General features: G+C 56.5%; 41 protein-coding genes (2 of these 41 cut by a window edge). 25 read left to right on the forward strand and 16 right to left on the reverse strand.

The window, feature by feature from the left end; all coding sequences use genetic code 11:
- The 3 genes from xerD to OEU85_RS18345 form a co-directional block, all read left to right on the forward strand.
- Positions 1 to 560 carry the 3' portion of a site-specific tyrosine recombinase XerD gene (xerD, locus tag OEU85_RS18335; RefSeq protein ID WP_262692983.1) on the forward strand. 349 nt of this gene lie to the left of the window's left edge, so only the last 560 of its 909 coding nucleotides appear in the window; its start codon lies off the left edge, out of view; the stop codon is at positions 558 to 560.
- A 180-nt stretch (positions 561 to 740) separates the two neighbouring features.
- A complete protein-coding gene (locus OEU85_RS18340; RefSeq protein WP_394805448.1) occupies positions 741 to 1,694 on the forward strand; it encodes an acetyl-CoA carboxylase carboxyltransferase subunit alpha in 954 nt (317 codons plus the stop codon).
- Positions 1,695 to 2,075: 381 nt separating this feature from the next.
- The gene (locus OEU85_RS18345) at positions 2,076 to 3,911 is read left to right on the forward strand and encodes a ribonucleoside-diphosphate reductase subunit alpha (protein WP_394805449.1); all 1,836 of its coding nucleotides are present in this window, start codon (positions 2,076 to 2,078) and stop codon (positions 3,909 to 3,911) included.
- Positions 3,912 to 3,979: 68 nt separating this feature from the next.
- Here OEU85_RS18345 and OEU85_RS18350 read toward each other — a convergent pair whose 3' ends face one another.
- The 3 genes from OEU85_RS18350 to OEU85_RS18360 form a co-directional block, all read right to left on the reverse strand.
- The gene (locus OEU85_RS18350; RefSeq protein WP_262692986.1) at positions 3,980 to 7,093 is read right to left on the reverse strand and encodes an efflux RND transporter permease subunit; all 3,114 of its coding nucleotides are present in this window, start codon (positions 7,091 to 7,093) and stop codon (positions 3,980 to 3,982) included.
- Positions 7,094 to 7,102: 9 nt separating this feature from the next.
- Positions 7,103 to 8,326: an efflux RND transporter periplasmic adaptor subunit gene (locus OEU85_RS18355; RefSeq protein WP_262692987.1), complete on the reverse strand. Its 1,224-nt coding sequence runs from the start codon at positions 8,324 to 8,326 to the stop codon at positions 7,103 to 7,105.
- A gap of 99 nt (positions 8,327 to 8,425) precedes the next feature.
- Positions 8,426 to 10,072 (reverse strand): amidohydrolase, encoded by a 1,647-nt coding sequence (locus OEU85_RS18360; RefSeq protein ID WP_262692988.1) that lies wholly within the window; start codon positions 10,070 to 10,072, stop codon positions 8,426 to 8,428.
- Between the two features lie 316 nt (positions 10,073 to 10,388).
- Between OEU85_RS18360 and OEU85_RS18365 the strand changes: the two genes are divergently transcribed.
- Positions 10,389 to 11,375: a ribonucleotide-diphosphate reductase subunit beta gene (locus OEU85_RS18365; RefSeq protein ID WP_262692989.1), complete on the forward strand. Its 987-nt coding sequence runs from the start codon at positions 10,389 to 10,391 to the stop codon at positions 11,373 to 11,375.
- A 192-nt stretch (positions 11,376 to 11,567) separates the two neighbouring features.
- Here OEU85_RS18365 and OEU85_RS18370 read toward each other — a convergent pair whose 3' ends face one another.
- Positions 11,568 to 12,401, reverse strand: a complete 834-nt coding sequence (locus tag OEU85_RS18370; RefSeq protein ID WP_262692990.1) for a hypothetical protein — start codon at positions 12,399 to 12,401, stop codon at positions 11,568 to 11,570.
- Between the two features lie 247 nt (positions 12,402 to 12,648).
- On the reverse strand, positions 12,649 to 15,450 hold the full coding sequence (secA, locus tag OEU85_RS18375) for a preprotein translocase subunit SecA (protein WP_262692991.1): 2,802 nt from the start codon (positions 15,448 to 15,450) through the stop codon (positions 12,649 to 12,651).
- Between the two features lie 271 nt (positions 15,451 to 15,721).
- On the opposite strand from secA, the gene argJ reads away from it, so the two are divergent.
- Together argJ and OEU85_RS18385 are read left to right on the forward strand one after the other, a co-directional pair.
- Complete coding sequence (gene argJ, locus OEU85_RS18380; protein ID WP_262692992.1) at positions 15,722 to 16,966, forward strand: bifunctional glutamate N-acetyltransferase/amino-acid acetyltransferase ArgJ; 1,245 nt, start codon at positions 15,722 to 15,724, stop codon at positions 16,964 to 16,966.
- A 160-nt stretch (positions 16,967 to 17,126) separates the two neighbouring features.
- On the forward strand, positions 17,127 to 17,372 hold the full coding sequence (locus tag OEU85_RS18385) for a hypothetical protein (protein WP_262692993.1): 246 nt from the start codon (positions 17,127 to 17,129) through the stop codon (positions 17,370 to 17,372).
- 9 nt (positions 17,373 to 17,381) lie between these two features.
- Here OEU85_RS18385 and OEU85_RS18390 read toward each other — a convergent pair whose 3' ends face one another.
- Positions 17,382 to 17,600 (reverse strand): Flp family type IVb pilin, encoded by a 219-nt coding sequence (locus OEU85_RS18390; RefSeq protein ID WP_262692994.1) that lies wholly within the window; start codon positions 17,598 to 17,600, stop codon positions 17,382 to 17,384.
- Between the two features lie 112 nt (positions 17,601 to 17,712).
- Here OEU85_RS18390 and OEU85_RS18395 point away from each other — a divergent pair, with 112 nt between their 5' ends.
- Together OEU85_RS18395 and OEU85_RS18400 are read left to right on the forward strand one after the other, a co-directional pair.
- Positions 17,713 to 18,150, forward strand: a complete 438-nt coding sequence (locus OEU85_RS18395) for a (deoxy)nucleoside triphosphate pyrophosphohydrolase (RefSeq protein WP_394805450.1) — start codon at positions 17,713 to 17,715, stop codon at positions 18,148 to 18,150.
- Entirely contained in the window at positions 18,147 to 18,701 is a 555-nt protein-coding gene (locus OEU85_RS18400) for a nucleotidyltransferase family protein (RefSeq protein ID WP_262692996.1), read from the forward strand. Before OEU85_RS18395 ends, OEU85_RS18400 begins: the two co-directional genes overlap by 4 nt.
- Here OEU85_RS18400 and OEU85_RS18405 read toward each other — a convergent pair whose 3' ends face one another.
- Entirely contained in the window at positions 18,702 to 19,535 is an 834-nt protein-coding gene (locus OEU85_RS18405; RefSeq protein WP_262692997.1) for a methyltransferase domain-containing protein, read from the reverse strand. It abuts the gene before it with no gap.
- Positions 19,536 to 19,634: 99 nt separating this feature from the next.
- On the opposite strand from OEU85_RS18405, the gene OEU85_RS18410 reads away from it, so the two are divergent.
- From OEU85_RS18410 to OEU85_RS18425, 4 genes are all read left to right on the forward strand, one after another.
- Complete coding sequence (locus tag OEU85_RS18410; RefSeq protein WP_262692998.1) at positions 19,635 to 20,381, forward strand: ComF family protein; 747 nt, start codon at positions 19,635 to 19,637, stop codon at positions 20,379 to 20,381.
- A 102-nt stretch (positions 20,382 to 20,483) separates the two neighbouring features.
- The gene (gene grxC / locus OEU85_RS18415; RefSeq protein ID WP_394805451.1) at positions 20,484 to 20,726 is read left to right on the forward strand and encodes a glutaredoxin 3; all 243 of its coding nucleotides are present in this window, start codon (positions 20,484 to 20,486) and stop codon (positions 20,724 to 20,726) included.
- A gap of 5 nt (positions 20,727 to 20,731) precedes the next feature.
- Positions 20,732 to 21,562, forward strand: a complete 831-nt coding sequence (locus OEU85_RS18420; protein ID WP_262693001.1) for a carbon-nitrogen hydrolase family protein — start codon at positions 20,732 to 20,734, stop codon at positions 21,560 to 21,562.
- Positions 21,559 to 22,011 carry a DUF1178 family protein gene (locus tag OEU85_RS18425; protein WP_262693002.1) on the forward strand — a complete coding sequence of 151 codons (453 nt, stop codon included), beginning with the start codon at positions 21,559 to 21,561 and terminating at the stop codon, positions 22,009 to 22,011. Before OEU85_RS18420 ends, OEU85_RS18425 begins: the two co-directional genes overlap by 4 nt.
- Here the strand turns inward: OEU85_RS18425 and OEU85_RS18430 are convergent.
- Positions 22,008 to 22,862 carry an AraC family transcriptional regulator gene (locus tag OEU85_RS18430; RefSeq protein ID WP_262693003.1) on the reverse strand — a complete coding sequence of 285 codons (855 nt, stop codon included), beginning with the start codon at positions 22,860 to 22,862 and terminating at the stop codon, positions 22,008 to 22,010. The genes OEU85_RS18425 and OEU85_RS18430 overlap by 4 nt on opposite strands.
- Before the next feature lie 157 nt (positions 22,863 to 23,019).
- Here OEU85_RS18430 and OEU85_RS18435 point away from each other — a divergent pair, with 157 nt between their 5' ends.
- The gene (locus tag OEU85_RS18435) at positions 23,020 to 23,928 is read left to right on the forward strand and encodes a CPBP family intramembrane glutamic endopeptidase (RefSeq protein ID WP_262693004.1); all 909 of its coding nucleotides are present in this window, start codon (positions 23,020 to 23,022) and stop codon (positions 23,926 to 23,928) included.
- A 27-nt stretch (positions 23,929 to 23,955) separates the two neighbouring features.
- On the opposite strand, the gene ubiG is transcribed toward OEU85_RS18435, so the two are convergent.
- The gene (gene ubiG / locus OEU85_RS18440; RefSeq protein ID WP_262693005.1) at positions 23,956 to 24,717 is read right to left on the reverse strand and encodes a bifunctional 2-polyprenyl-6-hydroxyphenol methylase/3-demethylubiquinol 3-O-methyltransferase UbiG; all 762 of its coding nucleotides are present in this window, start codon (positions 24,715 to 24,717) and stop codon (positions 23,956 to 23,958) included.
- Positions 24,718 to 24,896: 179 nt separating this feature from the next.
- Here ubiG and OEU85_RS18445 point away from each other — a divergent pair, with 179 nt between their 5' ends.
- The 12 genes from OEU85_RS18445 to OEU85_RS18500 all read left to right on the forward strand — a co-directional run bounded on the left by OEU85_RS18445 (position 24,897) and on the right by OEU85_RS18500 (position 41,993).
- The gene (locus OEU85_RS18445) at positions 24,897 to 26,126 is read left to right on the forward strand and encodes an aspartate kinase (protein WP_262693006.1); all 1,230 of its coding nucleotides are present in this window, start codon (positions 24,897 to 24,899) and stop codon (positions 26,124 to 26,126) included.
- Positions 26,127 to 26,146: 20 nt separating this feature from the next.
- A complete protein-coding gene (locus OEU85_RS18450; RefSeq protein ID WP_262693007.1) occupies positions 26,147 to 27,157 on the forward strand; it encodes an NAD(P)H-dependent flavin oxidoreductase in 1,011 nt (336 codons plus the stop codon).
- A gap of 125 nt (positions 27,158 to 27,282) precedes the next feature.
- Entirely contained in the window at positions 27,283 to 29,490 is a 2,208-nt protein-coding gene (gene ptsP / locus OEU85_RS18455; protein WP_394805452.1) for a phosphoenolpyruvate--protein phosphotransferase, read from the forward strand.
- A 303-nt stretch (positions 29,491 to 29,793) separates the two neighbouring features.
- Positions 29,794 to 30,747, forward strand: coding sequence for a helix-turn-helix domain-containing protein (locus tag OEU85_RS18460; RefSeq protein ID WP_262693009.1), 954 nt, complete (start codon positions 29,794 to 29,796; stop codon positions 30,745 to 30,747).
- A gap of 106 nt (positions 30,748 to 30,853) precedes the next feature.
- On the forward strand, positions 30,854 to 31,963 hold the full coding sequence (gene ispG / locus OEU85_RS18465; protein WP_262693010.1) for a flavodoxin-dependent (E)-4-hydroxy-3-methylbut-2-enyl-diphosphate synthase: 1,110 nt from the start codon (positions 30,854 to 30,856) through the stop codon (positions 31,961 to 31,963).
- 21 nt (positions 31,964 to 31,984) lie between these two features.
- A complete protein-coding gene (gene hisS / locus OEU85_RS18470) occupies positions 31,985 to 33,223 on the forward strand; it encodes a histidine--tRNA ligase (protein WP_262693011.1) in 1,239 nt (412 codons plus the stop codon).
- Between the two features lie 4 nt (positions 33,224 to 33,227).
- Entirely contained in the window at positions 33,228 to 34,313 is a 1,086-nt protein-coding gene (gene prfA, locus OEU85_RS18475; protein WP_262693012.1) for a peptide chain release factor 1, read from the forward strand.
- Positions 34,310 to 35,191, forward strand: a complete 882-nt coding sequence (gene prmC / locus OEU85_RS18480) for a peptide chain release factor N(5)-glutamine methyltransferase (protein ID WP_262693013.1) — start codon at positions 34,310 to 34,312, stop codon at positions 35,189 to 35,191. Before prfA ends, prmC begins: the two co-directional genes overlap by 4 nt.
- A 178-nt stretch (positions 35,192 to 35,369) precedes the next feature.
- A complete protein-coding gene (locus OEU85_RS18485; RefSeq protein WP_262693014.1) occupies positions 35,370 to 36,113 on the forward strand; it encodes a DUF4167 domain-containing protein in 744 nt (247 codons plus the stop codon).
- 197 nt (positions 36,114 to 36,310) lie between these two features.
- Positions 36,311 to 38,908 carry an ATP-dependent chaperone ClpB gene (gene clpB / locus OEU85_RS18490; protein ID WP_262693015.1) on the forward strand — a complete coding sequence of 866 codons (2,598 nt, stop codon included), beginning with the start codon at positions 36,311 to 36,313 and terminating at the stop codon, positions 38,906 to 38,908.
- A gap of 136 nt (positions 38,909 to 39,044) precedes the next feature.
- Entirely contained in the window at positions 39,045 to 40,091 is a 1,047-nt protein-coding gene (locus tag OEU85_RS18495) for a hypothetical protein (RefSeq protein ID WP_262693016.1), read from the forward strand.
- Between the two features lie 87 nt (positions 40,092 to 40,178).
- Complete coding sequence (locus tag OEU85_RS18500) at positions 40,179 to 41,993, forward strand: tetratricopeptide repeat protein (RefSeq protein WP_262693017.1); 1,815 nt, start codon at positions 40,179 to 40,181, stop codon at positions 41,991 to 41,993.
- On the opposite strand, the gene OEU85_RS18505 is transcribed toward OEU85_RS18500, so the two are convergent.
- The 7 genes from OEU85_RS18505 to OEU85_RS18535 form a co-directional block, all read right to left on the reverse strand.
- Complete coding sequence (locus OEU85_RS18505; RefSeq protein ID WP_262693018.1) at positions 41,990 to 43,663, reverse strand: tetratricopeptide repeat-containing sulfotransferase family protein; 1,674 nt, start codon at positions 43,661 to 43,663, stop codon at positions 41,990 to 41,992. The two genes, OEU85_RS18500 and OEU85_RS18505, sit on opposite strands and share 4 nt — an antisense overlap.
- Positions 43,656 to 45,227, reverse strand: a complete 1,572-nt coding sequence (locus tag OEU85_RS18510; RefSeq protein ID WP_262693019.1) for a tetratricopeptide repeat-containing sulfotransferase family protein — start codon at positions 45,225 to 45,227, stop codon at positions 43,656 to 43,658. Before OEU85_RS18510 ends, OEU85_RS18505 begins: the two co-directional genes overlap by 8 nt.
- A 140-nt stretch (positions 45,228 to 45,367) precedes the next feature.
- Positions 45,368 to 48,175, reverse strand: a complete 2,808-nt coding sequence (locus tag OEU85_RS18515; protein WP_262693020.1) for a TonB-dependent receptor plug domain-containing protein — start codon at positions 48,173 to 48,175, stop codon at positions 45,368 to 45,370.
- A 269-nt stretch (positions 48,176 to 48,444) separates the two neighbouring features.
- On the reverse strand, positions 48,445 to 49,755 hold the full coding sequence (locus OEU85_RS18520) for a 2OG-Fe(II) oxygenase (protein WP_262693021.1): 1,311 nt from the start codon (positions 49,753 to 49,755) through the stop codon (positions 48,445 to 48,447).
- A gap of 79 nt (positions 49,756 to 49,834) precedes the next feature.
- Complete coding sequence (locus OEU85_RS18525; protein ID WP_262693022.1) at positions 49,835 to 52,648, reverse strand: TonB-dependent receptor plug domain-containing protein; 2,814 nt, start codon at positions 52,646 to 52,648, stop codon at positions 49,835 to 49,837.
- 355 nt (positions 52,649 to 53,003) lie between these two features.
- Positions 53,004 to 53,657: a type VI secretion protein gene (locus OEU85_RS18530; protein WP_262693023.1), complete on the reverse strand. Its 654-nt coding sequence runs from the start codon at positions 53,655 to 53,657 to the stop codon at positions 53,004 to 53,006.
- Between the two features lie 115 nt (positions 53,658 to 53,772).
- Positions 53,773 to 54,970: the 3' portion of a M23 family metallopeptidase gene (locus tag OEU85_RS18535; RefSeq protein WP_262693024.1), read on the reverse strand. The gene runs 266 nt beyond the window's last position; 1,198 of the gene's 1,464 nt are visible here — the last part of the coding sequence; the start codon falls outside the window, past its right edge; the stop codon is at positions 53,773 to 53,775.

The raw sequence follows: 54,970 nt of genomic DNA on the forward strand, positions 1-54,970 counted from the left end.
TGCTGGATACCGCAGAGCGAGCAGCCACAAGCGGCAAGCCGGAAGCGCTCAGGCTGCATGCGCTCGTTGAAACCCTTTATGCCACCGGGCTGAGGATCAGCGAGCTTGTTGGTCTTCCCCGCCGTGCTGTGGGGCCCGACAGCACGATGATCATGGTGCGCGGCAAGGGCGGGCGCGAGCGCATGGTACCTCTGGGTACGAAGGCGCGGCAGGCGCTGATGGCCTACCAGCGCGCACTGGATGTCAGCTTGAAAAAAGGGGCGGAACGCTCACCTTTTCTATTCCCCAGTTCGGGGGTGGAGGGGCACTTGACCCGCAGGCGGGTAGGGCAGCTTCTCAAGGATCTTGCGGTCATGGCCGGCGTGGTGCCGTCTGCCGTCAGCCCACACAAACTCAGGCACGCGTTTGCGACCCATCTTCTGGCGCACGGCGCGGACTTGCGCGCGGTGCAGCAGATGCTGGGTCACGCCGATATTTCAACGACCCAGATATACACCCATGTGCTGGAAGAACGGCTCAAGAGCCTGGTGTTGACCAAACATCCGCTAAGCGATGGGTAGGCCAGAGAAAACAGCTTCCCGGCCAAAGGCTTGGAATCCGTAATGTCTATGCTTATTTGTGATACGATAGGACAAAGCTTGACAACGGCGACCTCATCAAGGATTTTGCGCGCCTTGGTAAATCGTGGTTTACTATAGATCATGGAACAGTCGCCAAAACATACAGGTGCTAAAGATATGATGACGTTTCTCGAGTTTGAAAAACCTATTGCCGAACTTGAAGGCAAGATACGCGAACTCAGGAGCTTCAAAGGTGGCGCAGGCGATGTCGACCTGACAGCCGAAGTTGGCCAGCTTGAAAGCAAGCTTGGTAAACTGCTCAAGGAAACATACGCGGGGCTGACGCCGCAGCAGAAAATTCAGGTGGCGCGCCATCCTGAACGCCCACACTTTGGTGATATTGTCGAGCATCTGTTTGAGGATTTCACACCCCTTGCCGGTGACCGCGCCTTCGGGGAAGACCAGGCGCTGCTTGCAGGCCTCGCGCGGTTCCGCGGTGAGGCTTGTGTGGTCATGGGCCATGAAAAAGGCTGGGATACCGAAAGCCGCATCAAACATAACTTCGGTATGGCCCGCCCGGAAGGATACCGGAAAGCCATCCGCCTGATGGAAATGGCGGAGCGTTTTGGCCTGCCTGTGCTGACGCTTGTAGACACCTCCGGCGCCTACCCTGGTGTAGGGGCTGAGGAACGCGGCCAGGCAGAAGCTATCGCGCGCTCAACCGATTGCTGTCTTGATATTGAAGTGCCGCTTGTCACCTGCATCGTGGGTGAAGGTGGATCAGGTGGTGCTGTCGCTATCGCCGCTGCCAACCGCGTCCTGATGATGGAACATGCCATTTATTCCGTGATCTCGCCGGAGGGTTGCGCCTCGATCCTGTGGCGCACGAATGAAAAGGCAGGCGATGCTGCCAACGCGCTGAAGATTACCGCGCAAGACCTTCTGAAGCTTGGCGTGATCGATGAAATTGTTGCTGAGCCACTGGGCGGTGCGCACCGTGACCGTGAGCGCGCCATGAACATGCTGGGTGATGGCCTTGAGCGGTCTCTACGGGACATGGCAGGTGTTGATGGTGCCCGGCTCAAGCAATTGCGCCGCGAAAAATTCCTCTCTATGGGGTCCAAGGGGCTTTAAGCTGCCCCAAGAGTTTCCCAAGAGTCTCTAAATTGTAACGACTCATGGGGTAGGCTGGTTTTCCAGCGACGAAAACCGGGGCTCAGGCACGCGAACCGCTGTCTGGGCCTTTGTGTTGTCCGGCGTAAATCACTAGATTTAGTGGGGTTAAACTTTCTTCCCACTTTATCTTGACGAAAACGCTATTTCGACCTTATCCTACACACCTTGCTTCACGGCGGCGACTCGGACGGGGGATTACGGCCGAGGCCTCCAGTAAGTTACTAATATATATGCACAAAGTTGACACGTTCGACTTTTGTTCCTTGATCGGGCACACTTGGGCTGTTCTCGATGCGGGAAAGGAGTCAGCGCCGTATGGCTAGGGCGGTCAAGGGAGATATGGGCACAATGTTTGAAGTCACTCAGTTTGGGCACGGCGGCGCGGTCGAAGTGGACCGCAGCCGCGATGCACTCCTCACAGAATTCGGCAAGGCAACGCTGGAAGACCGGTATCTGATGCCGGGCGAAAGCTATCAGGACCTGTTTGCGCGGGTTGCGTCATTTTATGGTGACGACAAGGAGCACGCGCAACGGCTCTATGACTATATCTCGAACCTGTGGTTCATGCCTGCGACGCCTGTTCTCTCGAACGGTGGTACCAATCGTGGCCTGCCCATCAGTTGCTTCCTCAACGAAGCGCAGGACAAGCTTGATAGCATCGTTGGCCTGTGGACAGAGAACGTATGGCTGGCATCCAAGGGCGGCGGCATTGGATCCTATTGGGGCAATTTGCGCTCCATCGGTGAGACAGTTGGCGGTGTCGGCAAAACGAGCGGGATTGTACCCTTCGTTCGTGTTATGGACAGCCTGACCCTTGCCATCTCCCAAGGGTCGCTCCGTCGTGGTTCCGCCGCGATCTATCTGCCTGTGAGCCACCCCGAGATTGAAGAGTTTACCGAGCTGCGCCGCCCCACGGGCGGTGACCCGAACCGTAAGACACCAAACCTGCACCACGGTGTGCTGGTGTCCGACGCCTTCATGCGCGCGGTGGAAGCCAATGAGGAATGGGCGCTGACAAGCCCAAAGGATGGCCATGTGGTGCGCACGGTATCGGCGCGCAGCCTATGGATCCGAATCCTGACCGCGCGGGTTGAGACCGGTGAGCCATACATCATCTATAACGACACCGTGAACCGCCAGATCCCCGAGCATCACAAGCTTGCAGGCCTGACGGTGAAAACGTCGAACCTGTGTGCCGAGATTACCCTGCCAACCGGCATTGACCACCTTGGTAACGAGCGCACCGCTGTGTGCTGCCTGTCGTCCCTCAACCTTGAGCATTACAAGGAATGGAAGGACCACGAGCATTTCATTCCGGACGTGATGCGCTTCCTTGATAACGTGCTGCAGGACTTTATCGACCGCGCGCCGGACGAGATGGCCAAAGCGCGCTACAGCGCGATGCGCGAACGCTCGGTTGGTCTTGGTGTGATGGGCTTCCACAGCTTCCTGCAGGACAATATGATCCCGTTTGAAAGCGCAATGGCGAAGGCCTGGAACAAAAAGATATTCAAGCATATCCAGACGCAGGTTGATGCGGCATCGGAAGCGCTGGCGTATGAGCGTGGGCCATGCCCGGACGCGGCTGATTATGGCATCATGCAGCGTTTCTCGAACAAGACAGCGATTGCGCCGACGGCGTCGATCTCGACCATCTGTGGCGGCGCTAGTCCGGGGATTGAGCCGATTGCGGCCAACAGCTATAACCAGAAGACCCTCTCGGGCAATTTCATCGTGCATAACCGTGCGCTCAGGAAGCTTCTGGAGGAAAAAGGCCAGAACACCGACGATATCTGGACATCGATCACGATTAACGAGGGGTCTGTCCAGCATCTCGATTTCCTGACGCAGGACGAAAAAGACGTGTTCAAAACCGCGTTTGAGCTGGATCAGCGCTGGGTGGTGGAACTTGCGGCCGACCGTGCGCAGTTTATCAGCCAAGCGCAGTCGGTGAATATCTTCCTGCCGGCGAACGTGCACAAACGCGATCTGCACCAGATCCACTTCCAGGCATGGAGTAAAGGCCTCAAGAGCTTGTATTACTGCCGCTCCAAGTCGATCAAGCGCGCGGAAGTGGTGGCCACGGGCTCGCACAAAAAACGCGAGAAGCCGGAAGTGCAACTGCAGCTCGGCGGCGGCACCACTGACTATGAGGAATGCCTCGCCTGCCAATAAAAACGGTTGTAGGTTGATTGTAAGCAGAATGTAAAACACCCGGCATCCACAGTGCCGGGTGTTTTTCTTTATGCGGGAGCTGTCTCGCTTTTGCTGAAGCGTTCCTTGAGATCCTCCAGCATCATATACAGGCAGGGCACGAGGATCAGGATGATCGATGTGGCGAAGACGATGCCGAAGCCAAGCGATATTGCCATGGGGATCAAATGCTGCGCCTGCAGGGTTGTCTCCATCAGGATCGGCGTCAGCCCGCCGAAGGTGGTGAGCGTGGTAAGAATAATGGGCCGGAAGCGCCTGAGCCCCGCCATATGAATGGCGTCATGCGCGCTATAATCGTCCCGATGTTTGTTGGCAAAGTCCGTCATGATCAGGCTGTCGTTTACCACCACGCCCGACAAGGCGACGATGCCCATCAGGCTGATGAGCGACAGGTCGAAGCCCATGATGATATGCCCCATCACGGCACCGATGATGCCAAAGGGAATGGCGCACAAGACAATGAAGGGTTGCGCATAACTTTTGAAGGCGATAGCCAGAAGAGCATAGATTATAAAAATCGCGAGGCCAAAGCCGCCCCACAAGGCCTGTGTTGACCGCCGCATTTCTGCCTGACTACCCTGAAAGCTCCAGGTCAGGCCGGGGTAGTCGGCCTGCAAATTCGGCAGCACGTCTGCCGTTAGCGCGGCGACAACCTGGACAATCTGGCGTTTGGGCTCCACATCTGCCGACACAGTCACCACGCGGCGCCCGTTGCGGCGGGTGATGCTGCTGAAGGCCTCGGTATATTCAATGTCGGTTACGTCCATCAATGGCACTTCGGTGCCGCTTGGCGTGCGGATGACAAAACTCTCTATACTGTCGATATCGCCGCGCTCCACCTCGGGCAGCTTTACACGCACTTCGGTCTCGTTGGTGCCGCGCAGTTGCCGCACAGCCAGCGCACCAAAAAATGCACCGCGAAGCTGCTCTCCCACATCTTCGGGGGTCAGGCCAAGCGCACGGCCTTCGGGGCGCAGGCGAAAGTCGATGCGCTTGTTGCCAGCGTTATAGTTGTCGTTGACATCAGCGGTGCCGGCAAAGCTTTTCATGGTTTTCATCAGCGACTGGCTGGCTTCTGCCAGCACATCTATGTCGTTATGGCTGAGGTCTATACTGATGTCTGAGCGCCAGCCGCCGGGGCCGCGCTCGGCCTCAAAGGTGATCTGGTCCACACCCTGCACGTCGCCAATCTCTGCGCGCCACAGATCGATCACCTGCTTGGCGGTCATGTCGCGTTGGCCGGGTGGGCGCATCACAATCTCGATATCGATGAAGTTTTGGCCGCGTACGTTGGTCTTGATGCCTTCGGCCACCTCATGGAGGTTATGCTCCTCATACATTTTGCGGGTGGCGGCGGTCAGCTCCAGCGCCATCTTGCCAGCTTGCTCAGGCGTGGTGCCCACTGGCAGGGACACGCCAGCCTCAATCTCGTCTGCGGCGACCTCAGGCATCATGATCATGCCCATATGGTCGCTGCGCGCATAACTGCCGGCAACCGCAAGAAGCGCCAGAGCGAAGGTGACCGTCACATAGCGGTTGCGCAGGCACATATCGAGGAAGCGGCTGTAGCGCGTGCGCACAAACCGATCAAATCGGCTAGCGAAGGCGGCCTGCCTTTCCTTGATGAATTGCATCAGCCGGTTTTCGGTTTTGCCCTTTTCCACATGGGCAAGGTGCGCTGGCAGGATGAACAGCGCCTCAAGAAGCGAGATGACCAGCACCGTCATCACCACCACCGGCAGCGGCCACCAGAATTTGCCGGTTTCGCCCGGGATGAAAAGAAGCGGTACAAATGCGATAACATTGGTCAGGATGGAAAAGATCACCGGCATGGCGATCGAACGCGCGCCCACAATGGCGGCCTTCAGCGGGTTGCCGTATTTCTTGCGCGCCTCAAAGGTGTTTTCGCCTACAACGATGGCATCGTCGACGACGATACCAAGGGCAACAAGAAAGCCAAACATGGAGATCATGTTGATGCTGACACCAAAGGCGGGCAGGAACAACAGGCCGCCAACAAAGGAGATGGCCATGCCCATCATTACCCAGAAAGCCAGCCGCACAGCAAGGAACAGCGACAGGATAGCCAGCACAATGAAAATGGACAGCGCGCCGTTTTCCAGCAGGAGATAAAGCCGGTCGCGGTATTCTTCCGCATTGTTGCTGTCGATACGCCATTCCACGCCCGGTGGCATCGTGCGCTCAAATCCCGCCATCACGGCGTGCACACTTTCTTCAATCTCCAGCGGGGACTGGGTACCCGTGCGATATATTTCAAGCTCTACTGATGGCACACCGTTGAAGCGGGAATGGAAGTTGCCTTCCTCGAAACCGTCGCGGATAGTGGCGATATCGGCGAGGCGAAGGGTGGCCCCAGAGGTGTTGGCGACCACTTCAATCTCGGCAAATTCTTCGGCCCACACGCGACGTTCCTGCATGCGCAGGAGGATGACCCCGTCATAAGTATTCACGGATCCCGCCGGCACATCCTGGCTTGACCGGCTGATGATGTCTGCAATCTCAGGCAGGGTCAGGCCGTATGCCCGCAGGGTCTGCGCCGGTATCTCAACATGGGTGATGTATCGCGGCACGTTGCCCAGTTCGACCTGCGTGATGTTCGGGTCGTTCAGCAGTTGGTCGCGCAGGCGCTCGGACAGTTTGCGCATCGTCCATGTATCAACCGGACCATAAAGGCCAAGCTGCAGGGCTTCCTGCTGGCGCCCCTGCAGGCGTACCTCGGGTTTGTCGACCTCTTCAGGGAAGGTGCGGATGCGAGCAATAGCCTGATCAATATCCTGAAAGGCCTTCATGCGGTCGGTGCCGGTGACGAGCTCCACATCCACATCACCGCTGCCTTCGCGGGCCTCGGCGGTGATCTCGCGGATGCCTTCCACCTGCCGAACAGCTTCCTCGATAGGTTGCAGGATGCCGCTTTCCACTTCGCTTGGCGCGGCGCCGGGGTAGGAGACGCTGATTGACACAATATCGAGCTCAAACTGCGGAAAAACTTCCTTCTGGATATTGAAGGCCGACCATATGCCGCCCACAAGCAAAATCATCATTGCCAGATTGGCTGCGATGGCGTTTTTTGCCATCCATGCAATGGGGCTTCGTTCGTCCACAGGGTCTTGATGCTGGCTCATCTGCCTCTCCTATTCACCCTGTGCGTTGCTTTCGGTCCTGAGCGGGGCACCCTCGGCCACGGTTGCGAGGTTGCTGGTGACAATCTGGTCATCGGTGTTCAGCCCCTCGCTGACATAGGCGTGCTCTGCATCCCTGAAAGCGACGGTAACCGCCCGGACATTCAGCATCCCATCCTGCATGACCCACACTGTGTCATCCTGCCTGAGATGGTCCCGGTCGATTTTCACGACATTGTCGAGGGGCTGCCCGCTGATTTTTGTGTGCACGATGGACCCGACAATCAGAACAGGCTGATTGCTGCCATCCCTGAGCGAGAGTGGGTCGCGCACGCTGACCAGCAGTTTTGCAAGACGGGTCTGGTTATCGATTGCGCCAATCAGGCTGCGGATTTCGCCTGTGCGCGAAGCACCGTCGGGCCACGCCGCGCGGTCGACGATCTCAACGGTGGCGCCCGTCTGCCCCCGTTTCGGGATCGCAATCTGCTTCAGCTTCGCCAGCGGCACAGTGACGATGATGTGATATTCATCAGTGCCCACAAGCCGCGCCAGCGTGGTGCCGGGGTTTACTTCAGAGCCGACATTGGCGTCGCGGGTTATGATTTGTGCGTCAAACGGGGCAGTGACCTCTGTTCGGTTCAGGTCCAGTTTGGCTTGGTCAAGGGCGGCTTGCGCCGAAATCATCGCCGCCTCGGCTGCTTCAAGTTGCGGTTGTCGCAGCGCAAGGGCTTCGTTGCCACCCTCCATATTTTTACGCAGCACTTCAAAATCACGCTTGGCGACTTCCCTGCGGCCTTGCTCCTGCGCCAAGTCGCTTTCCGTTTGTTTGAGCGTACCTTCACGCTGGTTGACAACATGACGATAGTCAGCGGCATCGAGCTTAAGCAGGGTCTCTCCCTCAAGGGCAAACCCGCCGGGCATAAAATGTTCGGACACCTCCATCACACGCCCGGCGACGCGGGGACGCAGTTCAATATCCTGTGCCGCAGTTACGGTGCCAAGGCCGGTGATCTGGGGGGCATAAGTTCCGCGCTTTACAGACAGAACATCCACCAACATGGCGGTTTCCCGGGTTGCGGTTTCCCGTTCTGCCTTCGGTTCGCTGCTGTAGATACCGAAAATGAGCAGGGCGGCAACGGCCATGATGACAAGGCTCAGGGTCACCGTGGCGGCAGGCCGCAGTGTTCTTACCTTGCTTTTTTCACCGTCATGCGTGTTTTTTTCGGTTTGAATCACGAACTTGCCCCAGTCTGTTTCGAAGAATACCTATCATAATACGACGCATTTGCAAAAATGGGTCAGCTATAACGCCGGTTGTGATCACCGTTGCCTTGTCTAGGCTTCAAACACCCACTTGCCGCCGACCATGGTGCGCTCCACCGGAATGTCGATAAGGCTGAAAGGATCCGCTTTCGTCGGGTCTTCTCCCAGCACCACAAGGTCTGCCAGCTTGCCAACCTCAAGGGAGCCCTTGATCTTCTCTTCATACGAGGCATAGGCTCCGTGGATCGTACCAATCTTGATGGCTTCCTCGACCGTGATGCGCTGTTTCGGCCCCCACAGGGTGCCTCTCATATCAGTGCGCGTCACGCTTGATTGCAGCGCCATCATGGGCTCATAGGGGCCGGGCGGGTAATCAGACGCTTGCGTCACCTTGATGCCTGCGTCCAAGAAGCTCCTGAGCGCGAACATCTTGTTCAGCCGCTCCTTGCCATACTCGCCCATCTTTTCGCCGTGAAAATAGACATATGTGGAGAAGGGGGTGGGGATGGCGTTCAGTGCGGCGATCCGGCGCACAAGGTCGTCATTGATCACGGTGCAATGCTCCAGCCGGAAGCGCGGGTCGGCCTTGGGTATTTCTTTTTGCAGGCGCTCGTAGATGCCTAGCGTGATATCAACGGCGACATCGCCGTTGGCGTGGATGCCGACCTGCCAGCCAGCTGCGTGGGCTTTCCGCGCGAGCTCATAAAGTTTGTCCTCTGGTGTGACGATGATGCCGTAATCATCCGGGCGGCCAATATAGGGCTCGGACAGTCGTGCTGTGCGTTCGGAAATGGAGCCGTCACAAGTGGCTTTCATGCCGCCAAGACGCACCCATTCATCGCCAAAACCTGTTCGGAGGCCCGCGTCGATCATCTTGTCGATATCGAAGTAGCCGATCATGCAATAGATGCGGGTGCCCAGCATGCCAGCCTTGTAGGCGTCAGTGTAGGCGACAAAGTCATCGCGGCTGCCGTAGGCGTCGGTGACCGATGTGATACCAGATTTCGCCAGCATCCTGGAGATCAGTGCCACGCCGTCGCGGTGCTGTTCGCGTGTGTGGCCTTTGGGAATAACTGTCTCGACGGCGCTGGCACCGGTTTCCAGCAAGCGACCATTGAGCCGCCCGTCCGTGCGGTCAAACTTGCCGCCGTCGGGGTCTGGCGTACCGTCGTCAATGCCTGCTTTTTTGAGCGCCAGCGAGTTAACGAACCCGGTGTGACCACCACGGTGCGAGATGAAGACCGGGTGGTCTGGTGCGGCTTCGTCAAGGTCGGCGCGGGTCAGGAAGCGCCCTTCAGCTGTTTTGGTGTCGTCATACTTGAAGCCAAGCACCCACTCGCCTGGTGCTTTCTTGGCCGCTGCGGCGCGGATGGCGTCCTTGATTGCCTTGATGGAGCGCAGGTCACAGTCGACCTGAAACAGGTGCATAACTCCTGAATAAGCAGGGTGGCTGTGTGCATCGATGAAGCCGGGCAGGATCGTTTTGCCGGAAAGGTCTGTCTGCTTCGTCAGCGGGGATGCAAGCGCGCACACATCGGCGTTATCGCCGATGGCGATGATATGCCCGCTGCTGATGGCGATGGCCTCCGCGCGCGGGCGATTGGGGTCCGAGGTGATGATGGTGCCGCCGTACAGGATCAGGTCTGGCTTTTCAAAGCTGACCATGGGTAATAGGGCGAGGCTACCCATCTGGGCATGAAAGGTGCGGCGAGTAATCATGTGCTGTTCCCCCGAAAGTAGAGAATTGGTGATGGGCATCATACACAGCACAAGTGACCACGCCCTTAATGGGGTCACCCACATCTCATACAATAGCTGGGCGGAATTTCCCAGCAGAGTACGCACGACATAAAGCCAGTGGTTCCGCTGATTCAGGCTCAGTGTCATTGCAGACGAATCACTGGCAAGTCATTTTTCTACCAAATATGGTGTATTGAGCGTTTCTTTGCACAAATTGAGGGGCTATACTGCCGCTTCGCTGGCAGGCTTGGGTGCCAGCATTCAACGCATGCGAACGAGTGGAGACAGGGGCAAAATGGCCGAAACCGGTGAAAAGCAGCTTACGGGACTTCTGGAAGAACGACATGTTTACAAGCCGTTCAGGTATCCCTGGGCGTATGAAGCATGGCTGATGCAGCAACAAATTCACTGGTTGCCGGAAGAGGTGCCGCTCGCTGAAGATGTGCGCGACTGGGCGCGTAAGTTGTCCGAGTCCGAGAAAAACCTGCTGACGCAGATTTTCCGCTTCTTTACGCAAAGCGATATTGAAGTGAACAACTGCTATATGAAGCATTACACCCGGGTGTTCAAACCCACCGAGGTACAGATGATGCTGGCAGCTTTCTCGAATATAGAGACGGTCCATATCGCGGCCTACAGCCACCTTCTGGATACGCTGGGAATGCCTGAGGCCGAGTATTCCGCCTTCCTTCACTATAAGGAGATGAAGGACAAATACGACTATATGCAGCAGTTCAATGTGGAAGACCTCAAGTCGACCGCACTGACCGTTGCCGTGTTTGGTGCCTTCACTGAAGGACTTCAACTGTTCGCGTCCTTTGCCATGCTGCTGAACTTCCCACGCTTCAACAAAATGAAGGGCATGGGGCAGATCATCAGTTGGTCCGTGCGCGATGAAAGCCTGCATTGCGAAAGCATTATCAAGCTCTTCAAGACATTGGTGAGCGAGAACCCGGAAATCTGGGACGAGGACCTGAAGGCACAGATCACTGAAGCCTGCCGTACGATTGTGGAACATGAGGACGCCTTTATCGACCTCGCGTTCGGCTTGGGGCCAATCGAAGGCCTGACTGCAGAGGAAGTAAAACAATATATCCGCTATATCGCCAACCGTCGGCTTGACCAGCTTGATCTAGATGGGTTGTATGATATCGAGATCAACCCGCTGCCGTGGCTCGACAGCATGCTGAACGCGGTGGAGCACACCAACTTCTTCGAGAACCGTGCGACGGAATACTCAAAAGCGGCGACGCAAGGCTCGTGGGACGAAGCCTTCGAATAGGGGCTTGGTTATATGTAAACAGCAAAGCCCCGGAACCGTCGGTCCCCGGGGCTTTTTCATATAAAAAAACACCCGAGAGGGAGTCTCGGGTGTTTTAAGTTGAACGCTGCCGGGCCGGTTACAGCGAGGAGGAGTGACCGGCCCGGGCTCTTCCCTCAGGGTCTCAGGGCAAGAGGGTCGAGTAGGCGTTCATCAGTCCCACCGACCGTGGGACGTTTTATGCGTGTCACGGCCTTTCCATGGATTGCCGTAGTGGCCACCATGGGCGTAGCGGACAGCAAGCCCGGCGTAATAGTCATCCACGTTGCTTTTGATCTCATAAGCCAGCTTGCGGCCTAGGTCCGCTGCGGTTTCCTGGCGCACGCCTTGCGCAACGCGTGCCCGATATGCGGGTGACTTGTTGTTAAACATGTCTTTCACCTGATGGTTCGGGAAGCGGTTGGTTGGGTCCGCGGAGCATCGTGTGTGCGCTTTCAGGTTGTCGCCATACGTGAGATAGCTGTTGGCACCGGCGATGATACGTTCGCGGTCACGGCCGACACCGTCTGTCTGGATGCGGATAGCATAGCTTGCCCGCGCCTCGGCCTTTTCTTTCACCACGGTGTAGGATGCCTTGTAATAGGGGCCGCAACGATCGCCAGACCGCTGGTTAACCTGCTTGTAGCGTTCCTGCTCTCGGTCACGGTCGACGACACGGAAATCGAGGTCATAGTCCTGCTCACGGGCATTGATCACCATATCGGCCATGCGTGCGCTGTCCACGAGACGCACATAATCCGGCAGGTTATGGCGCATGGCTTGTTCTGTCAGGCGCTCGAATCTGTCCTCCGTACGTCCGCGGCCTTTGGTGTCCACGTTCACATACACCTTGATCGGATTGTCGTATCGGAACTCGGCAGACCGGGCATAACCCGCGCCGCCGTGGCGGTCGTTGTGGTATGCTGGGTCAGCAAGGGCGCCTGTACCTGCAATCATGGCAAGGCTGGCGCCGGCGGCAATTGTACGAACTGTGGTAAGCGTTTTCATCTCGGTTTCCTCCGCTGTTGATGATGCAACAATAGAGGACGCTGGCTGAGCCAAGCCTGAGCCTCGCGTTCACATACCGTTCATGAAAATATTTCCAGGAAATGGCGGAATTTCGCCGTTCTGACACGGCTGTGTATCAATGGGTGAACACATATCTTCACAATTTCTGAATATGTGACCGTGCTTCCGGCCCAAAAAAAGCCCGCGAACCGAGGTGCGCGGGCTTTTGATACGGCGGCCTGGCTGCTTAAAGCTGCCCATGGCAGTGTTTGAATTTTTTCCCTGACCCACAAGGGCAGGCGTCGTTGCGACCAACGCCTTGGAACGGATTGCTGGCGGGCTGCACACCGGGTGCGGGCATGCCGGTTACCCGGACATCGCCGTGACAATGTTTGAACTTCTCGCCTGACCCGCATGGACATGGAGCGTTGCGCGGTACCTCGCCCCAACTGCTGGTGTCGTTGGGGTCAAAGCCGCCTGACCCGCCGCCGAGCGCAGAGTCCGGGGCAGGGTGACTTTCCCGTACGATCTTGGGGCTTTGCGGTTCAAGTTCTGCAGGATCAACCTGCGGCGCCAGCTCAATACGGCACAGCAGCTGTGTCACATGTTCACGCATGTGATACAGCATGGCTTCAAAAAGCGAAAAGGCCTCTGTCTTGTATTCATTGAGCGGATCACGCTGCCCGTAAGCCCTGAGGCTCACCCCTTGCCGCAGGTGGTCAAGGTTCTGCAGGTGATCTTTCCATTCCTGGTCAACAACCTGCAACAGCAGGCTTTTTTCAATACCGCGCCAGAATTCAGGGCCGTATTTTGCCGCCTTGACTGCAAGGTGTTTTTCGGTCGCATTGTCCAGCCGCTCGATGATGACTTTATCATCGACGCCTTCCTCTGCCGCCCAGGCTTTGATGTCGACGTCGAGGCCCAGATAGGTCTGTACATCCGCTTGTAGTCCGTCAAGGTCCCACTGCTCAGGATAGGATTTTGACGGAATGGCTTTTTCAACGACATGGTCCACCACATCGGCGCGCATGTCCTTGATGGTTTCCGCGATATCATCGGCATCCATGATCTCGCGGCGCTGCTCATAGATCACCCGGCGCTGGTCGTTCATGACATCATCGAACTTAACGAGGTTTTTCCGGATGTCGTAGTTGCGGGCTTCGACCTTCTGCTGAGCTTTCTCAATCGCTTTGTTGATCCACGGGTGGATGATCGCTTCACCCTCCTCGATACCGAGACGCACAAGCATGCTGTCCATGCGCTCTGGCCCGAAGATACGCATCAGGTCGTCCTGAAGCGACAGGAAGAATTTGGTGCGGCCCGGGTCACCCTGACGGCCTGCGCGGCCGCGCAACTGGTTATCGATACGGCGGCTTTCGTGCCGTTCGGTGGCAACGATGTACAGACCGCCCGCCTCGATAACTTTTTTCTTTTCTTCCGCGACTTCGGCCCGGATACGGTCCGCCGTTTTTTTGGTCTCGGCTTCGTCTTCCATCCCTGCGGTTTCTTCCTCAATCCGCATGTCGGCATTACCGCCCAGTTGGATATCTGTACCGCGGCCTGCCATGTTGGTGGCGATGGTTACGGAGTTCAAGCGACCGGCCTGCGCCACAATCGACGCTTCCTGCTCGTGGAAGCGGGCGTTCAGCACCTGGTGCTTGATCTTTTTCTCTTTGAGGAAGGCTGACAAAACCTCGGATTTCTCGATGGAGACTGTACCCACAAGGATCGGCTGGCCTTTTTTCTGAGCCTCGTCGATGTCCTTGACAATTGCGTCAAATTTTTCCTTGGCCGTGCGGTAGAATTCGTCGTGTTCGTCCACTCGCTGGATTGGTACGTTTGTCGGGATCTCGACTACGCCAAGGCCGTAGATGTCGCCAAACTCTTCGGCCTCCGTTGCGGCTGTCCCTGTCATGCCTGACAGTTTCGGGTACATACGGAAATAGTTCTGGAAGGTGATGGACGCGAGCGTCTGGTTCTCGGGCTGGATTTCGACGGCTTCCTTGGCTTCAAGCGCCTGGTGCAAACCGCCGGAATAGCGCCGGCCTTCCATCATGCGACCGGTAAACTCGTCAATGATGATGACCTTGCCGCCCTTGACAATATAATCCGTGTCGCGTTCGAACATGGTGTGCGCTTTCAGCGCCTGATCCACATGGTGAACAACAGCAGTGTTCTCATAATCGTAGAGGTCATCACCCTGCAAAAGGCCAGCATCGCGCAGGATCTGCTCAACCCGTTCGGTGCCATCTTCCGTCAACGCGACATGTTTGGATTTCTCGTCCTTCTCATAGTCGCCTTCACCAAGCTGAGCGACAATCTTGTCGATCGAGATATAAAGCTCTGACTTGTCGTCGGTCGGGCCGGAAATGATCAAGGGGGTCCGGGCTTCATCAATGAGGATCGAGTCCACCTCATCGACGATGGCATAGTGGAACTCGCGCTGGACCATCTCGTCCTTGTGGGCCTTCATATTGTCGCGCAGATAATCAAATCCAAGCTCGTTGTTGGTGCCATAGGTGATGTCGCACGCATATGCTTCGCGGCGTTCCTGGTCATATTTTCCAGGTACGATCACGCCGGTCGTCAAGCCGAGGAAACCGTATAGCTTGCTCATCCACGCGGCGTCACGCTCTGCAAGATAGTCGTTGACAGTGACCACATGCACACCCTTGCCGGGCAGGGCATTGAGGTAAGCCGCGAGTGTGGCAACAAGGGTTTTACCCTCGCCGGTTTTCATCTCGGCGATGCTGTTGTCATTGAGAACCATGCCGCCGATAAGTTGCACGTCATAATGCCTGAGCCCAAGGGAGCGTTTGGATGCTTCGCGGACGACAGCGAAGGCTTCGACCAAAAGGTCATCGGTGCTTGAGCCACTTTCGAGGCGGTCGCGGAATTCCTGGGTTTTGGCTTTCAGTTCCGCGTCGGAGAGCTTTTCAAAGTCTGCTTCAAGCGCGTTGATGGCTTCGACTTTAGGCTTAAGCTTCGCGAGGTAACGGTCGTTCGCCGAGCCAAAGATCTTTTTGGCGAGTGTTTTAAGTCCCAGCATAATGTTTCCCTGGTCTGCCCTTCCTGATCACACGGTGTCGTCTTGATGGCAGACCCAACAAAAATGATCCGTAAACAGCAATTGAATGTCTTTATTAGTATATGCAGCTTGTCACTACAGGATTGCACGCACAGATAAGTATCTGCTTGCCGTCTGTCAACTGGGCTGGGACAATCCGTCGCCAAATGGGCACAATGCACCGGCAAATCTTGCTCCTGATGTATTAACCGGGCATTATGCCCCTTCATTTCCATGACCTTGGGTGACATATATGGCCGAGTCTAAAATATCTCCGCTGGCACCTGCCAGTTTCCCGAATCTGCTGCCGGTTCCCGGCGTTGAGATGGGCGCAATGCATGCCGGTTTCCGAAAACGCGAACGGCCAGACCTGTTATTCGCGGTTTTTAATGAAGGAGCGATTGCTGCCGGGGTGTTTACTCGGTCAAAAGCGCCTGCCGCGCCAGTTGACTGGTGCCGTGACGCACTGGCAAAAACTGGTGGCCGGGTTCGCGCCCTCGTTGTGAATGCTGGCAATGCCAACGCCTTTACCGGTGACCGCGGCATGAAAGCCGCAGTGAAGTCAGCCGATGTGGCGGCGAAAACCGTGGGCTGCAAACCGGAGGAAGTGCTCCTGTGCTCCACGGGGGTTATTGGTGTTCCGCTGAACGGGGATCTGTTTGAGAAACCGTTGGCACGCATTTATGACGGGATGTCCGGCTCGATGTGGCGTGAGGCAGCCGGGGCTATCATGACCACGGATACCTACCCCAAGGGCTGTTGCCGCGTGGCGACGATTGAGGGGCGGCCGGTTGTTATCTCTGGCATTACCAAAGGCTCTGGCATGATCGCGCCGGACATGGCCACGATGCTGGGGTTTGTGTTTACCAATGCAGCGCTCACCCATAATTGCTTGCAAAAGTTGCTCGGCTACGCGACGGACCGAAGCTTCAACAGCATTACTGTGGACGGTGATACGTCCACCAACGACACCTGTATCGCAGTGGCGACGGGCGTTGGCGCGGCCTATGAGCCGATCGATAATCCCGATGAGCCGCGCCTTGCGGATTTCCGGGCCAAATTCGACGAGTTGATGATTGACCTTGCGCAACAGATTGTCAGGGATGGGGAAGGCGCGACCAAATTTGTATCCATCACAATCGAGGGTGCGGAAAATGATGCTGCGGCGCGGGTGATTGGCAAGTCCGTTGCCAACAGCCCTCTGGTGAAAACCGCCATTGCGGGCGAGGACGCTAATTGGGGCCGCCTGGTGGCGGCCGTGGGTAAGGCCGGTGAAGCTGCGGTGCGGGACAGGCTGCAAATTTGGATCGGGGACCAGCATGTGGCGCACAAGGGCGCGGTGCATCCGCGCTACAGCGAGCCAGAGGCTGCTGCTCACATGAAAGGGCAGGAGATTGATATCCGCATTGACGTCGGTGTCGGCGAAGGCGCGGCAACCGTCTGGACCTGCGACCTGACCTATGAATATATCCGCATCAATGCAGATTATCGCAGCTAGGCGATAACTGCCCAATGCCCAGAGGAAAGCCCGGCCAAAGCTGCCGGGCTTTTTGATTTTATTACATAATACATTGAAAATGTTGATATTTTCCCTTGGCACAGCTTATGCATCACCTCTTTCGGGTTATTGCTGAGAAGTGAGTTGCCGGAGAAAAGAAATGCCATCTGTTAATTTGGAACTGCAACTGAAATTTTTAAACGAGCTGGACACAGCGCTTGCCGAGGCGCTTGGTCGCTACACGGATGAGGGCGCTGAGAAACTGGCGGAGCTTGAATACATGCAGCGCGAAGTCACGCGGGCACGGAGAGTGATCAACGATCGCCTGAAGGTAACGGACGCTGAAAAGCCAAGTCGTCGGGCGCCGCAAAAAGACGAAGCTTTCCGCGAAGCAGCGTTCTCGTAAGGGCGCTGCCTAACTACCGTCGCCTGCGATATCGACCTCGGTGCCAAGCATCTCGAAGATGTCGAGCACGACATCCGAAAGCGTGCCAATGCCAGCGCTAAGGCCTGCGGCGATCAATGCGCCGATCAGGCAGTATTCCACCGCCGTTGCTCCGTCAATATTGCGTATAAGTTGGCCTAAGGCAGCGGGATAACGCTGCCTTGTCAGTTGCCTTATGGTGCCTTTCATGTACCTGTCTCCGCTCGTGCCCGTCTGCCTCACGCTCACCCTGTGCTGCAATCATAAACAATCGGTTAAAGCTTGAATTTGCTTAAAACTGTCGTTACGCGTTGGCGTCATGATGGATTGTCCTGAACCCAATGTGAAAGTTGACGCTGGCCTGCCAACCGTGCTGGTCGCCGCCATCGCGCTTGTTGATATCGATGGGCGGGTATTGATTGCCGAGCGCCCGAAAGGCAAGTCCATGGCGGGCATGTGGGAATTTCCCGGCGGCAAGGTCGAGGACGGAGAAATCCCGGAGGCCGCGCTGATCCGCGAATGTAAGGAAGAGCTGGATATCGACATAACAGCCGCCTGCCTTGCCCCTTTCGCCTTTGCGTCCCACTCGTATGAGAAGTTCCACCTTCTGATGCCGCTTTATGTGTGCAGAAAGTGGGAAGGACTTGTGCGGGGCATGGAGGGCCAGCGTACCAAGTGGGTCAGGATACGTGACCTTGGTGGCTATGAGATGCCGCCGGCGGACGAACCCCTTGTCGCAATGCTCAGGGATTTCTTTTGAGCGCGGTTGCGCTGGAAGAAATAGTGCTGGCGGACGACATGATCGTCCAGTTTCTTAAAACAGTTAAAAACCATGGCCCCAGCAGCGCCTATGTCGCGGCAGGGTCGGTTCGCAACCTCGTGTGGGACAAGCGCTATGGTCGCGTGCCTGACTACCGGGCAGCGGACGTGGATGTGGTCTATTTTGACACAAGTGACCGGTCAAGAGAATCCGAATCCCGATATGAGAAGGCATTAACGACTATAGCGCCGGGCCATGACTGGCAGGTGCGCAACCAGGCCCGCATGCATGTGCCCGCGGGCGACCCGCCATACAAAAATATGGCCGATGCACTATCGCATTGGCCCGAGACAGCAACGGCGGTGGCCGCCCGGCTGGATACGCAGGGTGGGCTTGAGCTTGTCACGCCCTTCGGTCCAGGTGATCTGATGGGTCATGTGTTGCGGCCAACCCCGGCCATCATGGCGCGGGATGTGGGCATCTTCCGCGCGCGGGTACAGCAGAAACGGTGGCTTGAACGCTGGCCTGACCTTGAGGTGCTGGAGGCTTGATCATTCAGGCTTTTTGGGTGGCCTGTCTGCCTTCAATGCGTCGGCAAGGTTCACCTTGCCACTGCCAGGCTTAAGCGGTTTTTGCTGGCTCTCATGCGGGTGCCAGCCGGTCATATACATCACCTGAAATGTGGCGGGGATACGCCCGTCAGGTCCGGCGTATTTCGCCGTATATATCTCGCACGCGCGGGCCAGCACATCTCGGCGCAGGAAGGTGCGGCTTCGCGTCGTCATGGCGTTTGCTTCCCCCATGCCCCTGAGTTCCTGCATCAGCTTGAGCGGGTGTTCGTAGGTGACTGTAATGGTGTCCATGTCGGTGACCGGTAGGGCAAAGCCCGCGCGCTGCAGCAGGCTGCCCAGGTCGCGGACGTCGGCAAAGGGGATAATACGCGCGCTCGCGCCGCCCACCACTTCCGATTCTGCGGCAATCAGCGCATGGCGCAGCTCATGCAGCGTGTCCCCGCCAAACAGCGAGGCGATGAACAGGCCATCGGGCTTCAGCGCATGATTGGCCTGTACCATCAAGCCGGGCAAATCATTGACCCAGTGCATGCTGAGGTTTGAGATCACCAGGTCATGGCTTGAAGGCGTAGCATCCAGCGCCGCATCGCCTGCCGGCAGGTGTACGGTTGTTGCTTCGTTCACGAAGGACCTGCCTCCGATATCAAGCACATTCTCAAAACGGCGGTTGATGTCTTTCAGCCTGTCCTGCATGCGGTCGGCCACTTCCTCGCGCAGGAAGTCAAACTCTGTGCCCATGGCACGGCCCCGTGCGGCGTTTCGGAGCACGGCATCCATATCAAAAAGGGCATCTGGTTTCTGTGGGCTGGTCATGGGCCTTTCCATAAGCGAGCGAGGGGCGGCTTGCAATAGTGTCGTAGAATTGGTGTTGGCATATGGTGCTGCCGGACGTGTGCTGCTAGGCTTAATTTCATGAAAATGATTGGCCGTCATATCAAACGTGCGGGCGTTGGGCTTCTTGATTTCCTGTTGCCGCCGCGCTGCCCACGATGCAGCATCCGCATCGAGGCGGATGGCCATTTGTGCGGTGCCTGTTGGGGTCAGCTTAAACCCATCACTGTGCCGCTGTGTGTGCGGTGTGGCCTGCCGTTTGGCGCGGGGGATCTTGAGGGCGCCGAATGCGGTGCCTGTCTGCGTGAGCCCCCGGCCTTCGATTGGGCACGAGCGGGCGTGCTGTATGACGATGAAGCCAAATCGCTGATCCTGGGCCTTAAGTATGGAGGTCAGGGCGCCGGGGTGCCCGCTATGGCCCGTATGATGGCAGGGGCACTGGTTGGCCAGCCACGTATGGATATTGTTGTGCCGGTACCGCTTCACCCGCGACGGCTTTTTACCCGGCGGTTTAACCAGTCCCAGCTTATCGGTCGTGCGTTGTCATCCATCCTGTCCCTGCCACTGGATAGTTTTATACTTTTCCGCCACCGGGCGACGCCAAGCCAGGGCACGCTAAGCCGCAAGGGGCGCAAACGTAATGTGACAGGTGCTTTTGCTGTGGCGAAAGACGTGAAGGGCCGGGTTATGGGCAAACGCGTCCTGCTTGTCGACGATGTGCTGACAACAGGCGCGACAGCGTCTGCCTGCGCGGCGGCGCTGAAGCGGGCTGGCGCGCGGGAGGTGGGCCTGGTGGTCTTCGCGCGGGTCAAGGGGCCGCCCGGCTGAGCCATGCGTTTACCGCGTAGCAGCCTTTCCCTTTAACAAAAAGGTAATTTGCCCTACATAGAGGGCGAATGAGTAAAGGAGCCAAGCGTGGCCAATATTGTAATGTATAGTTCCGGCATGTGCCCATACTGCTACCGCGCTAAGGCGCTGCTGCAACAAAAGGGCGTCGCCTTTCGTGAAATCAGCGTGGACATGAACCCGCAAGCGCGCCGCGAGATGCGTGAAAAAGCGGGCGGTGTGAACACAGTGCCGCAAATCTGGGTTGGTGAAACGCACGTGGGCGGCTGCGACGAATTGTATGCGCTTGATGCGCGCGGTGGGCTTGACCCGCTTCTGTCAAGGTAGGCTTCATGCTACGCGCAGCCCTCATCCAGCTTAATACCGGAAACGAGCTTCTGCCTGCGGTTGACGCGGCAGAAAAGCTTATCCGTGAAGCAGCCGAGGGCGGCGCCACTTTCATCAGCACGCCAGAAACCACCCACCTGATGGAAATGAATCGCAAGGTGGTGCTGGACAAGGCCTTCTACCAGCAGGATGACCCGGGGCTGGCGCGGTTTCGTTCGCTTGCGGCGGAACTGGAGGTCTGGCTGCATATCGGTTCGCTGATCATCAGGGTGGCGGATGATCGGCTGGCGAATCGCGCATTTCTTCTCGGTCCCGGGGGTGAGATTGTCACGCAGTATGACAAGATGCACATGTTTGACGTGGACCTGGGTGGCGGTGAGGTTTACCGCGAAAGCACGCTCTATAAGCCGGGCGGAACAGCGCAGGTCGTGAAAACATCGATCGGTACGTTTGGGCTTTCGGTCTGTTATGACCTGCGCTTCCCCTACCTTTACCGTGCGATGGCAGAGGCGGGTGCTGATATCGTGCTTGTCCCGGCGGCTTTCACAAAGCCCACCGGTGAGGCACACTGGCATACGCTGCTGCGTGCACGCGCCATCGAGACAGGCGCTTTTGTGCTGGCCGCGGCGCAAACCGGCCACCACGCCACGGGACGCGATACCTATGGCCACAGTCTTGCCATCAGCCCGTGGGGTGATGTTCTGGCGGACGGTGGCAACGAGGTTGGTGTGACCTACGTAGATATAGACCTTGCAAAGGTCGCGGAAGCGCGGCAAAAAATCCCGTCGCTGAAACACACACGCGGCTTTGAAATAGAGTATAGTGACCACTCATGATCGTATTTGACCTTAAATGCCCCGAGAATCACCGCTTCGAAGCGTGGTTCAAGTCATCCTCCACCTTTGAGGAACAGCGCGATGCGGGCATCGTGGAATGTCCCTATTGCGGTGCGACGGACGTCGCTAAGGCACCGATGGCTCCCAACGTAAGCGCCAAGGGCAATCGCCGCGCGGAAACCGCGCCCATGGTACAGAACAAGGATGATGCAAAGTTGGGTGCGCTGGTGGAAGAGGCGCAGAAGGTTTTCGCCAAGCTAAGAAGCCACGTGGAGAAAAACTGCGATTATGTTGGTGACCAGTTCGCCGAGGAAGCGCGGAAAATTCATTACGGCGAAGCCGATGAGCGCGGCATTTACGGTGAAAGCACGCTGGAGGAAACCAAGTCGCTTCTCGATGAAGGCATTGAGATCGTGCCGTTACCGGGCAACAGCCGCAAGGACGCCTAGACGGATATGAGGCGACGGTAGGCGGCGGGTGTGAGACCGGTATGCCGCTTGAACTGTTGGGTCATATGACTTTGTTGGGCAAAACCGGTTTGGGCCGCGATATCGGCCAGCGATTGCTCGCTTGAGATCAGGCCCTTCACAGCTTCAACCCGCTTGCGGCATATGTATTGTGCGGGTGCTTCACCAAAACTTTCCTTGAACTGACGCGCAAAATGAAATGGGCTGAGGCCCACAAGGGACGCCAGCCCCGCAATGCTGAGCGGCGTGGCAAGCTGGTCCTGAACAACCGCACGGATCAATCTTGCATGCTTGAGTGAAAGCCCGCCACGGATCGGGGTGGCAGCAATGTTGAAGCTGTTATAGTTGGTCAGCAGGTGCGCAAGGATCTGGTAGAATAGTTGCTCACCTAAGAGGCTCAGCCTTCCTGAGCTGTCCTGGCAATTCTGAATGTAGCTTTGCATCAGGTGCCGCAGCCCAGAGTCGTCCTGATACGTGAGGTCCATCAGTTCAAAAAGTCGCACATCGCGGTCGAAATGATCACTGGCAAACTGCCTGAGCACCCGGTCAGAGAAATAGAGATGGGCAAAGTCGATGCGTCCACCAATCTCCCAGCGCGACAGATGTCCCTCCGGCATCAGTGACAGTATGCCCGCGCGCCCCTTACGGTCACGCTGATCTTCACGGCAACTTGTTTCACCGCCAGCCAGATAGAGGCTGAGAGTATGGCTGTCTGATTTCTGGTATGCCACCCGGCTCCGGTCAATCGACCACTGAGCAATGGCAATTTCGCGGCGCAGGTCATACTGCCCGGTCATTTCGGCATTCACGCTAATGAGTGGCGCGCGGTCCATATTGGTGTGCTGTTAAGCCCCGAGATTACCAAGTCTTACTACGATACAGGACCTGCAATCATTTCAGCAAGATTTTGATATGCACACAGGATGCCATGATGTTAGCTCGCAGTCATAGCCCGCGTATAGACGGGCGTTTCAGCGAGAGAGATCAAAAATGACATCCAAATTCTTTTCCGATAAAGCCGAAAACAGCCGCAGAACCTGGTTCTGGGCCATTCCCATCCTGTTGCCGATCTTCCTGATCGGGGGGCAAATTATGGCGCTACTGCCGGCGCGGTGGGCCAACTTACTCAATGCGGAAACCATCGAGACCTATCCAACCATCCTTTATTTTCTGGCGGCATCCTTCGCGACGGGATTTGTACTTCTGACCCTGTGGGTTAAGTATTTTGAACGTCGTAATCTTGCCAGCATCGGCATTGCGTTCGTGCCCCAGGCAAAAGGGCATTTCTCAAAGGGGTATATCTATGGCCTGGCCATGGCGGCGATCTCTGTGCTCGGGGTGTGGGCCGTGGACGGCTACACAATTGAAAGCCCGCAGGATTTTGCACGGGTCAGCTATATCCCGATTCTGCTCCTGTGCTTTTCCTTCATCGTGCAGTCCAGTGTTGAAGAATTTTTCTTCAGGGGGTGGATGCTATCCCGTCTTGCAGAGCGGTTCGGCATCTGGACCGGCATTCTTGGTAACGGGGCGCTCTTTACCTTGATGCATGTGGACTTTGAAGCCGCTTTTGATCCCGTACCATTCGCCATTTTTGCGACCATGACCATGACATTCTCGATCTTCACAAGCCTGCTTGTAGTTCGGCAAAAAACCATATGGGGTGCTGCGGCATGGCATGCGGCCTGGAACTGGTCTTTCATCACATGGTTTGGTCTGCCGACGACCGGCATTGCGCTTGATGTCAAACCGTTGTGGGTTGACCTGATGATGCGTGAGGGTGCACCAGAATGGCTGACAGGCGGGTCGGATGGCCCGGAGAACAGCATTATAACAAGTGTTGTTCTGATCGTCTGCTGTGTGCTGGCCGCATGGGGCGCGGGCAGGAAAAAATCAGCCTAGCGCGACTGGAGGCAGCCACCGCGCCCGTCAGGGTGCGGTGGCTGTCATGGCGTAATTGACCGCTACGTCCCGGTCAGACAGTCGCCATTTCTGTGTGATGGGGTTGAAGACAAAACCGGTCGGCGCACTTGCCGCCAGTCCCGCGCGTTTGCATGCGCCGGCCAGTTCTTCTGGTTTCAGGAATTTGCTCCAGTCATGGGCGCCGACAGGCAGCCAGCGTAGAACATGCTCTGCTCCGACAATCGCGAACAGATAGGCTTTTGCCGTACGGTTGAGGGTCGAGAGCAGCATCAGTCCACCGGGCTTGAGGAGCGCGCGGCATGCGGCCAGATAGGCATCTACGTCCGCCACATGTTCAACCACCTCCATGTTGACGATGATGTCAAACTGTTCGCCGGCCTCCGCCAGCGCCTCGGCTGTGGTGTTGCGGAAGTCCACCGCCAGGCTGCTTTGTTTGGCATGCAGGCTGGCGGTCATGATGTTTTTTTCCGCCGCGTCGACGGCGACCACATCTGCGCCAAGCCGCGCCATCGGTTCGGTGATCAGGCCCCCACCACAGCCGATGTCCAGTAAACGGAAACCTTCAAAAGGTTTTGCTAGGCCCAACTCAAGCGAGAAGTGCGCTTCCACTTCCTGCCGGATATAGCCAAGACGTGTCGGGTTCAGGATATGCAGCGGCTTGAAAGGGCCCTTCGGATCCCACCAGCTGTCGGCGATACGGGCGAAGAAAGCGACCTCGTCTTCATTCACCGTTGTGCCTTCGGCCATTTTATTGCCGTCATTCAGCATATCTTTTGTTTCCCGTAAGCTTTTCGAACCTTTAGACCATTTTGAGCGCTTGCGCGAGCGCTGGCCAGCCATTAAACAATTACGCGCTGCACTTCAATACGCACGCTGATGGCTCTTGGGTCAAGGTGCTTGCGTCAAACTGACAGACCTTCTTACTCAAGCGAGGGCCGAATTACCAAATGGCACGCATAGTTAAAAAGTTTGGCGGTACGTCGGTCGGCGATGTCGATCGCATCCGCAATGTTGCAACCCGGGTTGCCAAGGCGGTGGCCGATGGTCACGAGGTGGTGGTCGTGTTGTCCGCCATGTCGGGCACAACGAACCAGCTTGTGGAATTTTGCCGCGCGGCGGCACCCCTGCATGACGCGCGGGAATATGATACCGTGGTCGCAGCAGGCGAACAGATAACCATCGGCCTTCTCTCGATATGCCTTCAGGAGATGGGGGTGCCCGCGCGTTCCTTCCTTGGCTGGCAGGTGCCGATCCGTACCAACGATGTGCACGGTGCCGCGCGCATCGAGGAAATTGATACCAAGACACTGAATGAGTGTCTGGCGGGTGGCCGCGTGGCTGTGGTGGCCGGCTTCCAGGGTATCGCGGATGATGGCCGTATCACCACGCTGGGCCGCGGTGGCTCGGACACCTCTGCGGTGGCGCTGGCGGCCGCGCTCAAGGCGGATCGCTGTGATATCTACACGGATGTGGACGGTGTTTACACCACCGACCCCCGTATTGTGCCGCGGGCGCGCAAACTTGATAAAATTACGTATGAAGAGATGCTTGAAATGGCATCCCTTGGGGCCAAAGTATTGCAAACACGTTCCGTTGCTCTTGCCATGAAACATGGTGTGCGCACGCAGGTGTTGTCTTCCTTTGAAGACAAGCCCGGAACGCTTGTTGTTGGTGAGGACGAGATCGTGGAACAGGAAGTAGTCAGCGGGATCGCATATTCCCGCGCTGAAGCTAAAGTAACCGTTGTGGGCCTTGAAGACCGCCCGGGGCAGGTATCGCACCTGTTTGCCCCGCTTGCGGCGGCTAACATCAATGTCGATATGATTGTGCAAAGCGCATCCGAGAATGGTACGTCCACTGACGTGACCTTCACCGTGCCTGAAGACGATCTGTTGCGGGCAGTCAAGGTGCTCGAATCCAAAAAGGAAGAGCTGAAGTACCGCGATCTTGTCTATAACGGCAACGTTGTAAAAGTGTCTGTTGTTGGTGTTGGCATGCGCAGTCACGCCGGTGTGGCATCGAAGATGTTTGACACGCTTGCAGACAAAGGGATCAACATTCAGGTTATCTCCACATCTGAGATCAAGGTGAGCGTGATTATCGACGCTGAGTACACCGAGCTTGCAGTACGCGCCCTTCATAGTGCATATGGTCTCGACGCGCCGGTGAAGGCGTAATGATGTTTGAAGGGGTGGCAATGTCCGAAGAAGGTTTGGCAAGACTGGAAGCGCTGTGGAAGCGCGGCACAGATTTTCTCGGCAGCAAATATGCCATCCTTGGTGGGGCCATGACCTGGGTGTCCGAGCGCAACCTTGTCGCTGCCATTTCAAACGCCGGTGGATTTGGGGTTATCGCCTGTGGTGGCATGACGCCCGACCTTCTGGCCGCTGAAATCGATGCAACCCGGGCCCTGACCGATAAACCTTTTGGCGTGAACCTCATCACCCTGCATCCGGCGCTTGATGCGCTGATCGATGTGTGCGGTGAAAAAGAGGTTAGCCACGTGGTGCTGGCGGGCGGCCTGCCTTCCGGCACCGCTATCGCCAAGATAAAAGGCTATGGCGCCAAGCTGATGTGTTTCGCACCAACGGCGACCTTGGCAAAGAAGCTGGTGCGTTCCGGCGCTGACGCGATCATCATTGAAGGTATGGAGGCCGGTGGCCACATCGGCCCGGTCTCCACCAGTGTGCTGGCGCAGGAAATCCTGCCGGTCATTACTGATGTGCCTGTGTTCGTTGCCGGTGGTATCGGCCGGGGGGAAGTGATCGCCAGCTATCTCGAGATGGGCGCATCTGGCGTACAGCTTGGCACCCGTTTTGTGGTGGCTGAGGAATGTATCGCCCACGAAAAATTCAAAAAGGCCTTTATCCGTGCCAGCGCGCGGGACGCGGTTGCCAGTGTGCAGGTGGATGCGCGCTTCCCTGTTATTCCAGTGCGTGCGCTTAAAAATGAAGGCACGGAAAAATTCATGGCAACACAACGCGATATTGTTGCGCGCTTCCACGGCGGAGAGGTCAGCCAGGAAGAAGGGCAGATGCAGATCGAGCACTTCTGGGGTGGCGCACTTCGCCGCGCAGTGGTTGACGGTGACGTGGAAACCGGTTCTGTTATGGCCGGTCAAAGTGTTGGCATGGTCAAAAAGGTCGAGCCGACAGCTGCGATCATCGACGAACTTGTTGCCCAGGCCTGCACGTATCTTGTGGCCTGAGCATTATGCTCGAGAACTGTACCTGCCGCGCTGTTTTGTGGTAGGTCGGCACGACGACAAAGGGGGATGCTTTGCCTGACCATGTCAGTCAGCCAAGACTGCTTTTACGGCGGCTGCACAGCGTTATGGCTGGCAGCGGCGCGCCGCAGGACAGGCTTAATCGCGTTGTCCGCGTGATCGCGCAGAATATGGTCGCCGAGGTATGCTCGATCTATCTGGCGCGCGCGGGCGGTGTTCTTGAACTTTTTGCCACCGAAGGCCTGAAGGAAGAGGCGGTTCACCTCACTCGCATGACCGTGGGCGAAGGCCTCGTGGGCCTCGTCGCAGAGCGTGGTCTGCCGCTTAACCTTTCGGAAGCCCCTCAGCACCCTCGCTTCTCCTACCGCCCCGAGACGGGGGAGGATATCTATCACAGCTTCCTGGGTGTGCCGATTTTGCGCACAGGTCGTGTTGTCGGCGTACTGGTTGTGCAAAATGTCACCCCCCGCCGCTACAAGCCCGAGGAAGTTGAGGCGCTGCAAACTATCTCGATGGTGATAGCCGAGCTTGTCGCCTCTGGCGAGCTCGTCGACAAGCAGGAACTGACGGAGGACAGCGGCTCCACGGGCGAACCCATCACGCTTGATGGTCTTACCCTCGCGGCCGGTGTGGGCGCCGGCATTGCCGTATTCCACCAGCCGCAGGTGCAGATCACCCGAACGGTTGCCGAAGATATTGAGGAAGAGCGCAAGCGCCTCGAAGATGCTATTGCCGAGATGCGTCTCCAGCTTGAGGAGATGGTTGAGCATCCGGATCTCGCACATGGCGGTGAACACCGCGAGGTGCTGGAGACCTACCGTATGTTCGCCTACGACCGCGGCTGGCAGGAGAAGATGCGCGACGCGGTATCTTCCGGCCTGACGGCAGAGGCCGCGGTAGACAGGGTGCAGCAGGAAAACCGCATGCGGATGTACAAGATCCGCGACCCTTACCTGCGGGAGCGTATTTCTGACTTTGATGATCTCGCCATCCGGCTTATCCGCATCATTCAGGGTGACAAAAGCAAATACCGCGCTGATCTGACCGAGGACGCCGTCCTTGTGGCCCGCAGCATCGGCCCCGCGGAGTTGATGGACTATGACCGGCAATATCTGAAAGCTATCGTGCTTGAGGAAGGCTCCACCACCTCACATGTGACGATCATCGCCCGTGCCATGGGTATCCCGATGTTGGGCCGCGTCACAGGGCTGTTGACCCATGTCGAGGCGGGAGAGCCCGTTGTTGTCGACAGTGCATCAGAGCATGTTTATGTGCGCCCGGCGGAAGATGTTCTTGAAAGCTACAAGGCGACCCTCAAGCTGCAGGAACAGTTGCTGGCGGAATATGCCGCGGAACGCGACCTGCCTGCCGAAACCCGTGATGGTGAGAAGGTCACCCTGCTGATGAATGCAGGCCTTCTGGTGGATCTGCCCAGCCTTGATAATACGGGGGCTGAGGGCATTGGCCTGTTTCGTACGGAATTCCAGTTCATGGTCGCACCCGCCCTGCCAAAGGTAGACGAACAGACCAAGGTCTATTCCGCTGCCATCGAAGCGGCGGGTGATCGCCCGGTGGTATTCCGCACGCTTGATATTGGCGGCGACAAGCAGGTGCCTTTCTTGCCGCGGGACGAAGAAGAAAACCCGGCCATGGGCTGGCGCGCCATTCGTATCGCGCTCGACCGGCCCGCGCTCCTTCGTTACCAGTTGCGCGCTCTGCTTTACGCTTCTGCGGGCAGGACATTGAATGTCATGTTCCCGATGATCGCGGAGGTCGCTGAACTCAGGCGCTGCAAGGTGATACTGAACAAGGAAATCGCCCGCCTCGCGAAATATGACAAGGTGCCCCCGAAAGAAGTGAAGGTTGGCTGCATGCTGGAGGTGCCATCGCTTGCATGGCAGCTTGATCTACTGGTGCAGGAAGTAGACTTTCTCTCGATCGGCACCAATGACCTGATGCAGTTCTTCTTTGCCTGCGACCGGTCCAGCCCGCGGCTGGCCAACAGGTATGACTTGCTTGCACCGCCGGTTCTCTCGTTCCTGCAGTCGATCTTCAAGGCATGCGACAAAGCGGGTGTGCCGGTAACGTTGTGCGGCGAGATGGGGGGTAAACCTATTGAAGCCATGGCACTGGTGGCACTTGGCCTGCGCCGGCTTTCGATTTCGCCGACGTCCATCGGCCCGGTGAAACGTATGATTCGCTCTGTTGACCTCGGGTCACTTAGGGATTTTGTGTTTTCCAACCTGCAATCAGCCGAACACTCGATTCGCGACTCGCTTGTGCATTATGCCCGCGATCACAACATAAAACTCTGAATTTCCCTTTGGGTTTATTGATTTGCGCCGAAGGCGTGAAAAAAAGTCTCTAAAATTTATTTCTATTTGACACATGGCGTTAAATGTTTTTTGACTTAAGTGTGGTCCAATAGAACCGTGAACGAATCATACACGGGCCGCAACCGCAGGCTGTCGCAAGATGCGGGGCAAAAAAAGCAGCCTGATTGTTGTGCTTGAGAGGGTCGAAGGTCCTTATCCTTGCCGACCCAGGAACTACGGTAATACTAGCTACTAACGGGTAGGGGGCTGCCCAGTATCGAGTAGCAGGGGACGGTTATAATAATGACGAACGAAAAAAAGACAGTCGGAGAACTGTTGGAAGAGGCACGCATTGCCTGTGGGCGCGATATTGACACCATCGCCAAGGACATATGCGTACGCTCCGGTTATCTCTCCGCCATCGAAGCAGGCAAGCATGATGCGTTGCCTGGAAATACCTTTGCTATCGGTTTTGTGCGGGCTTATGCCAAAGCCCTGTCGCTTGATGCAGAAGCCATCGCGCAGGCGTTCAAGGACGAACTGGGTGTGAAAACAGCACCGGTTATGGCGGAAGGTCAACGACCAGCTATTCATAAGCCGATCAAAACGCGCCGTCGTTTGCCCGCATGGCTGTCACCCCTTGGCGGCATTGTTGGTGCTGCATTGGTGTGGGCCTTCATGGGTAACACTATTGCGCCCTTTACGCTGGTTGCGGACAACGAGATTGTTGATCCGGCGACAGATAGTGCACAACTGATAGCCGTCCAGGCCAAGCTGGAGGTCGCTGCTGCCGATTTAGCGGCCCACAACGATGGTTCAGGCGTATCAGTATCTGTTGATGATATCCTCAGCACAGATCCTGCACACGACGAAACGGTGAAAGCAACCGGTGTGTCGCCCCTGCCGCATTCCCTGTTCCTGCCTGCCGCGAACGCGATGCCAACAGCCAGCGATGGCGAAGGCCGCAGCGACATCCTGCTGTCCGCCAGCGAAGACGCCTGGGTGCGTCTCGCGAAAGAGGACGGCACGGAGATATGGTCCGGTGTATTGCGTGAAGGTCAAAGCTATCGCCCCCTTCTGGAGGGTGATGTGCTGTTGTCTACCAGCAACGCCGCTGGTGTGACACTGACCGTTGGCAACCGCCAGATCAAGTCATTGGGTGAACGTGGGGAGGTCGTGAAAGGCCTGTCGCTTGACGGGGAGAAGCTGCTGTCGAATGCCGTGCAGGGAAGCCGCACAGTCACCGGCTCACGCTAAAAGCCGAAATCCAGTATCAAATCCTGAAAATCCTTGCTTTTGGCAAGGCGCTTCATCATGTATAACGCCACCAAAGCAATGACGGTGGTAAAGGTATAGTCACGCGATGAGCATTCGCCCCTGGAGAGATATTATCAGACGGAAGTCCCGCCAGATCATGGTGGGCAATGTTCCTGTGGGTGGGGATGCACCCATTTCGGTGCAAACCATGACCAACACGCTGACCTCTGACCCGCTTGCGACTATCAAGCAAATCCATGCCGCCAAGGAAGCCGGTGCAGATATCGTGCGTGTTTCCTGCCCGGACGAAGCGTCAACGAAGGCTATGCCCGAGATTTGCCGTGAGGCAGGTCTGCCGATTATCGCGGATATCCATTTCCATTATAAACGCGCGCTTGAAGCTGCGGATGCCGGCGCGGCGTGCCTGCGTATCAACCCGGGCAATATTGGCTCTGCCGAGCGGGTCCGCGAAGTGGTTCGCGCCGCCAAGGCGAACGGTTGTTCGATGCGCATTGGCGTGAATGCCGGTTCGCTTGAAAAGCACTTGCTCGAAAAATATGCGGAGCCATGCCCCGAAGCGCTTGTTGAAAGCGCACTTGAGCATGCCCGCATTCTGGAAGATAACGACTTTTTTGATTTCAAGATCAGCGTGAAGGCATCTGATCTCTTTCTCGCAGTAGCGGCCTATCAGGGCCTTGCCGACGCCTGTGATTACCCGCTGCATCTCGGTATCACCGAAGCAGGCGGCCTGAGGGGCGGTACGGTAAAATCATCAATTGGCATTGGCTCGCTGCTTTGGGCAGGTATTGGTGACACGATCCGGGTTTCACTGTCCGCCGATCCGGTTGAGGAAGTTAAAGCCGGATTTGAAATGCTCAAGTCACTTGGTCTTCGTCACCGCGGTGTGCGTATTGTTTCCTGCCCCTCCTGTGCACGGCAGGCGTTCCCGGTGATCAAGACCGTTGAGGTACTGGAAGAACGCCTCGCGCATATCCACACGCCGCTCAGCCTATCGATCATTGGCTGCGTCGTGAACGGTCCCGGGGAAGCGCGCGAGACCGACATTGGCCTGACAGGCGGTGGGCAGGGTAACCATATGGTTTACCTCTCAGGCGTGACCGACCATAAAATTACCGACGACAAACTTGTCGACCATATCGTGACGCTGGTGGAAGAAAAAGCCGCGGAAATCGAAGCCGCAGCCGCGTCTCATTAGCTACAATAAAAGGAATTTCCCGTGTCCAAACTGCAACCAGCGCGGGGCACGCGCGATATCTATGGGGATGAAGCCCTTGGCATGAACGCGGTGGTGGATACCTTCCGCCGTGTCGCGGGCTCTTATGGGTTCGAAGACCTCGCCACCCCGATTTTTGAATTTACCGAAGTGTTCAAACGCCCGCTTGGCGAAGCCTCCGATGTTGTCTCGAAGGAAATGTACACATTCGAGGACCGTGGCGGCGAAGAAGTGACCTTGCGCCCCGAATTTACGGCCGGTGTCTGCCGCGCCTTCATCTCCAATGGTATGCAGCAGAACCTGCCGTGCCGTCTGATGAGCCATGGTCCGGTGTTCCGCTACGAGAGGCCGCAAAAAGGCCGCTATCGCCAGTTCCACCAGATCAATGCTGAGATGATCGGCCCGGAGACGGCAGAGTTCGATGTCGACATGGTCGCCATGGCGTGGCGCCTGCTGTGTGAACTGGGCATGCGGGATAAAGTTGTCCTGCACCTCAATACACTGGGGGATGTCGAAAGCCGCGCGGCTTACCGCGATGCGCTTGTTGCCTATTTCAGCGCGCACAAGGACAAATTGTCGGAAGACAGTGTGCGGCGGTTGGATACCAACCCGCTACGAATCCTTGACAGCAAGGACGAGGGCGACAAAGTTTTGGTGGCGGATGCGCCACTGATGTCTGAGCACCTGAACAAAGAGTCGCGTGCGTTTTTTGACCTTGTCAAAGCAGGACTCGAAGCCGCAGGCGTGCCGTTTGAGCACGACGAACGGCTGGTACGCGGGCTGGATTATTACACGCACACCGCGTTTGAGTTCATCACCACAGAGCTGGGCGCGCAAGGCACGGTGCTTGCTGGTGGCCGGTATGACGGGCTTATTGAAAAGCTGGGTGGCTCCAAGGTCGCCGGCGTGGGCTGGGCAGGCGGTATTGAACGCCTTGCGATGCTGACAACGATTGTGCCGGAGGTAGCCCGGCCGCTTTTCATGTTGCCAATGGGTGAAGCCGCGACATTGAAGGCATTTGCGCTTGCGGAAGATTTGCGCGCCGAGGGGTACACTGTTATCGCGGACCGTAGTGGTAATCTGAAGAAGCGCCTGACCCGTGCGAGCAAGGCAAATGCGCGTTTCGCGGTAATCCTCGGCGACAACGAGCTTGAAGCCGGCATGGTTATGGTCAAGGACCTTGACCGAGGCACGCAGGATCAGGTGACATTTGACGCGCTGACCGCGGCAGTGGTGGAGTAAAAGCATGGCAACAGTTTCCGAAGAACGACTGCAACAGTTGCTTGACCGCTATGACTATCTTGGTCATGCGCTGGGCACGCCGGATGAATTCTCCAACGAGGAATTCGTCAAGCTGAGCCGCGAGTATGCTGACCTTGGCCCTGTTATAGAGACGGTCAACGAGTTGAGGGCCGCGCGCGACGAGCTTGAAGATCTTAAGGAAATGGCCGCGTCAGGCGATGATGCGGAAATGCGTGACCTGGCGCAGGACGAGCTGTATGAGCTCAAGGAACGCCTCCCTGAAATGGAGCATGCACTGTCGATCAAACTGCTGCCCAAGGATGCGGCCGACGAACGCTCGGCCATTCTTGAAATTCGGGCCGGTACCGGCGGGGATGAGGCGGCGCTTTTCGGTGGCGATCTTTACCGCATGTACGAAAAATATGCTGAAAGCCAAGGCTGGAAGATGGAGATGATCTCTGCGTCGCCGGCGGAAGTTGGCGGCTTTAAGGAAGTTATGGCCAACGTTACAGGCAAGGGCGTGTTCGCCAAGCTCAAGTTCGAATCTGGTGTCCACAGGGTGCAACGCGTACCGGTAACAGAATCGGGTGGCCGTATCCACACCAGCGCCGCAACTGTGGCGGTGCTGCCAGAAGCGGAAGAAGTGGATATCGACATCAAAACCGAGGATATCCGTATCGACACGATGCGGGCATCGGGTTCCGGTGGGCAGCATGTGAACACGACCGACAGTGCGGTGCGCATCACCCACCTGCCAACAGGCATCATGGTGGTGCAGTCAGAAAAGTCGCAGCATAAAAACCGCGACAAGGCGATGAAAATCCTGCGCGCGCGGCTTTATGACCTTGAGCGCGAGAAAGCGGCGAGCGAACGCGCGTCCGACCGTAAAGCGCAGGTGGGCTCTGGCGACCGCTCTGAACGCATCCGCACCTATAACTTCCCGCAGGGCCGGGTCACGGATCACCGCATTGGCCTGACATTACACAAGCTGGATCAGGTTCTGGCCGGTGAAGGCCTGTCGGAGGTGATTGATGCGCTCATCTCCGAAGATCAGGCGGCGAAGCTTTCTGCTATGGAAGCTGGCTTTTGAGTGATAGTGCGATCACGGCTTTTGCGCGGCTTGTTGGTATGCAAGCTGCGTTTGAAGCCACGGGCAACCCATGTGCCCGGCTTGACGCTGAAATCCTGCTCTCACACGCACTTGGCTGGCCGCCGCTGCGTGTTTATTCTGACCGCGATCATGTGCTTGATGTAAAAGCGCTGGCGACCCTTGCCGGTATGCAGGCAAGGCGCCTCGCGGGTGAGCCTGTGGCATATATCATTGGCGTGCAGGAATTCTGGGGCCTTGAGTTTACCGTAGGCATGGACACGCTGATTCCGCGGGCGGATACCGAAACGCTGGTTGAAGCCGCACTTGCATCGTTGAAGGGTGGCCACGCATCGAAAATTCTGGACTTGGGCACAGGCACCGGCTGCATTCTGCTGAGCCTGTTGAGCGAGCTTCCCGATGCCACGGGCGTGGGCTCTGATGTTAGCGAAGGGGCCGTTTCGCTTGCGCGGCAGAATGCGGACAGGCTTGGTCTGGCGACGCGGGCGCGTTTTACCATGAGCGACTGGTTCAGTGAGATCATGGCGCCTGAAGGCGGCTTTCACGCGGTCGTTTCGAACCCGCCCTATATCCCCGCTGGGGATATTTCTGATTTGATGACGGATGTGCGCGATTTTGAGCCAATGTCAGCCCTTGATGGCGGTGCCGACGGCCTTGATCCCTATCGACTGATTACACGTGACGCACCGACCTTCCTCGCTGATGGCGGGCTTCTTGCTGTAGAAGTTGGCGTGGGGCAGGCTGACGATGTGATGGCGATGTTTGAGCGCGCGGGCTTCGCCAAAGTGCGCTCTTATACCGACCTCGCGGGTATTGTACGTGTGGTGTCAGGCAAAAAAGTTCAGATTCCGGTGATTTAGTCTTGGAATAGCGCCAAAAGCCCGTTAGGGTGAGCTTAGCTCCCCGATGATTATAACTGCGGCGAAGGCCAGTTTCGCGGAGCTAATTCCGAAAAAGGTCGAATTTCGATGTCGGAACTACGGCAGGCGGTGCCTGTCTTTAACCATGATTTCTGATCACTGTTGGTATTGATTTCGAATGAAACAAGCACAAAACGCGCGCAACAAACAGCGCGGTCGCTCACCGTCTCGTAAAGGCGGGGGGAAGCCAGGCGGCCCAGGGAACTCACGCAATGAACCGAAGGTTCGCGGTAACCCCAAGCAGCTTCTAGAAAAATACAAAAACCAGGCACGGGAGGCCAAGCAGGCCGGTGACCGTGTTTTGGCTGAATATTATTATCAGTTCGCGGACCATTACCAGCGTGTCCTGAACGACGTGCGTGGCCCAAGCCCCCAGGTCGATTATGACGAAGACGGTAATGAGATCGACGGCAACCTTGATGGCGGCCAAGACGGCGGTCGGCAGCAGAACACGCGTGGCGACAATGGCAACCGGCGTAGCAACAATCGTGGCCGGGGTCGTGGTAACGGCAATGGTCGCGATGATGATGGCGATGAAAACAGCGCGAGCCGCAATGAGCGTAGCGATGAGGGCGAAGGTCGTCAGCAGCAGCGTCGCGGTCGCGGCGGTCGCCGCCCTCGTGATGGTGACGCACAAGTGACTGATCCAGGTAACGCCGAGCAGCCGGTAGAGGTTCATCCGGAGCTTGATCTCGATGGTACGGTTTCCCCAGCAGTAGAGGGTGAAGCGGTTGAGAAGCCCAAACGGCGCCGTGCGGCACCAGCGACACCGCGCAAGCGTACACCGCGTGCGAAAAAGGTGGAAGGCGAAGGTGAAGCACCTACTGAGGCCTCCTCACCTGAGGATAACGCTGCGGCCTAGGTGGCTTAGCGCGACAATATGTTCACGGGAAAGGCTGCTTTTAGGCGGCCTTTTTTGTGTGCTGCTCTTGCCAGCGTCTGATATCATCCCCACATATTTTATGCCGAGCGTGCTTCAAAGAAGGCGCAGGCGAGTAATGCGTATATCCGGTTGCTGCTTCATGGGAAGGGCGATCATAATCATGGGGTTGATGACACATGAATATTGAAAACTATACTGACCGCACTCGCGGTTTTATCCAAAGCGCCCAGGGCCTCGCGCTCCGCGAAGGGCACCAGCGCTTCACACCTGAACATATTCTCAAGGTACTACTCGACGACGCGGAAGGCTTGGCTGCAAACCTTATTCGTGCCGCTGGCGGGCGCCCGACACATGCGCGTGAGGGCGTTGAGGAGGCGCTTGGCAAACTGCCAAAAGTGGAAGGCGCGGGTGCCGGGCAGTTGCATCTGGACCCACTTACAGCCCAGCTGTTTGCCAAAGCCGAGGAAGTCGCAAGCAAGGCGAGCGACAAATACGTCACAGCTGAACGTTTGTTGCTCGCGTTTTTGCTGACGGCGAAATGCGAAGGCGGCAAAATCCTTATGCAGGCGGGCGTTACACCCGATGGCCTCAATAAGGCAATCAACGACATTCGGAAAGGGCGGACCGCTGACACAGCGTCGGCCGAAGATGCCTATGATGCGCTGAAGCGATTTTCGCAGGATCTCACGGAACGGGCACGCGCAGGCAAGCTTGATCCGGTGATTGGTCGGGATGAAGAAATCCGCCGCACCATCCAGGTGCTGTCGCGCCGCACCAAAAACAACCCTGTGTTGATCGGGGAACCAGGTGTTGGTAAAACGGCGATCGCGGAGGGACTTGCGCTTCGGATTGCCAACGGTGACGTGCCGGACAGCCTGAAGCAAAAACGTATCATGGCCCTTGATATGGGGGCACTGATTGCGGGTGCCAAATATCGTGGTGAATTCGAAGAACGCCTCAAGGGCGTACTTCAGGAAGTCTCGCACGGTGAGGGCGATATCATCCTGTTCATCGACGAGATGCATACACTTGTGGGTGCGGGCAAGACCGATGGCGCGATGGACGCCTCTAATCTTCTTAAGCCAGCCCTTGCGCGCGGAGAGTTGCACTGTATTGGGGCGACCACGCTTAACGAATATAAAAAATATGTCGAGAAGGACGCTGCGCTTGAGCGTCGGTTCCAGCCTGTGCTGGTGCAGGAACCCACGGTGGAAGACACCATTTCGATCCTGCGGGGCCTCAAGGAAAAATACGAGTTGCACCACGGTGTGCGCATCACCGACGGCGCGCTGGTTGCCGCGGCGGCTCTGTCGAAGCGCTATATCACGGACCGCTTCCTCCCGGACAAGGCTATTGACCTAATGGACGAAGCGGCATCACGCCTGCGCATGGAAACGGAATCCAAGCCCGAAGAAATCGACGAGCTTGACCGCAAGATCATCCAGCTCAAGATTGAGCGCGAGGCAATGAAAAAGGAAAAAGACGAGGGTGCCAAAGCCCGTCTCAAGGACCTCCAGAAGGAACTGGCGGATTTTGAGCAACGCTCGGCTGAATTGACGGCGCGCTGGCAGTCTGAAAAGGACAAGATCGCGGGTGAGAAGCAACTCAAAGAGAAGCTCGATCAGGCGAGGATTGAACTGGAACAAGCGCAGCGCCGCGGTGATTATGGACGTGCAGGGCAACTGCAGCACGGGGAAATCCCTCAGCTCGAACAACGCCTTGAAAATGCCGCGAATGAAGGTGGTGAGGGTTTGCTGCGCGAAGAAGTGACAGATCAGGACATCGCGGGTGTTGTTGCACGCTGGACCGGTGTGCCGGTTGAAAAAATGCTGGAAGGTGAGCGTGACAAGCTCCTGCGTATGGAAGATGAACTTGGCAAACGGGTGATTGGCCAGACTGAGGCGCTTGAAGCGGTTTCCGCATCTGTACGGCGCGCCCGGGCGGGCTTGCAGGATCCGAACCGTCCGCTGGGCAGCTTCCTGTTCCTCGGGCCGACGGGTGTTGGTAAAACGGAACTGACAAAGGCCTTGGCGGCTTTCCTGTTCAATGACGACACCGCGTTGGTGCGCATTGATATGTCCGAGTTCATGGAGAAACACTCCGTCGCGCGGCTCATTGGAGCGCCGCCGGGTTACGTCGGGTACGAGGAAGGTGGTGTACTCACGGAGGCTGTGCGTCGACGCCCCTATCAGGTGGTGCTGTTTGACGAGGTAGAGAAAGCGCATCCGGATGTCTTCAACGTGCTATTGCAGGTGCTGGATGACGGCCGCCTGACCGACGGGCAGGGCCGGACGGTTGATTTCACCAACACCATGATCATCCTGACATCTAATCTTGGTTCGCACCTTATTGCCGAGCTGGGAGAAGATGATCCAGTTGAAAAGGTGCGTAACGAGGTGATGGATGTGGTCAAGAGTTCTTTCCGGCCCGAGTTTATCAACCGGCTGGATGAGATCATTCTGTTCCACCGGTTGGCGCGGGCCCATATGGCTGGCATCGTCGATATTCAGGTTGCGCGTCTGCAGAAGTTGCTGACCGACCGCAAGATCACCCTGAAGTTAGGCGACGGAGCCCGGGACTGGCTCGCAAACGCTGGTTACGACCCGGTCTACGGCGCACGGCCGCTCAAGAGAACGGTACAGAAATATGTACAGGACCCCCTTGCTGATAAGATACTGCGCGGCGCCGTGAAGCCCGGCAGCGCAGTTCAAGTGGACCTGAAGGACGGTGCGCTAGTCATCGTACCGCAAGCGGACACGTCCGCAGTAGCCTAAGGAAAAAACGAAAGGGGACAGCACGAATCTGCTGTAGCCCCTTTCGTTTCCTACAGAATTTTTATCCCTGTTCAGAATTGACACACCTCCGCCCCACAGCCCATAGTGGACTTCGCTCACCGCAATAAGGCTGCATATGCGACATAAGCTTTGCAAACAGCTATTCGAATTCTGGCAAGCTCGTTATGCATCGGGCAAGTTACCTGATTTGCAGGCGTTCTTTGATGAAGCCTCACTCAAATTCCATGACCGCGGCGTGGTTATCGTACGCGAAGCGGGTGATATCTTTTATGATTATTGTGGTGATGAAATCCTGAAGGCATTGGGTGCCGACATACTCGGGCAGTCCATGGCGTTTTGCTATTCGGAGAATTTCAAGGTGCTGCAGCTTGAAAGCGCCGCCGTCTGTTTTGATCAGCATGTCGGGCTTGACCGGTATTCGCGCTTCTGGTTTGGCCATCGGCACAAGGACGTGGAATGGCTGTTGCTGCCGGCGCGGGACACGATCGGCCGCCGCATCGTGCTGGTGGGCATGTCGGCGACTTTTGTGGAACATGACACACTGGATGCATTGGCCGCGGGCTCCGATCTGATCGAACGTATCATTGCGCAGGACTATCTGACACTCGGCAAGGCCATCGACCTTGACGGGATCGGGCGGGCAAGTTGGGCGATGCTTGACGCGATGGGGGCGGACGTAACGGTTAACGGCCAACCGGTCAGGCGCAGCAACGTTGCCATCGGCGGTGAAGCCGCCTACGCTGCGCGCAAGGCGTCGGTTGCAAGTGTGTTGGCGGTGGTGGACCGTAATTCATTTGAAGGCTCTGCCAAAATGCTTGAGGGCCTCTATAGTTTTCGCCGGGTAGAAACCTTCGGAGACGCTTTGGCGGTTTTGAGAAAAGACCGTGTTGATGTGCTGGTGCTCAATGAGCATGTGGAGGGCGGGCTTGGCATAGACCTCGTCAAATATGTTCAGGATGGTGAGGAAGACGCCGCCTGTGTTCTTCTTCTTGAGCCACGAGAGGGTGCTGAGGATACGGTAGTAAAAACCGACCAGGGCCTCGTTTATTGCCTTGTAAAACCGGTGGGTGACTTTGCCTTGCGCAAGGCCGTTGACGATGCCAGCAAATTTGTAACCAGCCGACAGAAAAAGCGCTTCTACGATGCACCTGAAAAACGCTGACTGCCCATACCGTACATTCTCTCACAGGCTGGACCGAGCCCGCCTTCTGGTCTAAAACGGCTGGACGGTTTCGGGAGATGTAGCAGAATGACAGCAACGACGTCGGCCTATATTCAACAGGCAGCCAGTCAACTTCAGCAGGGGCTGCTTGAGCCCGCTGAAAAGTTGCTCAATCAGCTTAATATGTCGACGCCGGGGCATCCTGACGTCCTGCACCTGTTGGCCATGGCGGCGAAGCAGCGCGGAGATCATACCCGCGCTGAATATTATTTCCGCGAAAGCCTTAAGGCTGCACCGCACCAAGCCGCTGTATATGCCAATTTAGCCAATATGCTTTCTGACATTGACCGCGCGGACGACGCGGTATTGTCCTATAAAAAAGCGGTTGAAATCGAACCCGCCTTCGCCACTGGATGGCATAATCTGGCGTTGATCTTATCTGACGTTGGAGACCATGACGGCGCGCTAGCTGCAGCAAGAAAATTCGAGGCGCTAGCGGGGCAAACTGCACAAACTGCAGAGCTTTTTGCCAGTGTTCATCAACACGCCGGAGAAATGAAAGCCGCGAAAAAGGCACTGGAAGGTGCCTTGAAGCGGGAGCCGAATAATGCGCGGCTTTGGAATGTGCTGGGTGCGTTGTTGCGCAGGAGTGCCGAGTTTACAGACGCGGCAGAAGCTTATGAAAAAGCGCGTAGCCTTGGGCTTCGCGACCCGGATATGTTTCAAAATCTTGCCGAAGCCTATTATGAAAACGCCGATATTACCAAGGCGGTTACGGTGCTGGACGATGCCGTAAAGGCGGTGCCAGATAGTGGTGCGTTGCATTATGTACGTGCCAAGTTTTGCTGGGAAGCTATGCCGGGCGAGGACCATCTGGCAGCCCTCAAGCAAGCGATCCCAAAACAAGCAAGTAATATCTCCCTTTGGGGCGCATATTTTGACCTCCTCAGCCACGAAGGCCGGTTTGAGGACATTCTCAAAGGTCTGTCGGAAGCGTACCGCTTCAATATCCATGCTCCGCGTCTCAGCCTCGCGGAAGCTGTCGCGTTGTCACGCACCGAAAAGGTTGAAGAAGCCACGGCAGTGTTTGAAGAGCTGTTGCGGGCAGATCCTGACAGTGCCCCGCCAAAGCTGAATTATGCCGCCCACTTGATGAAGGCGGGTGATCCTGAGAAGGCGGAAAAGCTGTGTGCGGACATATTGGCAAATGATCCTGGCAACCAGAAAGCCTGGACCTTTCGCGGCACTGCCTGGCAACTGATGGGAGATGAACGGGCGCATTGGCTGTTTGATTTTGAGCGCATGGTGAACCCGATCGACGTCGCCGCCCCGGATGGCTATGAAAGCCGAGCTGCTTTTTTTAACGCGGCCCAGCAAGAGCTCGATGCCCTGCACCGAATGCAATCTCATCCGCTGGACCAGACGTTGCGGGGTGGGACACAGACAAATGGCTTCCTGTTCCGTTTGAAAAATCCGGTGGTGCAGGAGCTTTATGCGCAGATCAAAAAGGCGGTGAAGGAAGTGATTTCAGGCTTTCCTGATGACCCTGCGCACCCCTTCTGGGGCCGCCGGGGCGAGGGTTTTGACTTCAGTGGCGCCTGGTCTGTGCGCCTGAAAAGCCAAGGATATCATACCAACCATTTTCATCCTGAAGGGTGGTTAAGTTCCGCGCTTTATATCGCTTTACCTGAAGAAGTGAAGGCCGGCAGCGGGACCGCGGGGCATATCCAGTTTGGTGTACCAACCATGGAGATGGGCATTGAGCTCGCCCCCGGTCGTATCGTGAAGCCAGAGGTCGGGCGATTGGTGTTGTTCCCGTCCTATATGTGGCATGGCACCATACCATTTTCATCAAATGAGCCACGGATGACCGTAGCTTTCGACGTGGTGCCAAAACCCTAGAGCAACCCGGCGTTCACAAGGTAGGAGCGTAACGGTGCAAGCTGCTTTTCATAATGTTTGTGCCGCCCGCTTGAATGTGTGTAGAGCGGCTCGCGCACTTGCCAGTAGCTGACGGTCTTGACCGTGTTTTTCAGCTTATGAAATTCAAGGCAGCCCTCGTGCCATGGCAGGCCGAGAAACTGCAGGAGCGCTGATGCACGCTCAGGCGGATTCTTGACGAAGTCATCATAGTTCATCTCGAAGATGTCTTCGGGGAACAGGGATTTCCAGTGCGCCATCAAGGTGTGCTGCTGTACATAATAGCGGCCGATATCAAGAAGGTCGCGTGCATAGGCCATGCTGTCCGCGAGCTCCAGAAAATAAACCGACAAGCAGTTGTCCAGTGGGTGACGGGTTGTATGAATGAAGCGCGCATTCGGGAAGAGAGTTTTGATTAGCCCGATATAGAGGAAGTTGTCGGGACGTTTGTCGGTGATCAATCCATGCTCGCCAAAACGGTCCTTCAGCAGGGTGGTATAGGCATCGGCCATTTGCTTCAGGTCTGGGGTGGTTTTCCCCTGGATGCCAGCCGGAAACGGTGCGAGTGTGCGGCCCGCCAGCGAGACAAAATATTCCAGTTCGCCCCCGGGGGTGGCATCCGGATGGGCGGCCAGGACCTGCTCTGTCAGGGTCGAACCAGAGCGGAACATACCACAAATGAAGGTCGGTGAGGCGTCGGAGACGGGCTGAATGCCCTTGAACCAGTCTTCGGTGAAGCAATCGCGTATGGCGGCGAAAGTGGTGTCGGCCGCCTTCTGGTCGTATGGCTTCGCGATGCTAGAGGCGAGTTCATTGGCAGCCTTATAACAGGCAAAGGCTGTTTCGTATTGAGCCTGTGAGTCGTGGGTTTTACCAAGCGCAAAATAGAGGCTGGAGGCCTCGCGTGGTGGCGTGTTCTTTGCCTTTGCGAACTTGGTAGCACCTGCCAAAAGGGCGGGGTCGATCTTTTGCGCTGTGCTCAGGTTCAAAAGGCGGGCCAAGGCTATGGCGTTATCCGGCGCTATTTCAACCACGCGACGATAGAGGTGTGCGGCGCCATCGCGATTGGACCGTTCTTCAAGCAGGTTGGCGTAATTGAGAAGTGCTGCGACATACGCCGGGTTGGCCCGGAGTGCTTCTTGCAGGCACTGCTCGGCCTCATCATCCTGCCGCAGGTGATCGCTATAGATCACCGCCTTGTTGAGCCAGACTTCCTCCGGCCCGTCGATGCCTAATTCCAGCGCTTTGTCATAGGCTTTAAGCGCATCGTTAAAACGGTGGGCACTACGCAGCATGAAGCCATGGTTGAAATACCCCGTGGCATAGCCAGGGAGCGTTTTGTGCAGCTTAGTGAAGGCTGCATCTGCCTTCTCGAAAGCTTCCGCGCGTCCATATATGTCGGCGGCGTCTGCAAGCAACTGGGCAGGGCCAGATACGTGAGGTGCCAGCGCCATCATATGGTCCGCTGCGGCGACAAACCTGCGTTCGTCGAGGTTCAGGCGGATAAGGGCGCTCATCACCTGTATCTGAGGGGCATCCGTATCAATCAGTGCCTCAAGCATGGCGATGGCGTTTTTCCTGTCCCCGGCTTGGGCGTATTGGACAGCGCGAGCAAATTGCTCACCAGCGGTATGGTCGCCGATCTTAGTCACCGATCAGGCCAGCGGCTTCAAGTTTGTCATGCAGCGGGCCGAGGTGGTTTTCGTAATTGCGCCAGTTTTCAACCGAGCTGGTGTAAATCGGCTCGCGGATCTGTGCGGCACTCGCCGTCGATGAAGCGGTGGCCGACTTCTCAACAGCGGCCAAGTCGTTCGACCACGCAAAGCCACAGTGCTCGGCGATGCGTTTGCCTTCGCTCTTTGGCGACGTGACCAGTTTCTCGTAAGAGACATCCAGAATGTCGTCTGGCAGTAGCGCGGACCAGTGCGTCATCAGCTTATGATACGCGATGTAATACTCAGCGAGTTCCGACATGTCGTAGGAGAAGAAATAGGCTTGGTTAAATAATGTTTTATAAACTGCGAAGCACGTGTCCATCGGGTTGCGTACAAGATGGATGATCTTGGCATTAGGCAGTGCTTTTTTGATAAGCCCGCAATAGAGAAAGTTGAACGGTAGCTTGTCGGTGAAACGGCCGGCCTTGCCTATCATGCCGTGGACATTCTGCAGATACAGTTCACCCATACGGGTGTAGTCAGCTTCCAGCGCGGCGCTGAGCGGATTCAGGCCCTTATCCGGGTTCTGCACAATATGAGTGTTGATAACCGCGCGCATTGCGAGAGAAAAGTCATTCAGTTCGCCGCCGGAGGTGACATCGGCGTGGTTGCCGAGGATCCGCTCCACGAGCGTGGTGCCTGTGCGCGGCATGCCGACGATAAAGATCGGCGCATCGACGGTGGCACCTGCGGCCATGCTGTCATATGCCTGCTTGGTGAAGGTGGTGGTGATATCGGTCATATTCTGGACTTCGGAGCCAACATCATAGCGCAAATGAGCGCGTTGAACGTCCGCCCCCCGTTTCAGCGCCGCAAAGGCTTCTTCGTAATTGCCAAGATCTTCCTGTTCCTTGGCGAGCGCATAGGAGGCGCCAACTTCATCCTTCCAGACCGTTTTTTGGCCGAGGACCGCCTGCAGCACTGTTGTATGGTTGTCGGCCGGTGTCTGTTTTTTCAGTTTAGCGCGTAACATTAGCGCCTCCCCGTGCCCGGGCGCTTTTGCGAGGAAGCGTGATACAGCGTCTTCCGCGCCCGTCATGTCACCGCAATAATAACGATTTTTAGCGAGCTCAAAGAGAAAATGCGGACTATCCAAGCCCATGGATTTTGCTTTGGTAAGATAGCCTTCAGCGCCGGTCGGGTTGTCGGCGCGCATAAAAATCTGGCCGGCCTGAAATTGGACACCGGCGTCTTCAGGCTTTAGCGCGGCAGCTGCTTTAGCACTTTCCTGTGCCTGCATGCCCTGACGTAGCATGAGTTCGACCTGGGCCTTTTTCAGATGCAGTGCAGGCGCGCCACTATCCAGTTCGATCGCGCGGCTGATATACTTCAGTGCCTCGGTAAAGCTTCCCCGATACAGCGCGACCTCACAGGCAAAATAGCAAACGGGTGGCAAGTCGGGGAACTGCGCAAGCAAAGCTTTGCTGATGCCTTCCGCTTTTTCCGGTTGTTTGTCGGCGAGAAGCTGCAGGCCTTGGCGAATTAGCTGAAGCGCATCCATGGTTTCGTCCCTGTATTGTGGCGCGGCGTATTTTCCACACCGTTATTCTTGGCCCTAGTTTAGGGCGTAAAAAACGCGAACAAAAGATTAAAAAAAGGCGGGCCGAAGCCCGCCTTTCCAAAAAGACTGTACCCTCAGGATTAGAAGGCAACCTGTACGTTTGCGTGCAGGTAACGACCCAGTGTGTCGTAGTAACCAGCAAACGTGTTGGCGTTGGTGGAGAAGTTACCACCTACGAGCGGAGGCTCTTTGTCGAAGATGTTGTTCACACCAACGAGGAAGCCAACATGCTCGTTCACGTCAAACGAAGCTTTGAGGTCGAAGTAGGACTGGGCTGCGATATGATCGTCAACCGAACCGTCGCCGAGACCGCCTACGCTACCGAAGTAACGCCACTTGGCGGAAACGCTCCACCAGCTGTCAGGCGTGAAGTTAACGGTCATTGTGTGACGCCATACTGGCTGAGCGAAACAGCCGTTAGATGTATAGTCGTCTACGCAATCATACTCGTCGTTCTCAAGGCCGCCAACTGGGTCAACTTCTTTCTTGAGCATGTATGTGCCCGAGACTTTAGCCGACACAGTACCTACGCCAACATCAGTGGTGTAGTCAGCTGCAACGTCGATACCTTGCAGGTGCTGACCACCGGTGTTGATGAGCGTACCAACAACGTAACCAGCGTTACCGAGCCACAGGCTGCCACCGTTACCACGGTTGATCAGGCTACAGAACTCGGTTGCACCAGTGAGACCACACTGACGAACAGCGATTTCTGGATCGATGTTCGCAATGGCGTCTTCAAGCTGGATGTCCCAGAAGTCAACGCGCATTTGAAGGCCAGCCGTTGGGTTGGCAATTACACCAAACGTCCAAGAGTCAGCTTTCTCAGGATTGATGGTTGGGTTACCACCGTACAGTGCGTTGTACTGGCTAGCTGGGCTGAGCGAGATGCTACCGTACTGAGCAGCGGATACGCCAGTGTTCGCACACTGTGCAGCAGTCAGCTCAGGAGTATCACCCGCACATGGGTCAACACCGCCCCACAGACCACGGCTCTGCGGCGAGAACAGCTCGTTCACGTTCGCAGCACGAACAGCGCGGTTGTAGCTACCAACGAATTTGATTTCGTCGATTGGGTTCCAGGACAGCGCAACTTTGTAAGTCTCGGTGCTGCCGGAAGTGTTGTAGTCAGAGTAACGACCACCAAGCTCAAGCTCAAAGGTTGCAGGCAGTGGAACGATCAACTCGCCGAAGATTTCTTTCACATTGTAAGAACCTTCAACAGATGGTGTCGCGCCGCCTTGGCCGAGAAGCTGACCTTCGGAGAATACGGTATCGGAGTTAGAGTCGAATACTTCTTTGCGGTATTCAACACCCAGAACCGCCTGTACAGAGTCTTCCGCGCTAGGCACGGTGAAACCGAGGTCGCCCGTTACGTAAGCGTTGGCGATGTATTCTTTGGTGATACCTTCAAGAACAGCAACACCGGTCAGGCCACCAGCCTGCTCAGCAGTTACGCCTTGGTACTGGAATACATCATATTCTTCGTTTTCGAGAGCCGTACGAATGTTCGGCGCGAAGAAGTCATTTACGTAGTTGGATACGAATGTGGTCGAACCATACTGGAACGAAGCATCATAGGACCAAGTGTCCGTGATGTCGCCTTTAACACCAGTTACGATGCGGAATGCATTGTGGCTGATGAGGTTCGCACGTGGGCCGCCTTCTACGTTACGCTTACCAATGTAAACGCCAAACTGCTCGCCTGGGCCGATACCGTATTGGTCGGTGAGCCACTGACGCTGAGCATCATTCAGGAGGCCGGATTCGTATGGCAGGTTGTACTGCTCGGCGAAGAACGTACCGGACTCAGCGATCTGAGCGTCGGTGCGGTCGCGCATGAAGCTAACTTCCATGTATGGACGAGCGTGTTCGTTGATCTCGTAATCAATGAACGCACCAAATGTCCAACGCTCGTCAGGGCGCATGAAGTGGTTAACCGGGGCGTAGTTGTATACGTTCGAAGCACCGTCAACAAAGTTGCTGTTCGAATCAAGCGTCCAACGGTTAGCGAAGTCCATGTCGTCAGGCGCGCCGAGGTAGAAGTTAGGAATTTCGGCGTTACCAGAACCACCACAAGACGTGCCTGAGGCGCTCAGAGCACATGACGAATAGTCACGGTCTGCTTGCAGGAACTCTTCAACCTTACGCCATGTAGCGTATACAGTTGCGTGACCGTTGCCGTCAGCAAACTCGCCACCCATGGTCACGTCAACGTTGTAAGAAACGCCGTCGATGCCGTTCGAACCCGATGGGTATTCGAAGTTTTTCGCATCCATCAGACCTTGGATGTAGTCGTTGTTGTTGTTGTGCTGGAAACCGGAGATGCCAGCGCTGATTTCGATACCTTCGAAATCGTCTTTCATCACGAAGTTAACAACGCCGGCAACAGCGTCAGCACCGTATGTCGCCGAAGCACCACCGGTGATCACTTCAGCACGCTCAACGAGCGATGCAGGGATCTGGTTGATGTCAGGCGCGTTGCTGAGGCCACCAGGCTGCAGGCGACGACCATTTACGAGCACGAGAGTACGAACAGTACCCATGCCGCGAAGGTCAAGCGTTGCAGTACCGGAGGCACCGTTGGAGATGTAAGCTGTTTGCGCAGCTTCGATCTGCGGCAAGCTGTTCATCATGTCCTCGACCCGTGTGAAGCCCGACAGTTGAATGTCGGCGCTCGATGTCACGGAGATCGGGCTGGCACTGGTGAAGTCCTTACGTACGATACGGGAACCGGTAACGACGACCTCTTCAAGGTCGAATTCTTCGGTATCCGCGTCTTGTGCGGACGCACCCGTTACACCTGCACCTAGCGCGAAGCTGGCGAGGAGGGTAGCGGCGCTGCCCATCAGGGCAGTACGACGCAGTTTCTTGAGTTCCTTAGACACTCTGCGTTTCCTCTTCTCTATTATTGCTTTCCAAGCACTCGGAATTCGCGGAAAATTTTAACCGCACATAAGGTCTAGCCAGATTCTGTCCTCGGGCGACACAAAAGTTTAACGTTCAGCATGGGTGAGCTAATGTATTAAACGAAGGGTGTGTTATTTGCGCCACAGATATAAACGATAGATTAGCTTGGCAAATAATCGGCTGTTTTTGGCCGTATATCTGGCTTTGGGCCATCTAAACCGATGGTCAGGTAGGAAGGGGAAAGGGCCTATAGTGGCTGAGGTGCCTCACGCGCCCATTTCGACAATATCCACTTGATCCCATTCTTGGGCGGCTCGCCGGAATGCAGGGTCGCGCGGTCCGGTTCCCCGTGCTGATTCACGTTGGAAAATTCCAGAAATGAGCCTCTTTCGCCGACGTGGGCCAGCCCGGCATGATGGAAGCAGGTGGCACCGCCGCTATAACCGTCATTCAGATATAGCAACCCTGTCTTCACACGTTGTCCGCCTTTTTCCAGATGAGGCCGGTGAGCAGGAAAGGCTGGGTCGAAAAAGTCGAAATGCGGGGCGTAGGATTGTCCCGTTTTATATTGCAGCAGCGACAGCGGGTCACCGTGATCGTGCAGGTGGCCCATGGCGTTCATGATTCGGGCATTCACGGATAAGGTGATGAGGTCTGCCTCAAGCAGACGAAAGTTCGCGAAGCTGTTGGTGCGCGTATTGTCAACTGTTTCGCCCGCATCTGCGTCGTGCACGGTTGCGGCGCCAAGGTGGGCAAGGCCTGCGGTAATCATATAGTCACATAACGGAGCGGGCAGGAAACCCTGTCGGACAGCAACCTGTGGGAACTGATTGATGATTGTCGGCGCGGGCATGGGGGCTAGGTGAGGCAGTGCCACCAGCCGCTTCAATTCGGCCCAGGGGATGCGGGCCGCAAGCTCCGGCGCTGTCGGGCGCCGCATTTTCTGGCCTTTCAGGCCTTCAGCCGCGGAGGCCGCGAGCAGATTGCCGTCTTCTGCGGCCGCTACAATCCATCCGGCCCCCTGTGCCTTGATGGTGGGGTCATGATCGGCGCATAGATCCTGGCCAAGCAGGTATTTGGCAGTGGGTAGGCCACCGCAAGCTGCTGCGTATAATAAGGTGCGGCGAAGGATAAGGAGGCGGGGGAGAGGACGAAGCAGGACGCCTAGTTGCAAAAGCGCGGCTGCGTCGCCAGCTTTTGCGGCACGGCACAGCCAGCTTGTTGCTTTTTCCCAGCTCTGCTCGATCCCCGTACCAGAGGCACAGAGGTTGACCATAAGGCGGCAGGCCTGAAGGTCTCCCTGTCGGGCGATATCCAAGATATGCCGCGCACCTTGCACGGCGTCTCTTTCAACATATGTACCAGTTACCGTCCATACAGCCAGCTGGAGCGTGGCAGGTGCAAACCCTTTTTCCACCGCCCGACGAGTCCATACAAGAGCATTAACGGTGTCGCCGCTGGCCTCGCACGTCAATGCGAAGTCGAACATGGTCGCGGGGTTGCCATCCTGCGTAGGCATCCCGGTAACGGTATCGGTGACATGGTGGGTTGGCTGCATATCCATGACCCTGTTGTGTCGCGGAGAGAAATACGCCGGGCCATAGGCCCGGCGTACATGTGTGTTGAACTATACGCCTTTAGAAGTTGGCGCGGAAGCCGAAGGTGAAGCGACGTCCCACCACATCGTAGGTGCCGGCGTCGGTGTTCAGCTGTCCGGCGACGCCGCGACCGAAGATCGGAGCCTTCTTGTCAAAGAGGTTATCGACGTTGGTAAACAGTGCGATATTCTCGCTCAGCCTGTAACGCAGGCCAAGGTCGAAATAGTTCACCGACGGGATAACCGGCACGAGCGTATCCGCAGCATCACGTGTGCCGAAGGCGACACGTTCGTCCGTCACGCTGTCAATGTAACGGTGGCGAATCGATGCCGAGAAGTCCTCAATCGTATAGGTCAGGCGTGTGGTGAATGCCCACTCGGGGTTGGCACGACCACAAACCGTCCGCACACCGATCAGGCCTACACAGTCTTGTTCGTCGACAATCGGGCTGCCTTGGGTGATTGCCTCAAGGAAGCGGGTGCCAAGCATCTTGATGTCGAAGTTGCCACCCAGTGCATCAAAGTTGTAGGCGACGGAGAAGTCGACCCCTTTTGCCGTGAACTTCGCAATGTTCTGGTTAAACAGTGGCACCTTCTCCAACTGGCCATCAGTGCGGCGTGTGGTCAGTACCTGACAGAACGGATCGTTGATATCAAGGGCCGCCTGACAGGCATCCATGGTGGATTGAAGGCCGCCACCGAATGTTGCAATCGCGTCGTCGACAATGATGCTGTAGTAATCGGCTGTGACGGTAAGGCCCGGAACAGCTTCCGGCGTCAGGACCGCACCCACCGACCATGTGGTTGATGTCTCTTCAAAGAGATCGGGGTTACCGCCAAGCAGGACCTCGATCTGGGCGTCCTGTTGCTGGAACGTGTCGATCTGATCCGCAGGCACGCCCAGTTGTAGGCAGAATGCCCGCTCGGCCGCTGTGCGTGTAGATGTCGCGTTACAGAAATCAGTCGCGCCCGGGAAGCTGTTGGATGCCCCGAGGAACAGTTCGTTGACGTTTGGTGCCCGAACCGCACGCTGGTACAGACCGCGGAATTTCAGGTCATCGATTGGCCGCCATTCACCACCGATCTTGTAGCTTGTGACGCCGCCGGCTGTGGAATAGTCGGAGAAGCGTACACCTGCCTCAATCCCAAGGTACTGCGCGCCAGCAACACCGGAGAGGATTGGCACAACGGTTTCAAGGTAGATTTCCTTGACGTCGTAATCGCCTTTGGTAGGCAGGCCGGCATTGAAGCCATCGACATCACCGGTGGCGAGGAAGGTATCTGGCTGGGTTTCAGCCCGTTCCTTGCGGTATTCAACACCAGCTGCGAAGCCCAGATCACCGGCAGGCAGTTCCATGATGCTGCCTGCGATGGTGGCGCCAACCTGCTGCTGCGATACCATCGTTACATTGGTTGCAGCAATCTTGAGGTAATTGATCATTTCCTCAGTCATGTTGCCTTCACCAAACGGATTGATGACAACACAACCATTGACAGGGTTCAGACACTGTGTCGGATCATCGGGGTCAACAAGCAGGCCCGCCTTGAAGCGCGAGATAACGATGTTACCATCCTGACGTTGGGTCTGCTCAGCCTTGCCGTAGTTATAAAAGACTTCCCAGTTCATACCGTTTGACAGGTCGCCGTTGAAGCCCACCACGTAGCGGTGCATCTTGTTGTTGTCGATGTTCAGACGGGGGCCTGCTTCCAGCATGCGGCGGTTGATCGTCAATTGTACGATGTTATCGCCATCATCGTCGCGGGTCGCAAACAGATTCCGCAGTGATTGTGACATGTACGGGTTGCGCAGGTCGATATCGACATTTGCTTCCGAGAACGGGGTCGCTGCAAGCTGCGCTTCGATGCGGTTATTGGTGTAACTCATCTCTGCAAACATGTTGATGCCATCAGTCAACTGATAGTTACCAATTGCTGTGACGGCGACACGGTCGAGGGGTAGCTGCAGGTTGTTCACCGGTGCGAAGTTATAAGCATGCTGTGAACCGTCATAGGCGACCGGGTTGCCGTTGTCGTCTACGAGGAAGTTAAAACCGCCCGAGCCGCTGAATCGACCCTGCGGGATCGAGGAACTGCCGCCCGGCAGGAAGATCGGGTTGCCATTGTCGTCGGAAAATTCGTCAAGCTGTACCGCTGCAAAGTCCCGATCACCGGCAAGCGTTTGGGCGCGTTTCAGGTAGTTGCCGTAGATCACCACGTTACCACGACCGTCGGCGAAGTTACCGCCAAGGGTGAAGTCAACGTTGTATCGTTCTGAATCGCCCTCCTGGCTCAGACCATATTGGCCGTTCACCTGAACGCCTTCAAAATCGTCCTTGAGGATGAAGTTGACCACACCGGCCATGGCGTCGGAACCATACACTGCCGAGGCCCCTCCCGTAACAACTTCGACCTGCTTGATAAGTGCAGGAGGGATATTGTTCAGGTCAACCACGCCGTTGGCACCAGTGCCAACCATGCGACGGCCGTTCAGCAGCACAAGAGTGCGGGCTGTGCCGAGGTTGCGAAGGTTTACGTTTGCCTGTCCATTGCCAGGGTTGTTGGTGGTTGGGCCGTTGCTTGATGCGGTTTGTGGTAAGCCGTCAAGAACACGGTCTACTTCCACGAAAGCACCAACGTTGATCTCTTCCGCTGAGATCACGTTGACTGGGCTGTTGGCAATCAGGTCTTTCCGCGGAATGCGGGAACCGGTTACCACCACTTCTTCGAATTCGGCATCGGCATTCTGGCTATCCTGCGCATAAGCAACCGAGGTCGTGAGAGCCATCGCAGCAAGCACCGATGCGGTACTGCCGAGAAGGCCAGCTTTAAAGGTCCTACCCTTATTGTAAGTCATTCTATTCTCCTCCCAGTGAGAACTGTTGGTCCTAAAGAGGAGTCAATGACGGACTAGAATAAGATATAATGAAACAAGTCTTTACGTTTTTAATACAGTTATATAACCATCAATTATTGAAACTGTGCTAAATGAAACACATCAAAAAGTTATAGATTATTTATATAGTTTATAATTTTACTTCTTAGGTTTAATGTTTTGTTGGGTAGCGGTGCTGGAGGACATGGGATGGGGTAGTTGTGGGAATGCCAAGGATAAGGCATGCTGCGGCGCAGATTCGGGGCTTTCCGTTCATGTCGACTATAAAAAAGGCGCAGCCGACAGCCACGCCTTTTCGAGGGTCTTTGGGTATTGATTAGTTGACGCGTTTCACACGGAAGGTTTTGCCCGTTTCATCAACTGTCATGAATAGGCCACCAATATCCGTTTCGTGGATACGTACCGCCATCCCTGGTTTGATGCGGCCAGGTTTGGAATCGTCAACATTTTGCCAGATATGACCATTCTCGAGTTTGATGTACAGGTCACCAATCGCGGAACGTTTGGTCGCGACGATGCTGCTGTGGATGGTGTTGAAGCCACCGTCAGTCGCGCCACGCTGGCCAAATTCTTCAAGGGCGAGGGCGGCGAGGTCAGCCTGGCGCTGCTCTTCAGCGGCAATCACGGCTTCCTTTTCAGCCTTTTCCCGTTCTGCTTCGGCGCGTAACCGTTTGGCTTCCTTGTCGGCGGCAACCCTCAGGCGTTCAGCTTCAGCCCGTTCGGTTGCAGCAACAGCTTTTAATCGCTCTGTCTCGGCTTTCAGCTTGTCGGCTTCTTTCAGTCTTGCGGTTGCGCGCTCAAAATCAAAGACAGATGCAGCCTTGTCGAAACAGGCAAGCCGCTCGGTATTGCTGGCGATTTCCGCACAAGCCTTGAAAGCTTGCAGGTTGCTCTGTGCGTCGTCTGCCGCTATGGGCATGGCCGCCAGCCCCGTCAGTGCGAGCCCAAAGCTCAGGTGCCCCAGTTTCATTCCGTGTTCCCTCTCACATATATATAGCGTCGTGTATATAGCGTCGTGCGACGCATTGTATTGTCGCCGCACATCATTGTCTCGCGAAGATGAGCGGCAGATGAATGAGCGGCGTTTAGCGGTCAGTGCCCTGCACATCAGTCACGTTTTCCGCGCTTGCCTGCCCGCCGCCAGCGCTGCCGGCCGTCAAAATCAGTGAGCGCTGGGTCTGGATCTGGGCAATGTCTGCCAGTAACCTGGTACGCGAGGCAGCATATGCCTCAAGGTCTTGGCCCTTAAGTTCACGGCCTGTTGGCAGGTCCAGTGTCAGCGGGTTGGTCTGGTTGCCGTTCATCAGCACTTCATAGTGAAGATGCGCTGCGCTGACGCGGCCCGTCGCGCCGGCGTAGCCGATAATCTGCCCCTGCCTGACCCGTGCCCCCGCCTTGATGCCTTTGCCGTACTTGCTGAGGTGCGCATAGGCGGTCTTATAAGTACCATTATGGCGAATGCGGATATAATTCCCGTAGGAGCCATAACGACTGGCGCGCTCAACAACGCCATCACCGGCGGCCATGATGGGTGTGCCGGTACGCGCCCGGAAGTCGACACCCTTGTGCATGCGGGTATAGCCGAGTACCGGATGTTTCCGGCGCCCGTAGCTGGAGGTTACCACCGTGACGTCCAGTGGTGTTTTCATCAATGCCTTGCGGGTGCTGTGTCCCTTGCCGTCGAAATAGTCGCTCTCGCCATTGGCATCGACAAAATAATTGGCTTCCAGCTCCCGTTTTTGCATGGTCAGGCGCGCTTGCAAAAGCTGGCCTTCCTGCATGTCGCCGAAATCAGGGGCATACTTACGCTCGAAATAAACCTGGAATTTATCACCGGTCCTGATTTCGCGCTCGAAATCCACATCAAAGCTCATCAGGCGAATGAGTTCCACGATCACGGCGGTTGGCAAGCCTTCGCGCTGCGCGGACAAATACAGGCTGTCCGTTATCTCGCCTTCCACCAATCGGGTGAGGGAAATGGTGGATATCGGTTCGCGGGTGGCTTTGAAGCCATTCTCAGTTGCAGTGACCACAGCTTCGGCGTCAAAGCTGTCACGCATGCGTAGAGCAGTAACCTCACCGTCCGGGGTTATCTTAATTCGTACGTCCTGACCCCGCTGCAGGCGGCGCAGGTTTGTGACGCCGCGCAGTTCGGCAACAATGCTGTGTGCAGTCGCGGACGACAGCTCAGCGCGTAGCAGCAGGCCGATCAGTGTTTCGTTCCGCTTCAGGCTATATCGTTTCTCAACGGGCATGGCGGGCGCGGTTTCAGCTATGTCCTCC

Origin of the sequence: Kordiimonas aestuarii, from assembly GCF_025574465.1 — a bacterium.
Classification (GTDB): Bacteria; Pseudomonadota; Alphaproteobacteria; order Sphingomonadales; family Kordiimonadaceae; genus Kordiimonas; species Kordiimonas aestuarii.

Excerpts from the sequence above, each read along its gene's own strand:
- OEU85_RS18340 (WP_394805448.1), top strand. The coding sequence starts at position 741 with ATGACGTTTCTCGAGTTTGAAAAACCTATTGCCGAACTTGAAGGCAAG.
- OEU85_RS18345 (WP_394805449.1), top strand. The coding sequence starts at position 2,076 with ATGGGCACAATGTTTGAAGTCACTCAGTTTGGGCACGGCGGCGCGGTC.
- OEU85_RS18350 (WP_262692986.1), bottom strand. The coding sequence starts at position 7,093 with ATGAGCCAGCATCAAGACCCTGTGGACGAACGAAGCCCCATTGCATGG.
- OEU85_RS18360 (WP_262692988.1), bottom strand. The coding sequence starts at position 10,072 with ATGATTACTCGCCGCACCTTTCATGCCCAGATGGGTAGCCTCGCCCTA.
- OEU85_RS18365 (WP_262692989.1), top strand. The coding sequence starts at position 10,389 with ATGGCCGAAACCGGTGAAAAGCAGCTTACGGGACTTCTGGAAGAACGA.
- OEU85_RS18370 (WP_262692990.1), bottom strand. The coding sequence starts at position 12,401 with ATGAAAACGCTTACCACAGTTCGTACAATTGCCGCCGGCGCCAGCCTT.
- secA (WP_262692991.1), bottom strand. The coding sequence starts at position 15,450 with ATGCTGGGACTTAAAACACTCGCCAAAAAGATCTTTGGCTCGGCGAAC.
- argJ (WP_262692992.1), top strand. The coding sequence starts at position 15,722 with ATGGCCGAGTCTAAAATATCTCCGCTGGCACCTGCCAGTTTCCCGAAT.
- OEU85_RS18385 (WP_262692993.1), top strand. The coding sequence starts at position 17,127 with ATGCCATCTGTTAATTTGGAACTGCAACTGAAATTTTTAAACGAGCTG.
- OEU85_RS18390 (WP_262692994.1), bottom strand. The coding sequence starts at position 17,600 with ATGAAAGGCACCATAAGGCAACTGACAAGGCAGCGTTATCCCGCTGCC.
- OEU85_RS18395 (WP_394805450.1), top strand. The coding sequence starts at position 17,713 with ATGGATTGTCCTGAACCCAATGTGAAAGTTGACGCTGGCCTGCCAACC.
- OEU85_RS18405 (WP_262692997.1), bottom strand. The coding sequence starts at position 19,535 with ATGACCAGCCCACAGAAACCAGATGCCCTTTTTGATATGGATGCCGTG.
- OEU85_RS18410 (WP_262692998.1), top strand. The coding sequence starts at position 19,635 with ATGAAAATGATTGGCCGTCATATCAAACGTGCGGGCGTTGGGCTTCTT.
- grxC (WP_394805451.1), top strand. The coding sequence starts at position 20,484 with ATGTATAGTTCCGGCATGTGCCCATACTGCTACCGCGCTAAGGCGCTG.
- OEU85_RS18420 (WP_262693001.1), top strand. The coding sequence starts at position 20,732 with ATGCTACGCGCAGCCCTCATCCAGCTTAATACCGGAAACGAGCTTCTG.
- OEU85_RS18425 (WP_262693002.1), top strand. The coding sequence starts at position 21,559 with ATGATCGTATTTGACCTTAAATGCCCCGAGAATCACCGCTTCGAAGCG.
- OEU85_RS18430 (WP_262693003.1), bottom strand. The coding sequence starts at position 22,862 with ATGGACCGCGCGCCACTCATTAGCGTGAATGCCGAAATGACCGGGCAG.
- OEU85_RS18435 (WP_262693004.1), top strand. The coding sequence starts at position 23,020 with ATGACATCCAAATTCTTTTCCGATAAAGCCGAAAACAGCCGCAGAACC.
- ubiG (WP_262693005.1), bottom strand. The coding sequence starts at position 24,717 with ATGCTGAATGACGGCAATAAAATGGCCGAAGGCACAACGGTGAATGAA.
- OEU85_RS18445 (WP_262693006.1), top strand. The coding sequence starts at position 24,897 with ATGGCACGCATAGTTAAAAAGTTTGGCGGTACGTCGGTCGGCGATGTC.
- OEU85_RS18450 (WP_262693007.1), top strand. The coding sequence starts at position 26,147 with ATGTCCGAAGAAGGTTTGGCAAGACTGGAAGCGCTGTGGAAGCGCGGC.
- ptsP (WP_394805452.1), top strand. The coding sequence starts at position 27,283 with ATGGCTGGCAGCGGCGCGCCGCAGGACAGGCTTAATCGCGTTGTCCGC.
- OEU85_RS18460 (WP_262693009.1), top strand. The coding sequence starts at position 29,794 with ATGACGAACGAAAAAAAGACAGTCGGAGAACTGTTGGAAGAGGCACGC.
- ispG (WP_262693010.1), top strand. The coding sequence starts at position 30,854 with ATGAGCATTCGCCCCTGGAGAGATATTATCAGACGGAAGTCCCGCCAG.
- prfA (WP_262693012.1), top strand. The coding sequence starts at position 33,228 with ATGGCAACAGTTTCCGAAGAACGACTGCAACAGTTGCTTGACCGCTAT.
- OEU85_RS18485 (WP_262693014.1), top strand. The coding sequence starts at position 35,370 with ATGAAACAAGCACAAAACGCGCGCAACAAACAGCGCGGTCGCTCACCG.
- clpB (WP_262693015.1), top strand. The coding sequence starts at position 36,311 with ATGAATATTGAAAACTATACTGACCGCACTCGCGGTTTTATCCAAAGC.
- OEU85_RS18495 (WP_262693016.1), top strand. The coding sequence starts at position 39,045 with ATGCGACATAAGCTTTGCAAACAGCTATTCGAATTCTGGCAAGCTCGT.
- OEU85_RS18500 (WP_262693017.1), top strand. The coding sequence starts at position 40,179 with ATGACAGCAACGACGTCGGCCTATATTCAACAGGCAGCCAGTCAACTT.
- OEU85_RS18510 (WP_262693019.1), bottom strand. The coding sequence starts at position 45,227 with ATGGATGCGCTTCAGCTAATTCGCCAAGGCCTGCAGCTTCTCGCCGAC.
- OEU85_RS18520 (WP_262693021.1), bottom strand. The coding sequence starts at position 49,755 with ATGCAGCCAACCCACCATGTCACCGATACCGTTACCGGGATGCCTACG.
- OEU85_RS18525 (WP_262693022.1), bottom strand. The coding sequence starts at position 52,648 with ATGACTTACAATAAGGGTAGGACCTTTAAAGCTGGCCTTCTCGGCAGT.
- OEU85_RS18530 (WP_262693023.1), bottom strand. The coding sequence starts at position 53,657 with ATGAAACTGGGGCACCTGAGCTTTGGGCTCGCACTGACGGGGCTGGCG.